Raw genomic sequence first — 57671 nt, 5'->3', positions numbered from 1 at the left:
AGAATAAAGTCATTCTTCAGGAAAAAGCCGTGATCCAAGGTCAATTTAAACAGCTCCAAAGTTCGCTGTAGCCGGATGGATGTATTTTGAGCGCCCGGCAGCTTAATGGTGGAATCGTCGTAGCTCATCAAATTTGTCGGTTCTTCCACTTGAAGCTTCTGTGCTTCTTCACATCAAGGATCTTTTGCCAATGAATCTGCTGTCAATTTTCACAATATTTGTAATTACTGCGGTTGCCGAAATTGTAGGTTGTTATCTGCCGTGGCTGGTACTGAAACAGAACAAGTCGGTATGGTTGTTAATTCCTGCTGCGCTTTCGCTGGCGTTATTTGCGTGGCTGTTGACGCTTCACCCAACGGCGGCAGGTCGCACTTATGCTGCCTATGCGGGCATATATCTGGGCGTTGCTCTCCTCTGGTTGCGTATTGTTGACGGAGTGGCGCTCACCCGTTGGGACATCGCGGGGGCTTTGGTCGCATTGGTAGGGGTTACCATCATCGTTATACAGCCAACGGCCGGTTAGGCAAGGCGCCATAATGTTGAATAATATCAGCCGCTTATGCTCAAAGTGGCTAAATCCAACGCTTTTACCGGCCGGACCTCAAATAGATGCTGAGAAATGGATCCCAATTCTTTGCTAGTAAGCGGCAGAGTATTAATTCCATCACTCCTGGCTTGACGTAAGGCTTTGAGAAATTGTTGGTTTTGCCTATCTTCAGGCTCTAAATAGATGACTACAATCTGATTGTCCTGTGCCAAAACCTTGTGAGGGACATCTTCGAAAATCACAATACATTGTCCGGTGTGAATACTTTGTGCCTTGTAATCTTGAACCGAGATGTCTTTGTCTAAACCAATGCAAATTTGGACAGCATGATGTGCATGAACATCATTATCAGGACTGATTCCGATGTAAATCGCTTTGTAGGGCCACAAATGAATATGCATGGCTGACTCAGTATCAAAAGTTCAGGCTATTGATTTTTGCCTTATAAATCTACACAAATGACGAATGTTAGCCGATAGATACAAGTTAAGGTGAGCGCGCACAGTGAAATTGTGTTCTTCTTACAATTTTAAGTGTGTAAATAATTTAAAATACCACAGTCCCTAATGGTTTTGTCTTGGTCACACGATGACGCCATATTTTCGAGTGATGACTTTAATGCGTTTAGCTCTTCAATGCGAATAATGACGTCTGATAAATGCTTAGCTATTAACGTATTGATATTTGAACAGCTCTGATCTGGCCTCGAACGACTGTCCATTAGCGTTTTTACTTCCATGATAGACATATCTAATGAACGACACTGTTTGATAAACAGGAGTTGTTCAATAGTCCCCTTGTCGTAGACACGATAATTTCCACTTGAGCGCTTAAGCTCAGGCAAGAGCCCCTTCTTTTCATAAAAACGAATGGTCTGAATACTACAACCTGTCGTTTTTGCGACATCACCAATTTTCATTTTTTTCTCCTAACCGTTGACTCTATACCAAGTATAGACTTTATACTCATACTATTCATCAGTAAAGAGTGTGTTTCTAATGAGCGGATGTGGGTGCGAAGTTGAAATAAAAGACCAGTCTCAACGACAGGTTTTGTATTGGCTTTTGGGAATAAACGCGACAATGTTTGTTATAGAAATGGGGATCGGGTTGCTTGCTGATTCAACCGCATTAATAGCCGATTCACTTGATATGCTCGCCGACGCAGTTGTCTATGGTGTTGCCCTTTATGCTATTGGTAAATCGCTATTGCACAAAGCCAATGCGGCTAGAATTAGCGGCTTTTTTCAGATGGCACTGGGTGTGTTGATTATCATTGATATTGTAAGACGGTCAATTTACGGTAGCGAACCTGTATCGGGACAAATGATGGCTATGGGGGCAGTTGCACTGGTTGCTAATGTCATTTGTCTTGTGATCATACGCAAACAAAGAAATGAAGAAGTGCATATGCGGGCAAGCTGGATATTTTCAGCCAACGATGTGATTGCCAACTTAGGTGTTATCTCTGCTGGCGTTTTGGTGTTTTGGCTCGATTCTCGATGGCCTGATCTGGTTATCGGTGTGATAGTTTCGTGCGTTGTGTTGCGCGGGGCAAAAATGATCCTCGAAGATGCTGGAAATGAAAGACAGCGAGCGCTTAATGCGCAAAGTTGATAAGAAAATGCCAATTTTTAATTGCACATCAAAACTGCGTAGGTTGGCATGGCTACTTATTACTTTGCTCATGTGTCAATCGGGCTTTTCGTTCGCCGCTCAATGCGATGACTACCCTGCGGAGGTATCGTCAGTCCCTGAACAATCAAAGTCGATAGGCACTTATGATGTTCCCGAAAAAAATGTAAATGCTGGTGATAATACGTCGAGTGAAGAGTCTAAGTGTTTCCATTGTGTGCTGTGTCAATGTGGACAGATTAAGTTTCTGGCACAACACCCAATAAATGACGTATCTAAACCGTTATATACCAATCAATACAGTTATTCCCGCAACGTCACTGACGGCCTAGTCGAAGGCCTTTTGCGCCCACCTCAACATTAATCCATTCCCTCCTATATGTTTGCATGGGTGCTTTCCATGTATGTCGTTATCTTATGAACAAAAGGTTCTTTTATGAGTTCTTCACGCCCATTGGGCATAAAAAAAGCTAGCTCAGCGTATCTGAAATTGATATCTGCTGCACTGGTAACCATGAGCATATCTGTTCAATCTGCCAATGCGCAAAAGTCTTCAATCACGCTTGAAAATGCGCTCAAACGCACATTATCAAACAACCCAGATTTAGTTGTGTTCGAATTTAAATCTTCGGCTTTGGATGGTGAATCAAAAATGGCCAGCTTACGACCTGAAATGTCTGTTGGGGTTGAAGTTGAAAATGTGTTGGGAACAGGCGAAGTGTCTGGTATCAAAGATGCCGAATTGACACTGACCTTATCGTCGGTCATCGAGCTTGGAGATAAAGTCAGCGGCCGAATGAATGTGGTGAGTTCAAAAAAAGCACAACTGCTTACACAACGGCGCATTCGTACGCTGGACATCTTGGGTGAAACAACTCGACGATATATCAATGTCATTGTCCAACAAGCGTTGCACAAGACTGAGCAACGAGCTGAAATGCTGGCTCGCACAATGCTTCAGACAGTCTCTACACGGGTTGAAGCGGGGGCTTCTTCACCACTTGAGAAAAAACGTGCAGAGTCAGCGTTGTCGCAGGCGCGTTTGTCGTTATTGATAAGTGAACAAAAACTCAATGAGTATAAACGCGACCTGGCCATCATGTGGGGTGACACTAACGCTGCGTTTGCGGAAGTTGAAGGGACACTGTTATCGTTTCCAAATTCACTATCACTTGAACATATGCTTTCACAGCTTCAAAGCAATCCACACGTTCTGCTTTATGCTGATAACTATCGGGTACAAGAGGCCAGATTGAGAGTGGTTCAGGCCAGTCAGCAGTTCGACATTGCGTGGGAAGCCGGTATCCGAAGAATGCAGGGAATTAATGACACAGCGTTAGTCGCCAGTATTTCGGTGCCGTTAAATACCAAGCAGCGGAATCTAGGAGAATACGAACAACAGCGCGCATTGCTTGACAGTATCGACTATCAAAAACAAGCGAAAATTCGTGAACTCACTCGCCAATTAAATCAAGTCATTAGCGCAAAAGACCAAGCCTTGCTCACTGTTACGACCCTTCAAGACAATGTCGTTCCCACATTGGAATCTGCATTGAAATTGGCGCGGGATGGCTATGAAAGTGGTCGCTACAACTATATAGAGTGGGTGACAACGCAACAGCAACTCATAGATATGCAACGAACACTGATAAAAGCCGCAGGCTTAGTCCACCTTCGAAGCGCAGATCTAGAGGCACTTACGGGAATTCCCGTGTTTTCTGACTCTCCCTCGACGTCTGCTCAATCATCAGAATTACTAGAGAAAAAATAATGAATACATCACAATTTACATTACTCACTAGCGCACGTGATTTGCTTGGCGTGTTAGCCATGCTACTTACTTTACTGTTTGCTACTGTCGCCCTGGCTGATGATGACGATGAGGAAGCCGAAGAAAGACCCGAGTACGTAGTGTTATCTCAAGAACGGATGCTTGAACACGATATCGTGACTGCTTCAGCCGCGTCAGGATCATTATCGCTCACAACCAGAACATTTGGGCGGATAGTTCATGATCCTGCGTCACTGAGTCATATTCGTGCCCGCTTCGACGGTGTTGTAAAACGTATCATGGTGAATATTGGAGATAAAGTAGAAAAAGGTGACACACTGGCAATCATTGAGTCAAACGAGAGTTTAAATCAATACTCAATCACCTCACCGATGTCTGGAAAAATCATAGCTAGACACGCCAATGATGGTGAGCTCACCAACGGTCAAGTGCTGCTTTCTGTTGCTAATTACTCTCGCGCAATTGCTCAATTGGCTATTTTCCCCAAACAACGTACTCATATTGCCGCTGATATGGAAGTCACTTTAAGGCTTGAGGAATTGCAGCAACAATCAAGTATAAGCCACATTACGTCCTCACCGGATGACAAACCCTATTCTATCGCGTTTGTGAACGTTAATAATGGCAGTGGTTATTGGCCTTTAGGCGCTATGGTAGAGGGTTATATTCAGATTGGTTTCCAAGAAGTCAATCTGGCACTCCCCAAAAGTTCAATACAAGAGTTAGATGGGCAAACCATTGTTTTTGTCAAAGAAGGGGAACGATTTTACCCCCGCCAAGTAAAACTTGGGAACACGGACAACCGTTTAGTAGAGATTGTGAAGGGCGTTCAAATAGGCCAGCAAGTCGTTGTAGAAAATAGCTATCTACTAAAAGCTGATTTATTAAAAATGGAGGCGGGCGATGATGACTAATTACCTGCGCATTTATTGTCAAAAGCAAAGCCAAGTCCATAAAAACGGTGAGGTGAGAGCATGATTGCACCAATACTCCGTCTATCCATTGAGCGCCGTGGTGTCATGATGTTGTTCGCCTTGTTTGTCGCCTTTTTTGGTATGTACAGTTACAAACAACTGCCGATTGATGCTGTGCCTGATATCACCAACGTGCAAGTGCAGATAAATACCGCAGCCCCAGGTTACTCGCCTTTGGAGACTGAGCAACGCATAACGTTTATAGTTGAAACCTCGCTGGCCGGTTTGCCTAATTTATCGTATACCCGCTCGATATCACGCTATGGCTTGTCGCAAGTCACAGTCGTGTTTAAAGAGGGCACCGATTTATATTTCGCACGAAATCTCGTCAACGAGCGTCTCACCGCCATCGCGGCGCAATTGCCAACAGGGTTAACCCCTGAAATGGGCCCTATCGCCACAGGCTTGGGTGAAATTTACATGTACTCGTTAAGTGCTGAGCCTCAGGCGCGACAGGACAACGGTCAACCCTATGATGCTATGGCATTAAGGGAGATCCATGATTGGATAGTTAAGCCCCAATTGTCGCGTGTTGAGGGGGTGACCGAGGTTTATGCGATAGGCGGATTTGAAAAGCAATATCATGTGAATCCTAATCCAGTCGCAATGATAAACTTTGGGATAAGTGCAGGTGACCTTCTCAGTGCGCTAGAACGCAACAATGCGAATCAAGGCGCTGGTTTTGTAGAACAAAATGGGCAACAAGTACTGATCAGATCGGAAGCCCAACTGAGGGGCATCGACGATATCGGCCAAGTGGTTGTTAAGATCATTGATGGCGTACCGGTAAAAATTCAAGACATCGCCCAAATCAACCTCGGTAAAGAGCTGCGCTCTGGAGCCGGCACGTTAAATGGCCAAGAAACAGTGATTGGCACGACAATGATGTTAGTGGGAGAAAACTCTCGTACGATCGCCAAAGCTGTGGACAGTAAGCTCGAAACCATTAAAACAAGCTTACCCGAGGGCGTTATCCTTGAAGCGGTTTACGATAGAACAAGCCTCGTTGACAAAACCATCGACACAGTACAGAAAAACCTCGTCGAGGGCGCTTTACTTGTCATCGTTGTGCTATTCGTTTTGCTTAGGAATGTGCGAGCTGCACTTATTACAGCCGCTGTAATACCCCTGGCAATGCTTGCCACGATATCGGGTATGGTCAAAACCGATGTGTCTGCTAACTTAATGAGTTTAGGCGCACTGGATTTTGGCTTGATTGTCGATGGCGCAGTTATCATTGTTGAAAACTGTATCAGGCGATTATCCGAATCCCAGAAGCAAAACGGCGCAACTCTACCGCTCAAAGAAAGACTGAATGTTGTATATGAAGCCACTAATGAAGTCATACGTCCCAGTTTGTTTGGTGTATTGATCATTACCATTGTTTATATCCCCTTGTTCACGCTCACTGGCGTCGAAGGTAAAATGTTCCACCCCATGGCAGCGACCGTGATAATGGCTTTGCTTGCCGCAATGGTATTTTGTTTTACCGTAGTGCCTGCGGCGATAGCGATTTTCATGAGAGGTAAAATTAGCGAAAAAGAAAACCCAATTATTATTGGTGCAAAGGCAGTGTATCGTTCTATTTTAATGGGCGCGCTGCGTTTTAGATGGCTAGTAGTAGTAGGTGCGAGTGCTTTGGTTATCGGCAGTCTATGGATGGGCAGCAAATTAGGCTCGGAGTTTATTCCTCAGCTCAATGAAGGTGATATCTTAGTACAGGCGATACGCATCCCTGGGACAGGGGTAGAACAAGCGGTTGAAATGCAAAAAGCACTTGAAGCGAAACTTATGCAGTATGAGCAAGTTCAGACGGTATTCGGTCGCACGGGTACGGGTGAGGTCGCTACCGATCCTATGCCGCCCAACATTACTGATACGTTTGTTATTTTGAAGCCTAGGGAACAATGGCCCGATCCATCAATGACAAAAGCTGAGTTAGTGGAAACGTTTGAAGAGGACTTGTTTACTTTGCCCGGCAATAATTATGAATTTACGCAACCTATACAAATGCGTTTTAACGAATTGATTAGTGGCGTAAGGGCAGATTTGGGGATAAAGCTATTTGGGGATGACTTAGATACGCTCTTTGCATCTGCTTCTGACATTTTGACCGTTATTTCAACGATTGAAGGAGCTGATGACGCGAGGCTTGAGCAGGTAGAAGGCATTCCAATCTTCACCGTCACACCAAAGCCTGATCAATTGGCACGCTTTGGTTTGGATATAGCCGACTTGCAGTTATGGCTCAATGCTGCGACAGGTGGAGAAACCGCTGGAATGATTTTTGAAGGCGACAGACGCTTTGAGATTGTCGTGCGATATGGCGACGACATTCGAAATGAACTCACTCAGCTTGAGAGCGTTCCCATCGTCACGCCCTCTGGTGAGCATGTACCGATAAGCGAATTAGCCACACTGGCATTTAAAGAAGTACCTAGCCAAATAAGCCGGGAAAATGGCAAACGTAGTATTGTTGTCACAGCAAATGTGCGTGACAGAGATATTGGCACTTTTGTTGAAGAAGCTCAGGCGAGAATCAATGATGAAGTAGATTTACCTGCTGGTTATTGGCTCGACTATGGTGGAACCTTTGAGCAGCTCGAGAGTGCGAGTCAACGATTGACTATTGTGGTACCCGTTACGTTGTTTGTGATATTGACTATGCTGGTGATTGCGTTTGGCTCTATACGCGATGCGTTAATTATCTTCACAGGTATCCCTTTGGCATTAACAGGCGGTGTAATGTCTCTTTGGTTAAGGGATATGCCTTTATCCATATCCGCATCGGTAGGGTTTATCGCATTATCGGGAATTGCCGTGCTAAACGGATTGGTAATGCTGTCCTTTATAAAGCAACGTTTGCTAGAAACCGGAGAATTAGTGAATAGCATTGTTGAAGGAGCACTGATTCGATTACGTCCAGTGCTAATGACGGCATTAGTGGCAAGCTTAGGGTTTGTGCCCATGGCGCTCAATACGGGCATAGGTGCAGAGGTGCAACGGCCTTTGGCCACGGTGGTCATCGGCGGGATAATATCGTCAACCTTGCTAACACTGGTAGTGCTGCCTGTACTCTATCGACTCGTGCATAGTAAAGGGGATCAGTAGTGTTCTTGGGCATTTATTCGTAAATGCCCAAGTTTTACCTGAACGATTTTTAGGTACCTATTGACTCTTTATTAAGTATAGACTTTACAATCATATTCTTAACGTCATGTACGATAAGGATAGATATGGTTTCGCTTATTTTAATTAGTAGTTTTTTGGCGCTAGCCGTCCTCGGTAGAAGCTTTGTTTAATATAAGAGAAATGGTGATTTTGGTATAAGAGCAGCATCTATAAACGCACCATTAATAGAAATTGTACCAGGGGCTATATTCGTGGTTACGTTTTGCTGAGCTATGATGATTTCTGGTGTATGAGTTAAAAAGGTTGCGGTGATACCCTGTTGATTGATCTCGCCAGATCAGCAACCAAACAGAGGTACACCGCATGTCAGATAGTAAAATTATTCAACTTAATAAGCCAGCAGAAGATCCGTTACAGGAGGTCTTGCAGCGAGGTGCCAGAGAGCTTCTCGCCAAAGCTGTTGAAGCCGAAGTCAATGAACTGTTGGCGCAGTATTCGGCGCTTGAGGTTGACGGTAAAAAAGCCGTGGCACGCAATGGGCATTTACCTGAGAGAATGATACAAACCGGTCTAGGTGATATTCCGGTAAAAGTGCCTAAAGTGCGTGATCGCTCTGGGCAAGGAATTAAGTTTAATAGTGCGCTGGTGCCGCCCTATTTGAAGCGAACCAAGGCGATTGAAGAGTTTATTCCGTGGCTGTATTTGCGGGGGATTTCCACAGGCCAGATGCAGCCCGCATTGGAATCGCTCTTAGGTGAAGATGCCAAAGGGCTATCAGCGAATACGGTCAGTCGCCTCAAGCAGCAGTGGGAGCAGGATTACGATGTCTGGCGACAAAGGGACTTGAGCAAACGCCGTTATGTGTACATCTGGGCCGATGGCGTTTATAGCAACGTGCGCCTGGATGACAAGCTTTGTTTGTTAGTCATCATCGGCTCAGATGAGACAGGGCGTAAGGAAGTATTAGCCGTTATCGATGGGTATCGCGAGTCAGAAGCAAGCTGGTTGGAGGTGCTATCGCAGCTTGAAGCTCAGGGGGTGACAATACCGCCAAAGTTGGCAATCGGTGATGGTGCGCTGGGCTTTTGGAAAGCGCTGGCAAAGAAATGGCCTGAAACTGCCACACAGCGCTGCTGGGTGCACAAGACAGCTAACGTATTGAATAAAGTGCCTAAAGCGGTGCAGCCGAAGGTCAAGGAAGCCTTGCATGATATCTGGCAAGCGGAAACCAGAGACGCCGCCTATAAAGCGTTCGACAATACGCTAAAGCGGTTTGAAGGCAAGTATTATAGAGCCATGGAATGCTTAAAAAAAGACAAGATGAGCATGCTGGCGTTTTACGACTTTCCAGCTGAGCACTGGCAGCATATCCGCACGACGAATCCGATTGAATCGGTATTTGCCTCGGTGCGCTTGAGAACAACCAAGTCAAAGAGTTGTGGCAGTCGAAAAACAACGTTAGCCATGACTTACAAATTGATGACAACTGCCCAGAACAAATGGCGACGCCTAAGAGGATTTCGCTTGCTGGCAGATGTTATTAAAGGAATACCATTCAAGGACGGAGAAAGAGTGGGACAAGATCAAAAGCAGAGTGTCGCGTGATCTCCCATACACCAGATTTGACTATAGCTCATCAGCATGGTTGAAAGACCGTTGAGGTCTGTAGCAAGCAACAATGATAAAACGAATGTTGAGAATGACCTATCCACTGAAAACACAAAGTTTGAAAAGTGGAATTTGTATGGATCTTACAATCCTAAATACGTATCAATGCTTATCGAAATAGTAAGAGTTTTCAACAATTTCATCTTAACAGACGAAAAATCTATAAGAAACAAGAGGGGCTTAGATATAGCCCCAACGACACCTGCTCAGAAAATTGGGTTTGCCAATAAGCCTTTTGATATACATGATATTTTAGAATTTAGCGTCACCAATTCATTACTGCAATCTAATCTGGCAAGTATGAAATCGACAGCATGACATTATCTTTCAGTTCGAAATTATGTATTCACTTTAAGATTTTTACCCTTAAACTTAGGCCAGCGATTATAGCCGATATCAGGGTTATTTGATTGATAATGAATAATAAATTCTACTTCTTTTGCTGAAAGTTCGGCATCTGTGCAAGAGCTTGACTCCCACAGAATTTCCTTTCTTACTGTGTAATCTTTCTGCTGTTCCACAGGAAGCTTTCGAAAATCTTCATCGACTATAGACTTTGATGGACTACCGAAATATCTAAAACTTTCGTATGCAAGCTTGCCGATATAGATCTTGTTAGTTGCTAAATAAGTTATTTTATAAATTTGTTTCATATGGATATTAGGCTAACGGTCTTTCTTCGAAGATTCAAAATTAGGAATACGCTGAGTCCCCCACAGCGAATTCTTTCTAAGTCCAAACAGACTTGAGCTATGAGCCTCGTAATCTCATATGCTAACAAGGTTTTTACTTTTTAAGATTAAAGCTGATTGTCATATCGGATAAAACCTCTTCACTTTCAATATTAAGTGCTAGACGTTGAATCAGATAGTTAGCCACTTCATCCTTATCTCCAGTGGAACCTGGGTTATTAAGCTTTCTACCGATTGCCGAAGCTATTAAGTCTGCTATCTGAACAAACGTACTTTTCTGAGATGGAACGGTTGTGATGCTTTCAAGCTGTGTACCGTTAGCTACGGAGTGCTCTAACTTAGTTTTAACGCTTCCTTTTAATTCATCCAATGCAACCGCATCAAGAGAACTTTCATCATCTAAGGTAATTTTAATATGTGTATTTGGTGCGATTCGTTTGGATACAACTTCATGCTCAATGCCCTTATGCAGCAATAATTCATGAAGCTTGATTAGGGTTTCGGATTGGCTTCTTTTAACTTCAGAGTTTTTAACAGTTATGAATTTAAAGCCGAGATAGCTGGAATTATCGTGGATCAAATCAATTAAATCTTTAAATCTACTAACGTCACCGCTTTTCAGTTTTTTGAAGTGGATCTCCTTCCCTTTCCAGCCATTTTCAGATTTCCATGTATCTAGCTTTTGGGAGAAAATTGCAAGTTGATTCGCTTGAAGTACCCAAACGGAACCGATGACAAAATGATCTTGTGTTTTACCGCTTTCATCAGAAAAAACATGAACTTGCTTTATAGCAGAAACGCTATCAGAGCGCATTGTATCTACCATTGTTTCTTCGTTCTTCTTCCTTCGGTAACGAATTTCGTCTTTTGCCATAAAGAGTTTGTATTCATTCTGAATTTTAGCTCTTGCTCTAGTTATGTTGACTTGTCGTTCTAGCTTGAACAGATCTCTTTTACCAATAAATTCGCCATTGAAAATCGTATATTGATAAGTTTCCCAATACTTCAGGGCTAGTGTGATGTCGCTATTTCGGGTGTCTGGATAGATATTGAGTACATGAGCTACCTTAGTGATTAGCTCTTTAAAGTTACCTGAATCAAGGTTTTGTAGAAGTTTAGCTTTAGCTTTAGCAATTTTTGCAGCTTTAACAGGATCAAACTCATCATTGCTGTCTTCACTACTATCGTTCCTGACTTTATCATCCATGATAACCACCTAATTTAGCTTCTTTTTTTGTCATTTTTTAGCTTCCTTTCTTAATGCTGCAATTTTATTATTTTTTAAATTTGACATAGTTTTCGTTTGGTGTGACTATATCATTATATAAGTTTAGATTGCATCAGTAGATGTAGAAGAAAGCAGCGAAAAAATCCAACTAGACACAAAATAAAACTTATTAATCAAGGGTTTAGTCTAGTAAATATTTGGATGGTGACGCAAGCTATTGTATTGTATCAATATTTTTTAGAGAACTTATGTGGATCTCCCTCAACATATCAAAATTTCTATATATTTTTCATACGCATAAAAAAAACTGAGAGATTATTCATCCCTCAGTTTCCTACCAGCCTATATTAAAAGAGGAGTTTTTTATTAAGTCATATATCTGCGAAATAAGTGCAATATATTTTTTTGCAAACGAGTATGTATGGCCATGCAGCTAGCAAGACACGACAACGTCGATACACTTTATACTTCTGCAAGACAACAGCAATAAGTGGTACGCACGCCTTAAGTTGTTCAGCAAATGGCACTGCAAATTTACGAAGCAGTACGAGAAAGAAGAGGCTATGGCTGCAGCGAGATTGCTGCGCATGGAATGGAAAATAGAGGCAAAGACTGGAACTCTGACTAAGAGTAAGTCCGTCAAGACTGACGGAAGGCGCAAGCGGCGTTACTACCGCCATGCTCACAATGCTAAAAGCAAATAGTAGAACTGAGAAATCTTTCCCATTTTAGTAAATTCCCTGTATTCCGTTGTCTTCAAACTAACGCTTCCATCAAAGAAAGACCAAGCTGTCGCTGATATATCCAAACACTGAACCAATCGTACAGCTTCGAATTCAGTTTCGTTAATAAGAACTCGTCAGTTGCGCAATCGCTTACGCCTGCTTTTCGTTCGTAGCTAACTTTGGATTTGAAACAAGCTCATGTCCGTTTTACGTACGAAGTTACCGGTCGTGAGATGATGCAAGTATTGACGGGCTAATTTTCCAAGCCAAATTTGATAACGAGTGACTTCATACTGTCTGGTATTGATTCAACATCTTCCGAATATACTTCAAAGGCTTTAAGGAGCTCTTTTTCAGCAGGGAGAGTTAAGCGTTTTTCTTCGACGTGCTTTGTATCTAGATCCGTTATGAAAAAATACCTCCTATCAGACGAAACGCTGACCAGTTGACCAGGCCTATGCTCTTTAAGGATTACAATCAGTTGCTCAAGAAGTGAAACCCCTTGAGAGTGCTTAACCCACCAGTTTTTATTTGCTTGAGAAACAAATGATTCTTTTGATTGCCTTAATCTATTGAGCCTAACTAACTGAAATCTCAGATCGTGCTCTAAAACATTAATGGCAGACTCATCACCAGATACATAACACGCACTCTCGCACCCCAGACAGCCACTTAAAAAGTCATTGATATAATTACATGGAGTAACTGCCAATTCTTGGGCGCATACACCTGTTTCAGTCAAGCTGGCAGGCAAAATGTGTTTTGTTTGCAACTCTTCTGTTGTGATGACCCTAATGTCCTTTTTAGCGTCATTTAAATCGAGTGTAGCTACCAATCTGTCTGCTTTTTCTTTGTCTGAAGTGTGAATGTACTCAAGAGTTTGATTGATGGTCTTTCGACCTGACCAAGTGGCAATAACGTTGATTGGAATACCACCTTTTTCTGCCTGAGTATTCGCAAAATGTCTTAATGAATGAAGCCTAAGTTTCTGGTATCCAAATCCATATTTGTAAAATAGATTACAGTTCTGTTGCTTTTTGCTGGGATTCAGACGAGTTACAAAATAAGTCTTTATTTTAGAGAGTGAAAATATACTAAGAGGACTTCCTGCCATCCCTTTAGAAGAGCCAAAATTGTGCTTACCAGGAGATATACAAAATAGCGCACTTTCTAAATCTAATCCTGTTTCAGTATCTGTGTGACTTAGAGGAAAGGTTGGAATTATCTCTTTGATAATTCTAACAACAGATTCTTGCACATCTTTGACCGTTGCAATTAACGGTAGATTGAGTCTTTCGGAAAAGCTCTTGTTGAAGATGTCGCACATTAACAGCTTTTGAATAGAATATGGTGTCTTTCCAGATTGCCCTGTTAAGTTAAGCACTAAATCATCAGGACGGACTCGTCCAATGCTTTTACGGGTAACCATATCTGCTCTTTTAAGACGACGTTTTCTTTTGCTGCAATATCGTGGTAAGCCCCAGGACCAGCCTTTTACACTATTATTTGGGCAAATTCCATCACGACTATTTAGTATCTCAATTTCATAGGTTACTGGGTAGAAACCCAGTGCGTATGCTACAGTAAATAAGTTTGGAGGAAGGTGGAAATCCAGATTTTCCATTCTTTCTTTTTCAACTACAAACCCATTCATAATGGATTCCCATGTTTGATTCATGTTTTTTAGGTAGCGGATAAAGTGTCTTTCTGGTGCCAAGTATTTATAAAAAAAATTAATCGCTTTTTTAACTTGAGGTACCAACGCTTTTAATATGTGGTTTTGATTGTCTTGATACCCTTTGCTGCCTGGCCAATCAAGATAGTAGACTTCGTTTCCATTTTTTGGCTGGATTACTTTTAGCTGCTGATTTGCTAAAAGTGGTATTTCGCCATTTAGCCTGTTAGGGGATGCCAGCCCCAGAAGTGCGGCGGTTATGGTCAATGCATCAGGTATGTTTATACCTCCCTCAGAGTTAAGGTTACCGTCCTTGTCGACATCATGAAAGACTTTAGTAAATATGTCTCCAAGCGCATAAATCATTGACTCTGAAGTCATTTTTAAGTGCTTCTGGCTTCTTGTGAAAGTAGCGTCAGCTCCTCTTTCTCTATCTGTGTGGATAGGGCGCTGGGCTCCTGAAAGTAGCCTATGCCTTGCGCAAAAATCCCAAAAAATATTGGAGCCATTTATGCCGTTCCAAAAAGCTAGTGGGATGTTGTTTATGCCTCCAAGCTCTTCAGCCTTTGTAAGGATTTGAGCCGCTTTAGTAACTCTAAGCTGTTTCGAGTTGTTGACAATACTGGATAGTTGAACTTCTAATGCGTAGATTTTAAGGAGATATCCATATGGTTGACAGAGCATTTCAGATTCAATGTCTGCAGGCTTTCTGATAGCGCTATCTTTCGCAATTCTAGTGATGCCCTTCACAGCTTTAAGAAATATGTATCTGTGCGGTACACCAGTTTGAATATCTTTAATATACCAAACCGGATCTTCCCAACTCGCTGTATTACTATCGATTCCTTCAACATTTACAGGAAGTTGTTTAGGGTAGCTTTTAACAAAAACATTCAGATTGATTAGATATTTGTTTAAGTCTTTCACGACGTCTCCGACAGGCCATTTCGATAACGTTTGGTTTCATCACATACTGCTATCGTAAGCTTTATGAACGCTATGGCTTTCTCGATCCTATGTAAAGCGCCTGAATTAACACCATTTGATTGAAACCTAAGCATAAAATTACGTTTAGCCTCTGCACGCTCGAGAATCAATGAATGATCCGCATCTAAAAGTGGTCTAAAATTTGAGCAACCATAGCAAGGTATCGGTCTTACCAAACGCGTTTTATGTTGACAGGTTTGACAGGTTGGTGCGCTTTTCTCCACGCCTATAGCTACACCCACCTCATCTTCAATCAATAAGTCTGTGTGCTCTAATGTAGTAACCGGATTAAATGCTTCCCTGAGCAATTCATTTGCTCCATAATTTTTATCAATAAACTGCCTCTCCTTTAACCCGAGCTGTAAGTATGCTCTGGCATTAGGTATCGTGACATTCGTAATTTTAGAGATATCGGAAAGTGATCTCCCTTGTATGGCCGCATTACATAACCAAGTGTGTCTTAATCTATTGTTTGTGCCTTGCGCAGTTCCATGCCTTTCCGAGAAGCCTTTTCCAATTTGGGCTTCGTAGCTTTTGATGTTGCTCTCGGATTGATGAAAAATGCTGGAGTTTTCTTGCTTCATTGCGTTATAAACTTTTACATCAGTTAACTCTGCCGTGAAAAGCTCATGTGATGGAATAATAGGGCAGTGAAGTATTAAGCGTGACGCTTCAGAAGCATGGCCTTTTACTCCCAGTTGTTCAAGATGCAAAGATAATCCTTTTAGGTAAATGGCTCGAAAGTTTAAAATCAGTAATGAGCAAGATTCACTGATAGGTATTGTCCACCGCTCAGGTGTAGCCCTCCAACTATTATCACTCTTGTTTTGTTTTATTTTAAAGCACCTGAAGTGAAGCGACTTTACACCTATATACGTCGGTTCTGCATCAACATTAGTATCACGAAAAGAGGTTCCTACAGGCAAAACATCACTCCATTTCAGCATCGCTATCTGCCTGGGTCTTCTTGCTAGTTGTAGCATGAGGCGATACGCGACAACAGATTTAAAGTAACTAAATGCTCTCCTCTTTATTTGACCTCTGGGGCTGTTTCTTTGTTGATAGAAGGACAAGTCCGTTGGTGGAGTGGTCGGTAGTTCAGCGCACAATGTTCTTACATTGTGAAGCAAAGAATCGTATTCGTAGTCGGTGAGGCGTCCTTTGGTTGGATGCAAAGCGTTAAAAATTTGTTTGTGTTTATACTCCTTTGTAATCTCGTGATATTCCATCATGTGTTTGTGATTAAGTTTCTTTACAGCCGTGCTAATGAACCCCTTGAGAGTTTTTCTAGTCGAGCTTTTGAGTTCATTCCATTTAATCTTGAATTCGTCAATACTAACTTTGTCGTTTGGAAAAGCTTCGATTAAAGCGAATCGCTGAGTTGATACGGTGGCCGCAGTTTTTGTTTCTGCGTAATGAATCAGCGTATCAATTAAAGTATCTCTTAATATTGGGTTAAATTTAAATGAGTTAAGCCATCCGACATCAACTGTGTTCCCTTTGCCGATAGAAGAGAGTACCCACATATCGTCACTAGTCTTAACAAATAATCCAGATTGACTATAGAACTCAGTTGCAACATCTATCTCTGAATTAAAAGAAATCTGGTTTTTATTCTTTTGACCCATCAATCTTTTCCTGGTGTGTTGTCATTAGTTCGATTGCAATCAGTTGCTCATGTTTGTCATTATAAACTCTCCCCATTTGCGAATCAGGCGCATGACCCATCGCGTTTCTTCTGAGGTCTTCTGTGTATTCTCTATCTAACCCTTTTTTCTTTGCTATTTCACTTAATCGTTCATTCCATTTATGTCTTAAGAGGTGAGGGTGAATTTTGAAATTCAACGAAGTTGAGACTCGGGAGAACATGTAGTTAACCATTTCTCTTGTGATAGGTAATCCAGCAGTTCCGTGACTGTTTTTTTCTGCAACAAAGAGAAAATCATGCTTTTTGGAAGCAGTAAACTTATTTCTTACATGGCTGATATAAAACTCTATATCTTTCATTAAGCTTGGTTTGATTCCAGACATATGAGATCTTCCAGTTTTCTTGTCAGGTCTATTGATACGAGGGTCGCTCTTATCATCAGGAGAGGAGTACACTTTTATTTTGTTGTACTCATCATGAAATTGACAGTCTGATATCTTTATCTTACATACTTCACTTCGCCGAATACCTGCCTGTTCCATTATTGAAAGAATTAAATAATTTCTTAACTTAGAAGACTTGAATGGGTTGTTTACATTGCTTGGAATTATAATTTGTAGGAATTGCTGATAAATATCATTAGGAATGACGCTTTCCACTAATTCGACTGGCTGTGCTGAACTCTTCGTGTTCGTATAGCTCTCTTTAGCCTTTAACTTGCAACACATCGTTTCAAATGCATTGATGAGACCTTGCGGGGGAAACTGATCCCCATGAAAGTGACTGAACAAAAATTCTAGGTATTTTCTGAGCGTTCTAACTCGCCCAGAACGAGTCTCGACAGAGACTTTACAACTGTCATGGAGCGATGCAGCGATAGCGTTTCTGATATTTTTACTTTGAACGCTCGGAATTATAGATATCCTCTGCGTTCGCTCAAAAGAATCTTTCCTTAACATCATCTGGCCAAAGAATTTACTGATTTCAGTTGAAGACAATAGCGTTCCAGCAGCTATTCTTTTCTCCAAATCGATTCCATGTGATTCGAAGTATCCCAGCACAATTTTTAGTTCTTGAGCAATACGCTGTTTTGTAGAAAAAGACGCATTTAAAAAGACATCATAGATGAACGCATTTGCAAGCGGGTAAATCGGGATCTCATTCTCATCAACAAAAGCTACAAACCGTCTTGAACCAACAGGGTAAACACTTACTTTCATGGTTTACAGAATATATATAATTGTTAATGGGTAACTCAAAAGTTACCAAGCTTTACTAAAACATTCAAAGGATAATAGGATAAACCGTCAGAGTTTCTTCTAATGATGATTTAGAAAGAGCTTAAGAGGGGGATGTTGGTTTACAAAATATTTATTTATTATAATTTTCCGCCGGATAAGCACACCATGACCTTGTCGCCGTCTTCAATCATATTGAAGTCTTCGATGGCTTTGCCAACATGTCTGCGCAGTCTTTTCTGCAACTTGTTAAAGTTGTATTTTTGTTTACTTTGCGCACTGTGACTGGCGTTGTCAGATGGCGTAGATGTTACTTGATTCATGGCACTTCAGAACTGGCTGGAAAAATAAAAGTACCATTATACAAAAGCAGACGGAATGCTGCTACACAAGCAGCATTCCGTTATCGCGCATTTACTTAACCGGAGATGTAAACCCGTCAGGTTTAACCGCCAGGACATCGCAATTCAGGTTATCAATAACATGCTCTGCTGTATTGCCCAAAAAGGCGGCTGATATGCCTGTACGTCCCACGGTACCGATGACGACGAGTTCTGCATCCAGCTGTTCAGTCACTTTCGGGATGGCTATATCGGGTAATCCCTCGACAACATGGCAATTTGCTACGCCGATCCCAAATTTAGCGCTGTGGTTTTCCATTTCCTGAACATGATGATTGCGCACAGCATTATGATACGTCTCAGGATTGAAATCGGGGATCTCAATGGCGATATTCAGTGGGGCAGAAGGATAGGCATTAACCAGATGTACCTGACCGCTCAGTAACTCTGCATAATCCTTTGCGATACCGGTCAACTTGTCATTCAGTTGTGCATGTTCTTTGTCTTCTGTACCCACATTGACTGCCGCAACAATATTACCGTTTTCAGGCCAGGCATGGGCTTTGACAAGTAAAACCGGAGCCGGACATTTTCTCAGTAAGTGCCAGTCTGTTGGTGTAAAGAGCACTGATGCAAAATCATCGTGTTTGCGGGTAGCTTTAACGACCAGGTCAACCTGACGGTTAATGGTGTAGCGGGTAATGGCTTCGTAACGTTTATCACTCCACTCAACAGCAACCTTTACATCATAATCATCGTAGCGGGTCAGATTTTTTTCTGCCCAGGCAATGCGGTCTTTGGTTACCGCATCACGCATGGCTTCACGCTCACTGCGGGTGAGCATTGTTGTCATGTCATAAGAAAAGTCGTATACAACAAGCAGTGCGTGTACTTCTGCACCGGTTTTACGGGCAATTTCGATGGCTCTTGAAAGGGCAGGTTGTTCAGGGTTGTCGGCCTGAACGACGGCGAGAATACGTTTGCAGGTGATCATGGCGTCTCTCCTTATTGATGAAGACAATAAATACTGCCTTCATCTTTAGTATAAGACTTACAGCAGGAGAGACCTTGTTTCAGATCAATATTTCAACGGGATCTTAATCCACGCAAAGAGTAGGAATGTCCATAGAGTGCAGCTTTTTATCCATAGCCGCAAAATCCAGAACAGTAATGAGCTTCGCGTCTACTTTGATAATGCCTTCTTTCTGGAAGCGAGTCAGCAAGCGGCTGATCGTTTCTACCGTTAAACCGAGATAATTACCGATTTCGTTGCGGGTCATACTCAGATTGAACTGACGGTGAGAAAAACCCCGTTCTTCAAACCGACCGGACAGATGGGCGATAAAATAAATCAGACGTTCTTCTGCCGTCCGTTTATTCAGCAGCATCATCATTTCGTGATCCTGCTTAATTTCAGCACTCATAAAACGCATGATCTGATGGCGCAATTTCGGGAATTGCTCAGACATTTTTTCAAGAGTGGAATAGGGAAGCTCGCACACCATAGCCGTTTCCAGTGCCTGAGTGTAACTCTGGTGAGTGTCGTCACGTAAACCGTCAAAACCGATAATATCGCCCGGGAAGTGGAAACTGATAATTTGCTCTTCGCCTTCTCTATCGGTGACAAAAGACTTAAATGAACCTGCCCGCACAGCGTACAGAGAGGTAAATTTATCGCCAGCTTCTACCAGGGTGTCGTGTTTATGCAAAGGCTTTTTGCGTTCAATGATGTCATCCAGTGACTCAATCTCAGTTTTGTTGAGGGCCACGGGCAGACACAGATGGCTGAAACTGCAATTCTGGCAGTGTATAGAAAAATCCGAACGTTTTTGCATGCTCACTTTCCGCTGTTTGCGATAATTCTAATGTATATTACTTAAAGCCTGCCACAACAGCAATAATGCGTACAACAGCAAACTCAAAGCAATGATTTGACGTAATACGGGTTGTCTGAAACCTGAGGAAAGCCAGTCTGCACCTGCCCGGACAGCCAGCAACGCCGGTAGCGTTCCTAAACCAAAACCGGCCATGATTACAGCACCGGATATTGCCGTCCCTGAAGCCAGTGCCCATGTCAGGGTGGAATAAACCAGTCCACAGGGCAACCATCCCCAAATCATACCATAGGGAAAGGCGCTAATAGGAGACCTGAAAGGTAAAAACCGTTTCGACAGCGGCTGAATTCTCTGCCAGAGTTTACTGCCGAGGGCTTCAACAGCGGTCAGGCCACGCCACCAGTTACCCAGATAACAGGCCATAGCAATCAGCATAATGCCACTGATGACGGCGAGTACAGGGCCGGTCACCGGTACAGCTTCTTTTGCTATCTGTCCGATACCGCCGGTAACAGCGCCGGCAAGTATGTAGCTGAATATACGACCAAAGTTGTAGCTAAGCGCATAGGGTAAAGGCGATGAGCCTGCCGGCGTGGCGGCAGACAGTGCCAGCGATACGCCGCCGCACATTCCCACACAATGAACGCCTCCGCCCAGCCCGACCAGCAAGGCAGAAAAAAACGACAGATCACTCATTGAGTTTTTTTCGTTCTTCAGCCAGTTTTTTTTCTTCAGGAGATAAATCATCATCGAAAAGAATACTGTAGCCCTGGCGATCCAGGTCTTCAAACTGGTTCGATTTTACTGCCCAAAAAAATACGCCGATGGCAATGGCCACAATGATCACAGCAAGGGGAATCAGGACGTAAATTATACTCATAGCGTTACTTTAACAGTCTCGTCGAATTTGTTACTACCAGAATACTACTCAGGCTCATACCAATCACCGCCATCCACGGCGTCAGGATGCCGGACACTGCAAACGGCAGGATAACCAGATTGTAGCCTATAGCCCATCCCATATTCTGCCTGACTGTCGCTTTTACTCTTCTGGCCATAAAAGTAAGGTGTCCGAGTACAGCCAGCTTATCATTTAATAAAATCACATCCGCGGCACTTTTTGCGATATCCGTGGCATTACCCACGGCAATGCCAACATCAGCGGCAGTCATCACCGGCGCGTCGTTAATACCATCACCCAGCATCATCACATGACGGCCCTGCCGCTGAAGGGCTGTCACGGCGTTTAATTTATCTTCAGGGCTGTTCCCGCCTGTGGCTTTGTCTACGGGTAAATTCGCTGCAATGTCGTCAACATTTTGCTGAATATCGCCACTCAGAATTATCCGCTCCAGTTGCGCTAGTTTGCTCAGGCTGTCTGCGGCATCCGCTTTAATTTTATCTGCTACACGAAAGGCGGCAACGGGCACACCGTTTTCGGTAAGAAACACGTTAGCGGGAAAGGGCGACAGGCCGGCATCAACACCGGTGAAAGAAGCCGAACCGGCTTTATAACTGCGGCCATTGCATTGCGCGCTGATACCCATTCCGGCCACAACGTCAACTTGGCTCAGAATTAATGCCTGATTGTTATCAGAAACAAAGGCAGCGGCAACCGGATGTTCTGAGCGGGACTCTATTGCCCCCATCAAAGCACGGATTTCATTTTCCCGTGCCGGCTCAGCAAACCAGCTGTTTATCTGAGCAAACTTTCCTTCGGTCAGTGTTCCGGTTTTATCCAGCACCAGGGTATCTACGTGGTTGATTTGCTCCAGTGCATCGGCTCTTTTCAATAAAATGCCATGCCGGTTAAGGTTTGCCATTGCGCAGGTGAGGGCAGATGGCGTAGCCAGCCCCAGCGCACAGGGGCAGGTTGCTACCAGTACTGCGATGCTGATCCAAAAGGCATTATCATTACCCTGCCAGTGCCAGTAAGCCCATGAGGATGCAGCCGTAATCAGTACTACGGCGACAAAATAACTGGAAAAACGGTCAGCCATAAGAGCGACCCGGGGCTTTGCAGCCATAGCGGTGGATTGCAGACGGATGATCTGATTTACCAGCGCAAATTTTAACGCCCTGGTTACCGTTATCGTTATCACGCCGGTGCGGTTTACCGTACCCCCGAACACCGCATCGCCAATTTGTTTGCTCACCGGATTAAACTCGCCGGTAAGCATTGATTCATCGGTTTCACTGATACCGTCAGTCACGATACCGTCTACGGGAATGGTCTCTCCGGCTTTGACCACAACAACATCGCCGGTTTTGAGCGATTTCGCCAGTACCTGTGTTAAGGTGTTATCCGCAGCCACCTGATTAGCGGTTACCGGAATATACTGCAACATATTCGCTGAGATCTGCGCGGCGCGGTGCCTGCTCCGGTGTTCCAGAAAACGACTCAGTAAAAGCAGGAAAATAAACATGCAAACTGATTCAAAATACACTTCGCCGCGACCGGTAACCGTTGCAAACAGACCGGACAGCCAGGTGCCCAACACTGCAATACTCACCGGTACATCCATATTCACGGTCCGGGCTGACAGAGCCTTAAGTGCGCCAACGTAAAACGTACTGCCGGAATACAGCACCACCGGTGTGGTCAGAACCAGCGCTATCCAGTGAAAATAAGACCGTGTCTGTGCTTCCATTGCATCGAACAAATCAAAATACAGGGCTGCCGCCAGCATCATTACCTGCATGGTCATCAGACCTGCGAGGCCGAGTTTTTTCAAAAAGCGCTTATCTTCCGCTTTGTATGAAGCTTCATGCTGGTCCGGTTGAAACGGCAGCGCCGGGTAACCAATACGCCGTAGCGTAGCCATGATGCTGCTGAGCGATACTGCCTCAGGTTGCCATATAACCACTGCGCGTCGCTGTGCTACATTCACCGCAATCTGGCTGACACCGGTGATCCGCGACAATTGCTTTTCAATCAGCCAGCCGCAGGCCGCACAGGTTATGCCTTCAAGAGTTAGCTCAATATGCTTGTTATTACCGTTATCAACGACGAACTCTTCCTGTAAGGCAGGCTCGTCATAGACAGACAGTTTATCCAGTGTTTCGCTTAATGCTGCATCACCTCTAGAGGCCGGTTCAGTGCGGAAGCGGTAATAGTCTTCCAGTCCGTTCCCGGTGATGGCCTGAGCCACGGCCTGACAGCCCGGACAGCAAAAATGGCGTTCCTGCCCGAGCACAAATGCAGTAAACGGCTTACCGGGTATATTAGGCTCGCCACAGTGGTAACAAGAAGAGTCGTCGCTCACGGGTTAAACTTAATGATACCGGAGGCCGGTAATTGGAGTGTATTCTGGATTTTCCATTCTTCATCCAGCGGTGTGAGTGAAACGCGCCATTTACCCGACAAAACGGTATCCGTTGTGCCGCGGTACACGCCACCGGCATCGCGGGTAAGTAATAATTCGGTATCCAGTGATTCCAGGGTTACGTGGAAAAAGGTCAGTTTCAATGCGGCACCGGATTGGGGAATACCGGAATGAAACTTCAGCGCGACGCGGTTTTCTTCAATGGTGAGATCGGTGGTGATATTCAGCTTTTTCGCCCGTTCGACTTTGTCCAGACGCACATTGATGGCTTTTCCTTCTTTGTAATAGTCGTCAATGACCAGGCTGTCTTCACCGGAAGTGGCAAAATGGATGAGAAAACCACTCATAATGACTGTCAGCACAGGTACCGTGATCAGGAACCAGGGCCAGAATTGTTTATACCAAGGCGTCTGCATATCACCACTTATTTATCTGCGCACAACTGAAGGTGCAAGATTACAGGAAATGAAACTTACTATGATGATTTCCATCAAGTTCCGTTTGTATTTTCACACAAAAAAGCCCTGAAAACAGGGCTTTTTGAATGACAGCAGTGTAATTAACCGGGGTCAGTTAGACAGGCTGTACACGTAGGCGGCCACAACGTGAATTTTGTCATCACCCAGGGTTTTCTTGAATGAAGGCATCACGCCATTACGGCCGTAAGTCAGCGTTTCAGTGACCGATTGTTCAGAAGAACCGTACAACCAGATATTGTCCGTCAGATTCGGCGCACCAAGTAACTGGTTACCTTTACCGTCCATGCCGTGACAGGCAGCACACACCATAAAGCGGGCTTTTCCGTCATCAATAAGCGCAGTCATTTCAGGCTCCTGTTCCCGGCCACTCAAACTGAGTACATAGGCAACCGTCTCTTTGATACCTTGCTCACCCATGGAAGCAATCCATGCAGGCATAGCGGCCTGACGACCCAGTGTAAGGGTTTCAACAATTTTTGCGCCGCTGCCTCCGTAAAGCCAGTCGTCGTCGGTGAGGTTAGGGAAGCCCACATTGGCGCCTCTTGCATCTGAACCGTGACACTGGGAACAGTTTTGTAAAAACAAACGTTGTCCTACTTTTACTGCTTCAGGATCATTGGCCAGTTCTTCAACCGGTACTGCCGCGTATTTTTCGAAAATCGGGTCATATAATTCCGCTGCCTGATCCAGCTCACGGTCGTACTTAACCAGTAATCCGTTCTCTTTCGCATCAGCACGGGCCTGAGCAGATTCTTCCAGTGACTGGATGTTCTGGTTGGAACTTTTCCAGCCAAGGAAACCCTGCCATGCACCTAATCCCGGGAACAAAGCGAGATACACAAAGCCCCAGACGATACAAACGTAAAATAAAATAGTCCACCAGCGGGGTAACTGGTTGTTAATTTCTTCGATACCATCGAAGACGTGCCCCATGCCTTCACCTTCTGCTACACCGGTTTTATTAGCCAGTGCCCAGCGTAACAGGATGAAGCAGCCGATAATGGTACCCAGTGTGATCACTGATATCCAAATTGTCCAAAACGTGCTCATGAGTTCAAGACTCCTGCTTATTCTTTTGAGATTTCTCTTTCACTTCGTCGGCAAAGGGCAGGTTAGCCGCTTCATCGAACCGCTTTTTATTGCGACCGCTGAACGCCCACCAGACCACACCAATGAAGCAAACAAACACTACGACAGTAAAAATGCTGCCCGCTATTCCCTGATCCATATCAGTTCAGATATGTGCCGAGGGATTGAAGGTAAGCAATCAGGGCCTGCATTTCTGTTTTACCCTTTACTGCCGCCTGTGCACCGGCGATATCATCATCGGTGTAAGGCACACCAAAGCCGCGGAACACTTCCATTTTCTTCGCGGTATCTTCACCGCTGAGCGTATTCTCTGCCAGCCACGGGAAACCGGGCATATTAGACTCCGGTACCACATTGCGGGGATTAATCAGGTGAACACGGTGCCATTCGTCACTGTAGCGGCCACCAACACGCGCCAGGTCAGGACCGGTACGTTTTGAACCCCACAGGAAGGGATGCTCCCATACCGACTCACCGGCTACTGAATAGTGGCCGTAACGTTCTGTTTCAGCACGGAACGGACGAATCATCTGGCTGTGACAGCCAACACATCCTTCACGGATGTAGATATCGCGGCCTTCCAGTTGCAGTGCTGTGTAAGGTTTTAATCCTTTTACCGGCTCAAGTACCTGCTGCTGGAACATCAACGGCAAAATTTGAACCAGGGCTCCCAGGCTGATGGCAATCAAAATGAGCACAGTCATCAGGCCAATGTTTTTCTCAATTATTTCATGTGGATTCTTCACAACAACGACTCCTTATGCTGCCTGTGCGGCGGGTTCAGCTGCAATGCTGCCCTTGGGCGCACGCACAGTTTTCCAGGTGTTGTAGGCCATCACCAGCATGCCGGCAACCACAAACACACCACCGATAAAGCGCACCACATAGAAGGGTTTGGAGGCTTCCAGTGACTCAACGAAGCTGTAGGTCAGCGTTCCGTCGGCGTTCACTGCACGCCACATGAGACCTTGCAGTACACCGGACATCCACATGGCAACGATGTAAAGCACCACACCAATAGTAGCCAGCCAGAAGTGCACGTTCACCAGTTTGGTGGAGTACATTGCACGTTGTCCGAACAACACAGGAATAAGGTGATATACAGAGCCGATGGACACCATGGCTACCCAGCCCAGTGCGCCTGAGTGAACGTGACCGATAGTCCAGTCGGTGTAGTGTGACAATGCATTAACTGTTTTGATCGCCATCATCGGGCCTTCAAAGGTCGACATGCCGTAGAAAGACAATGAAACAATCAGGAAACGTAACACCGGGTCGGTACGCAGTTTGTGCCATGCACCTGACAATGTCATGATCCCGTTGATCATGCCGCCCCAGGAGGGAACAAAGAGGATAACCGACATCACCATACCCAGGGACTGCGTCCAGTCTGGCAGCGCTGTAAAATGAAGGTGGTGAGGACCGGCCCAGATGTATAGCGAAATCAGAGCCCAGAAGTGAATAATGGATAAGCGGTAAGAGTATACCGGGCGTCCCGCCTGTTTAGGCACGAAGTAGTACATCATGCCAAGGAAACCCGCTGTCAGGAAAAAGCCAACCGCATTGTGTCCATACCACCACTGCATCATGGCATCCACCGCACCTGCATACAGTGAATAAGATTTCGTGAAGGAAACCGGAATCGCCATACTGTTACCGATGTGCAGCACTGCTACAGTAAGCATAAACGCGCCGAGGAACCAGTTTGCTACATAAATATGCGATACCTTCCGAATGATGATGGTACCGAAAAAGTTTATGATGTACGCAATCCAGACCAGCGCGATAAGGATATCGATAGGCCATTCAAGTTCAGCGTACTCTTTACTGGCGGTAATGCCAAAGGGCAAAGTTGCAACAGCAAGAACGATAACGGCCTGCCAGCCCCAGAAGGTAAAAGCAGCAAGTTTGTCGCTGAATAAACGTACCTGACTGGTACGCTGAACAATATAATAAGACGTTGCAAACAGTGCACATCCGCCGAAAGCGAAAATGACTGCGTTGGTGTGTAACGGTCTTAATCGGGAAAACGTCAGCCAGGGTGTATCGAAGTTAAGTGCAGGAGCAAACAATTGCGCAGCAATAAATACTCCCAGCCCCATGCCGATAATACCCCAGACAATTGTCATGATGGTAAATTGCCTGACTACTTTATAGTTGTAATCAGGTTGTGCTTGGCTTATTTCACTCATTTGATTGATATTCCACTTCAATGGTAAATGGGTTTCCAACTGCCGGATTCCGGTTTTGCGCAAGTTGCAGGCTTAACGCTTGACCTTTTTAATTCTGTTGTAATTATAGACAGGTCAGCTGGTACGCGGATAATAAGATTTTTATTTACAAAAAGATACCATAAACTAGTCGGGGTTGATCTCCGTCAAAGGTAGTAATAAACCGTCGCTATTTACAGTATAATTTTCACATGAAAACAACAAAAAAAGCGCAAAAATTCATCATTCCCACACTCATTCTGCTCCTGGCGCTGGGTGTGTATCTTTCAAAGCAACAGGTAACAACAACTGACACAGATAACGGTTTAGGCAATCCGTGTACATTTGTCAATTTGACCTGTGAAATTGGCCATGAACAAAATAAGGTTTCTGCCTCATTTGAAAGTATACCGGAGGCAGAAGAATCGATAACAGTTAACTTTTCTTTACCCTTTTCTCAACAAATTGAGAGTGTTTGGATTGAAGGGGTAAACATGTATATGGGCAAGGTGCCGGTGCTGGCAGAACGGATAAAAGAAGGGAGCTGGTCCGGATGGTTTATGCTGGGGAGTTGTTCTGAGCCACAAATGCGCTGGAAAATGTTGATCCATGTAAAAGATAAACCGGACCCCTACGTGATGTTCTTCGAAACAAAAATGCCCTGAACAGGTCAGGGCATTTATCGAAACAATCCGGCTTACATCTGTGAGTGCATGTAAAGCTGCAGACCCAGGCGCTTAATCAGGCCCAGTTGCTGTTCCAGCCAGTGAGCGTGATCTACTTCCGTGTCGTCAAGTAATTCAACCAGGATATCACGGGTAACGTAGTCATTTTCCTGTTCACACAAAGCGATAACTTCTTTCAATTTCGCATCGACTTCGTATTCAACGCGTAAGTCACTTTCCAGCATTGACGGTACGTCGTGACCAACCTTATAGCCGGTACGGGTAACCATGTCAGGCGTGCCTTCTAAAAACAGCATGCGTTCAATCAGTTTTGTGGCATGGCCTTTTTCGTCATCAAACTCATGGTTGATGCGCTCGTAAAGCTTGTTCAGGCCCCAGTCCAGATACATCTGAGAGTGAATGAAATACTGATCCATTGCTGCCAGTTCATAAGACAACAGCTCATTCAGCGCGTCATTGATTTTCGCGTTACCTTTCATTAGTCATCTCCCTCAATCTGTTTTAGCAGGTACGTTTCAAGACCCATTGCATCAATCTGATATTCCTGGGTTTCAATCCAGTCGAGATGATCTTCTTCGTACTCCAGAATATCTTCCAGCAGGTCACGGGAAACATAATCCTGCTTTTCTTCGCATAGCTTGATGGCGTCTTTCAGCAGGGGAATTTGTTCCAGCTGAAAACGACTGTCGCACTTAAGCATCTCTACGGTGTCTTCACCGATATACAGCTTGCCCAGTGCCTGCAGGTTCGGAAGTCCTTCTAAAAACAGTACGCGCCCGATGATAGCATCAGCCTGTTTCATGTCTTTGATGGACTTCTTATAATTCTTTTCGTTGAGCTCGCCGAAGCCCCAGTTTTTAAACATCCGTGCATGCAGAAAATACTGATTGATGGACGTCAGTTCACTGGTCAATACTTCGTTGAGTTTCGCGATGACTTGTTTATCGCCTTTCATAACGGTATTCCTTAAATTAACTGCACACATTATATGCCAATCTTTGCGTTAAATCAAAAAAATCTTTATAAATCAATGATATGCAAATGATAATAATTTCCATGTCGTCCTGTGTTCTTATTAGTCCTCTATTTAGCAGATGAATCATTGACATAAGCCAATGATTCTTCGGCAAAACCCAGGCCTGCCTCGGTAAAAAAGTTAAATACCTTGTCTACACCTTTACTTAATAAGGTTTCCACCTCATCTTCATAGCGGGCGATGGCAGCGATTTTACCGGTGTATCCCGAGAACTGAAGCTGTCGGGTAATATTCACCGCGTCCTCGATAGAGGGTAAAGCAAGCAGGATCAGTTTTACGTTGGAGGTATCGAGGTTTTCCCACAAGTCCACGTCTTCACCGTCTCCGCAGATAACATTGAGTCCTTCCTGTTGCAGGCGGTTAATTTTAACACTGTCGGCATCCATTCCCCATACAGCAGAGTCGGCCAGTTTATGCAGAGAGTTAAATGCACCCAGACCTACACGGCCCATACCGATAACAAGGAACTCGGCATTGGTGACCACCGGATAAATGTCTTCTTTGAGGCGGACAGGACTTTCGAATTTCTGAATGCCGTTTTTGATACGCAGATACTGGCCGTGACTGTTCCGGTACATGATACTGGTGATTACAAATGAAATAGAAACGGCCAGCGCAATAATGACCAGCCAGCTTTCGCTCAGCATTCCCAGACTTACTGCTAATGCGGCGACTATGAGGCCGAATTCACTGTAATTCCCCAGCACCAGTGAAGTGAGATAGCTGGTTCTCGCCCGTAAGCGCAGCCAGGTGAATAAACCAAAGAAAAGCGCGGCTTTAACGGCAAGGAATACACACAAAATAAGTGCAGCCATGATCATATTGAAATCCGGCAGGGCCGTGAGGCCGATAGACAGAAAGAAGCCGATGAGAAATAAATCCTTAAAAGCCAGCAATGATTTGGACAACTCTGTGGCTTTGGGGTGTTTAGCCAGAATGATTCCGGTGAGCAGGGCGCCGAGATCCCCTTTAATATTCACCAGGTCAAACAGGTGGTATCCGCCCAGCGCAAGCACAAACCCGGTAAGTGGCAGTAACTCGCCGTGACCTGATTTATCGATAATACGGTTAAGCAGCGGCATCAGCGGGAATACAGCCAGCAAGCCCAGCGCATAAACAGACGGCAGTTTACCCGTTGCAGCGACAAGGAACACCACAGCAAACACATCCTGCATAACCAGTATGCCGATGGCCAGTTTTCCGTGGCGGGTTTTGCTTTCTCCGCTTTCTTCCAGGACTTTTATAACACAAACGGTACTGCTGAAACTTAACGCAAAGGCAATCAGTAGAGCTGATTCAAAAGATATGTCACCAAACCAGAAAGCAGCGACAGCAGCCAGTATGTAGAGCGCTCCGGCAACGATACCAACCCAGATAAGGGTATGGGCGATACTGCCGGCCCAGACTTCACGTTTGTTGAGATCGCGGACATTAAGCTTCAGGCCAATGGTAAACAACATTATGGTGATCCCGAGATCTGCAATATGTTGCAGCTCGCCGGTCATTTGTTGTCCCGCTGCATTCAGCGCGAAACCGGCAACCAGATATCCTACCAGAGGTGGTATGCCTATCATTTTCACTGAGAGTCCACACACGAAAGCAAAGAGAAGAAATGTATATTCCATGAAACCCGCTGTTCTATTCCGGTTTAAAAAAGCCTGATAAAAGGATGCGATAACAGCATCATTTTGTAAATCTTTGATTGTGCTTATTTATCTGATCTGCCTCAACGATAACGATGGTTCTTTACGGTAAGATGGCGGTATAAAATAAACACCCCGTGAACGAAAAAAATGCCTTTCTTTTCATGATCTTTGTTATGGTCTTGCGCTTAAAAGCGTAATACGGCGCAGTTATTACCGGAACAGGCACTATGCACAAACGAATTATTGTAAGTTTAACCCTTATCTTTTTGATAAATGCCGCTCTGGCAGTGGTCTGGCATTATCTCTTATGGTTGCTTCCTCTCACCGGACTTTGTCTTCTCATTGCACTTTATGACCTGACGCAGAATCACCATTCAATTTTGCGGAATTTTCCTTTTATCGGCAGAGGCCGCTGGCTGGTAGAAGGCTTACGTCCTTTCATCCAGCAATATCTGCTTGAGTCTGAAACTGACGGTAAGCCCATCAGTCGCATGCACCGCTCAATTGTGTATCAGCGCGCAAAAAATGCTACTGACAGTTCACCATTCGGTACCCAGCTGGACACCTATGAAAATGGGTATGAATGGATTGGGCATTCTCTTTCAGCAATGGAAATTGATGAAATGGAAGAGGATCCCAGGGTAGTAATCGGCTCTTCAGCCTGTAAACAACCCTATGCATCCAGTGTGCTGAATATTTCAGCCATGAGTTTTGGCGCACTCAGTGCTAACGCCGTGCAGGCGCTGAATAAAGGTGCGGCCAAAGGTGGTTTCAGCCACAACACAGGTGAGGGCGGTCTGACACCGTACCATCTGGACAATGGTGGTGATGTGGTATGGCAAATCGGTACAGGATATTTTGGTTGCCGTAATGATGACGGTTCCTTTAATGCGAAATTATTTGAAGAGAAAGCCCGTCACCCGAATGTGAAAATGATAGAAATAAAACTGTCTCAGGGGGCTAAGCCGGGCCACGGCGGTATTTTGCCTGCACATAAGAACACTCCGGAAATTGCCCGAGTCAGAGGTGTTGAACCCGGCACTCAGGTAGACTCGCCGCCAAGACATACCGCATTCTCAACACCTCTTGAAATGATGCATTTTATCCGCGCTTTACGGGATATGTCAGAGGGGAAGCCGGTGGGTTTTAAACTGTCACTGGGACGAAAGAGCGAGTTTATCGCCATTTGTAAGGCTATGGTGGAAACCGGTATATGTCCGGATTTTATCACTGTAGACGGCGGTGAAGGCGGAACGGGGGCAGCGCCGCTGGAATATGCCAACTCTATCGGATTTCCGCTGCGTGAAGCTCTGGCATTTGTGGATGACTGTCTCACCGGATTTGATTTAAGACGGGAAATTAAACTCATTGCCTCAGGGAAAATAATTACTGCATTTGATTTGGTCAAAAACCTGAGCCTGGGAGCAGACTTATGTAACAGTGCCCGGGGAATGATGTTGTCTCTAGGTTGTGTGCAAAGTTTGTCCTGTAATACAAATAAGTGTCCTACCGGCGTAGCCACCCAGGATCCGAAACTGGCAAGAGGGCTGGTTGTTGAAGACAAATACGAGCGCGTGTACCGCTTTCATAAAAAGACGGTTACTGCTTTTATGGATATTCTGTCTTCCACCGGCCATCAGTCTCATTCGTCGTTGAACCGCACGCATATTTTCCGCAGGGTTAACCAGACACAGGTAATGCGCTACGACGAGATTTTTCCGCTGGTAAAACGGGGCAGTTTTTTAACGGGTAAAATTGCTGATGCATTCAAACTGCATGTGGCAGAAGCCAGCCCTATGAGTTTTATGCCTGTGAGTCATCTGGCAAAAATAGAAGAAGACACCAAAGCGGTTTAAATTTGATGCGTATCAAGATTGTTGTCTGACTATGCTCTATAGTGAAAGAAAAACCGGAGACATTTATGGCTGCTTACGACTCAATACTTGTTGCTATCGATATTTATTCTGATTATGAAGGCGTGGTTCACCGGGCTATGCAACTGGCGGGTAACAACGTGAAGCTGAACCTGCTTTATGTTGTCTATCCCCAAACCAGTATCGAGCCTTACGGGCTGTTTCTCGAAAGTGATTTTTCTGATGAGATCTGTCAGCAGGCAAAAGAGAAACTTGAAGGGATCGCGCACCGGCATAACATTCCGGTTTCTCACACTCATGTGGTTGTGGGCGCTGCAGCCGATGAAATTCATGCCGCAGCGGAAAAACTGGGAAGTGACTTAATTGTCATCGGTACCCACGGTCGCAGTGGCATGCGGTTACTGTTGGGATCCACAGCGAATGCGGTGTTGCACGGCGTGAAAACAGACGTGCTGGCCGTGAAAGTTTAATGTCAGTACACCCTGGCGGTGTCACATCGACACCGCCTTTTTTCCTTCTTCCAGCTGGCTGTTAACCAGTTCTGTGACTGTGCTTTCAATAAGCTTAAGATGGGAGTGATGCACTTTCGCCTGCTTTTTGTTTTCATTAGACACGGTCTCAAACAAGACATCATCTTCTTCACTCGACACTTTCACCAGTACGTCATTATCGTCACCGTTCACCGGCACTACAACGTAGAGCGGTTCATTATGGGATTCAATGTACGTGAATGCCTCTTCAGCAGAATGGAAGGGTGATTTTTTCTCAGGTTGAAGCTTCCAGTGTGACGACTGGGTAACGACTTCAGCAAGCAACTTAGCGTGTTTTTCTTTGATTTCCGATGACATAGTAATAGCTCCTGTTTGCAGTTACTTTTGCTACGGCATGATAACGAAAACAGATTGATTTCTTGCTGCATTTGCAATTCTTTATTGAATAATTACGTTATAAATAATGCCGAAAATACGGAATAAAAAAATACTTGCGTACTTCCCATTTATACAGATATTCATTTCATTCTAAAGTCTATAACCTCAGGTTATGATTCATGACCGGCTTCTTTCATTACCTAAAACGCTGTTTAACGCTTAAACAGTCTTAAAATGGCGTGTTGGCTATGGATATGCCGGCGGCTTCTGATTTTTCTTGCCCTTCGTTTCAGATCTGACATTTGAATTATCGTGATAAATTATTACTACATAATAAATATTTTTGAACAAAGTATTCTTGACTGGGCGCAATCCTGTCTGTTAAATGTTCAGTCATAATAAAAACGTAACGTTCCGGTAATAATAATTCACACATTACAACAGGTGTCACTATGAAAAAGGAAAAAGCACGTTTCGCGGCACGCTATCTCACCAGACAAATCCGGCAAACATGGAAGACCGCATCTTTCGCCGCGCCTTTATGTCTTGCTGTAGCCGCCGTATCTTCACCCGCTTTAGCGCAACAACAAACAGGTAGCATTAAGGGGCAGGTGACCGCCGGCGACGGCAGTACCAGCGTCGCGGGTATTCAGGTAGTAGCCAGCAGTCCCGTAATGCCAAAAGACCGCTCTGCCACAACCCGGGAAGACGGTACATTTACGATGCCATTTCTTGTACCGGGAGAGTACGAGGTCACATTTACGCTTCCCAATGGCGATACCCGGCAGTTCAGCACCAGAGTGTTGCTTGAGCAGGCTTCAGCAATCAACTTCGTTTATTCGCCGGACAACACAGAGGTGATCACCATTACCGGCAGTCCTTTTGTGACTACCGGCGATTCATCCCTTACCAACTCCTTCGGTGCAGAAGTCATCCAGTCTCTGCCTACCGGTCAGACCTACCGTGATATGCTGAAAATACTGCCCGGCGTGGAATATTCTGAAAACGGTACCCTCGGACCGTCTGCAGGTGGCTCCGGTGTTGATAACAGTTACGGCTTTGATGGTGTCGACCTTTCTATGCCCATGTTCGGGAACTTGTCGTCAGAACCTTCAACCCATGACATTGCCAGCGTATCGGTAGATCGCGGAGGCGCAAAAGCTGTTGGCTTTAACCGTTCAGGCGGTTTCGCAGTTAACTCGGTATCCAAATCAGGGACTAACGAATTTCATGGCAGCGTGGAATACCGTATTCAGCCTTCTTCGTTTTCTGCAACGCCCAAAGACGGTGTTATTGAAGATACAGACAGCAGCTGGATTGTTGCTTCTGTGAGCGGACCGCTGATTGAAGATGAATTGTATTTCTACGGTTCTTTTTACCGCCCGGTTGTCGACGGCAGCAGCAAAGAAACAGCCTACGGCGCCACAAAAGATTATAAAAGTGAACGGAATGAATATTTTGGTAAGCTCACCTGGGCACCTACCGCTGATGTGCTGTTAAATGCCAGTATCCGTGATTCTGAAAGGAACGTGTCAGGCTCGTCAATTGGTGAGTTCGAAGCAGACGGTGTATCTGTGGGTTCAGACTCTAACCTGAGTATCTACTCGCTGGACGGCTCCTGGCTGATTGGTGATTCCAGCATTTCCTTCAAATACGGTAAATATAAAGAAGACTTCATCGACACGCCGGACACAGAACTAACCGGAGTTACACCGGTTATCGGCGACTCTATTGATATTACTGCACTGGATGAAATGGGGTATTTCAGCGTACCCAGTATCCGGACTGGCGACCTGACTGCTGATGATATTCAGTTTAATACTGGTGCGTTACCACTGGTGCAACAATACGGCTACGTGGGCGATGACGGTGAAATGACAGGTGGCGGTGGTGTCGGTGCTTATTCAGAGTACAACCGGCAATCTTTCGAGCGTGAGAGCTTTGAGCTTGCTTTCGATACTGAGTCCATGTTCGGAAACACTTATCACACCATACATGCCGGCTTTAAGTGGGAAGAGATTTCCGAAGATCTGGCAAGGTTATCTAATGGCTGGGGTTACATACAATACGTTGGTGGTATAGATGCCGAGTATCCCGGCGCCTACTACGTTGCGCAGGTTCAGCAGATGAGTCTTGCGGTAGATGGCTCCGTTACACCGTCCATTGTGTCTTCGGCAGAGTCCTTCAATTTTGAAATCAACGATACCATTGAACACGGTGATTTTACGTATAACGTGGGCTTACTGGTGTCAAAAGATGTACTGTACGGACAGGGTCTGGCTGAAAACAGTGAGAATATTTCCGGATATGAAGTAGCGCCCGGAAACCCTTATAAAATGTACACTGTAGACTGGAAAGACATGGTGCAGCCCCGGTTAGGCGTAACGTGGGAATACGAAGATGATAGCACGGTTTTCGCCAACTATGCCAGTTACAACCCCAGTGCCAGCTCCCTGGCCCGTGCCGCGTCCTGGGACAGAAATTCCCGTGCAACGGTTGAGGTTCAGTTTGATGAAAATGGCGACTATCTGACATCAGGTAACAAAGCAGGCTCATCCGGTAAGTTCTTTGCCGATAACATGCGTCCCCGCAGAATTGATGAGTACACTGTTGGAACGACCCGTGCTGTAAGCAATAATCTGATGTTGCGTTCACACGTACGTTTTCGTTACGGCAGTCATTTCTGGGAAGATATGCCCAACAACGCCCGCCTGTTTGGTGAATATGAAGGTGGCGCGGTACCTGAAGATATTGCCGCAAAAGGGCTTTATATCGACAATCTGGATGAGCTACGTGCAGAAGTCGGCGGCTCTTCTTATGTGGTCGCTGAAGTAGACGGTGGCCAGACAAAATACTGGGAATGGAGTACTGAAGCAGAATGGTACGGTGAACGTACTTACCTGAATGCGTCTTATACCTGGAGTCATTACTACGGTAACTTCGACCAGGACAGCACCACCACGACTAACGATGCGAACACCTTCATCGGTTCTTCATACTACGGTGACGGTGTAGGCCGTATGCCATGGGACAACCGCTACGGTAAGCTGATAGGTGACAAACCCCATAAAGTGAAAGTGTTCGGTTATTACACCACCGACTGGGATGCCAATATCGGTGCTTACTTTATCTTCCAGTCCGGTGAAGCCTGGACTGCATGGGATGGCACACCTTACGGTTATGCATCGGGGATCAGCCGTTATGCAGAACCTGCAGGAAGCCGCCGTGGTGCAAGTCACTGGCAGCTGGATATGAACTATACGCAAAACTGGGATGTCAGCGACTATACCGTGAAGTTCCGTGCAGATCTGTTCAACGTATTTAATAAGCAAACCGGTTACAACTATAACCCGTACGTGACGTCTGAGGAGTTCGGTCAGCCAAGAGATTATTACAATCCGCGCAGACTGCAACTGTCAGTCACCGTACAATTCTGATCTACCGGTAACAACGGAAAGTAAGACCGCCGGAAGGCGGTCTTTTTGTATTCGTTATTCCTGCGTCAACGGCGTTGTGAACATTTGATACAGGGTTTCGGTGCCGCTGAAGAAGTTGCCCAGCCTGAGATTTTCATTCGGTGCATGCTGGTTGTTGTCTGCATTCACAAGGGGAAGCAGAATGACCGGTTTTTGCAAACCGGATACCAGCGGCGAGGTAGGCACAGTGCCTCCCATCATGGGAATAATAACCGGTTCAGAATCACTGACATGAGACAAGGCTGTTAATGCCCATTGTCCCAAGGGTTCATCCAGGGGCGTTTGCAATGCAGCCGTGCCGGTATGCGAGATAAAGCGGGCAATACGGGGATATGCCGCCCGTTCTTTCGCTGTTGGCGCATCTTCAACCAGATGATAGCCCTGTGCAATGACAAAATCTTTAACCAGTTTTATCTGTCGTTCTGCTGTTGCTGTTTTTGTTGTACGGATATCCATTGTCACCGTTGCTGTAGCGGGAATAATGGTACGGGTCGCTTCCGTGCTGGCAGCAGAAAGCCCGTTAATATTTAAAGACGGGTAGTTAATTGCCCGCTGGTAGTTTCCGGCCACTTTCTCTGTTGTTGCAATGCCCAGCCGCTTCATTAAAGCCGCTTCATCTGCGGGTACTGCATCCAGTGCACTGGCATAATCATCATCAAATTTAACCGCATCATAGTAGCCGGGAATCGTCACCCGGCCATCATTATCTTTCATCCTGCCAAGCAAATCAGCCAGCAGAAATGCCGGATTGGCAGCGTAATTACCGTAATGGCCGCTATGGCTGTCGGATGCAGGACCAAATACAGTCAGTCTCACCATAGATGCACCACGGTGACCAAAAACCAGTGTAGGTTTGTTCGACGGATGCATCGGTCCGTCCAGCATAACGACACCATCGGCCTGAAGCTGGTTTTTATTGCGGTTAATCACGTCGATTAGGGTTGGAGGCCCGCCTTCTTCATGTGAATCAAGCAGTACTTTGATATTCACAGCCGGTTTTTTGTTTTCCGCCTTCAATGTATCAATAGCAGCCAGCAACATCATGATGGGCGCTTTATCATCAGAGGCTGAACGGGCAAAAATGCGCCACTCAGGATCCGTTGTGAAGGTGAGGGCAGTCACAGGTTTACTTTGCCAGCTGTCACCTTCAAGGGTTTTAAGCACTGGCCGCCACGGACTTTCCTGATCCCACTGTTCCGGATTTACCGGCTGTCCGTCCATATGTGCATAGAACAGGACGACCGGCGCATCTTCACCTGCTTCCATGTATTCGGCATACACCATAGGTGTCTGACCATCAGGAAGAAGCTTGGCATTCAGTCCGTGTTTCCGGTAAGTATCGCGGGTCCATTCAGCCACCGCTTTAATATCAGACGGCGATTCTTTCGCTACATTGGGTAATGTCAGGTATTTAAGGTATTCAGGAAGAATGTGTTTTACAGCATCTTCGGTGCCGGCAGATACCGGCGCTGAGAAAATACTGACAATGGCCGCACTGAGCAGCGACTTACGCAGAAAAGAAAAAGGTCTGTCCATGATGAAATTCCGGGTTGAATGCGTGTGTGAAATACCATTCTGAACAGAATTACACCATGTTAAAAGGTATCCTGACCGGATTATCTGTGTTTTTGGCTATAAAAAGGATATTTATCCTAACCTTACGACTTTGATTTTCCGTAACAACGCTCTGTAATATGGGTATAGATTTGCGTTTCAAATTCCCGCACTATTTTATAGAACGCATTGGGTTCGTCTCCCTTGTGCATGCCATTTATTGTCATGGCATAGCCGGAAATTTTGCCGCCAAGCGTTTTATTCAGCATACGGGTTTCGTAGCCATCAATATTAAAATGGAACACATCATCAGTGGCTTTAAACCCGGATACAAAAGGTTCACTATGAATCGTTTCCGCCACACAGGAAAGTGTGACTGGGGTAACATAAACGCGGTCTAAACCGGCCATATTATTTTCAGGCTGGCAGGCAAATAAAAAAACAGGCGTTAACAGAGGAAGAAACTTTTTCATAGCAACATCAATGGACAATCAGGCGGCTATAATGCGAAGAAGTCAGCGGGGAGTCAATGCGGAATAAGACAAAAGGCCGCGCCTCTGAAGCAAACGGCCTGTTAATAGAACAATTAAGGATTATTTTTCCTGTTTAACGGGTGCCTCCGCTTCCGCGGGGTATTTTTCGAACCAGGCCAGTACATGTTTTACTTTACTGATCATCTGACTCGGACGGTTTGAAATGAAGTGATAAGCCCCCGGCATTTCAACCAGCGCGGTATCAATCTTCCGTAAAATCAGGGCGCTGTATAACTGTTTAGCTTCAGACAACGGTGTACGCATATCCGCATCACCAACCATTACCAGCGTCGGTGTCTGAATATTTCCGACCAGAGAAACCGGCGAGAACTTCCAGTAAGTTTCGGGATTGTCCCACACCTGACCGGGATAGCGGTAATCAGCATAACCATAGTAGTTATCTGCCGTGAGCAACTTGCTTATCCAGTTCATCACCGGCTTCACGACGGCTGCAGCTTCAAAGCGGTTATTCTTACCAATCATCCAAGCTGACATAATGCCACCGGCACTGCCTCCGGTAACGTACAACTGATCTTCACTGGTATAACCGCGCTTAATCATTTCATCAACGCCGTCCATGACATCCTGATAATCTTCACCGGGATAGTTATTGAACAGCAGGTTTCCGAACTCTTCACCATAGCTGGTGCTGCCACGGGGATTCGGATAAAACACGACGTAGCCTGCTGACGCATAGAGTTGAATTTCCGGAGAAAAACGATCGCCGTAATTTGAGATAGGACCACCGTGATTTTCAACAATCAACGGATAGGTTTTACCTTCTTCATAGTCAGGCGGAAACGTCACCCAACCCTGAATGTCACGGCCATCAGCAGTAGACTTATACCATACGGTTTCAGTGCGGCCCGGGTTACGGTAGGCCAGAATATCTTCATTTAATCCGGTCACCAGTTCAGGCTTTGCATCGTTCTTAGCCAGCACGGCAACATCAGCAGGACGGTAAGGGGTAGTGTGGGTATAGGCAATGACACCCTTGTTATTTACGCTGAAACTGCCGCCGCCATATGGTCTTGCCACGGTGGTTCCACCCACATTGTCAGCCAGTTTTTTAACTTTGCCGTTTAATCCGGTAACAGCAATTTTCGTGTTGCCATGATCATCATACTGAAAATAGATCCCTTGCTTATTCCAGACCGGATTGCTGACAGAGCGATCCAGCTTTAAATCAATTTCTTTTTTATCAGAACCGTCAACATCCATTACGTATAAACGGGTTGTCTGATAAGCCATCAATTTATCAGGATAGCCAAGCCAGGCAATTTTTTTGCCGTCAGGCGAAAGGACAGGGTGGTGATCAGGCCCGGTTTGTGTGGTTAGCTGCTTTATAGTGCCGCTCTCTATTTCTACAGAATAGATATCGGTATTGCGGAAATTATGCTCTGCATCCGGTTGTCTATTTGCTGAGAAAACCAGAATATGACCATCAGGCGTCCATTGAGGCTGACCACGATGCTGAAAATCGCCGGAGGTGATTTGCCTTGGAGTGCCACCATCAGCCGGCACCACAAATAAATGTGAAAATCCGGGCTCAATGTAACCCCGACCGTCCTGTTCGTACTTCAGACGGTCAGTAATACGCGGATTAGCCGCCCATTTGGCACCTTCAGGTTTGGCCGGCATTTTAACCATTACCGGCGGTGCAGACGGCACCAGCATCGAAAACGCAATCGTTTTACCGTCCGGAGACCAGCTTAAACCCGATGGAGCACGCTCAAGTTCGGTTAATCTTGCAACTTTGCCATCCCTGACGCGATAAACAAAAATCTCAGCGCCGTTTTGGCCTTTTCTGGTGTACGCAATCCGTGAGCCATCAGGCGACCATACGGCATTGCCTTCACTGATATCATCCGTTGTCAGCTTCATGTGCTCAGAGCCGTCAGCATTCATCAACCACAGATTACCGGTACGTGCATCGGACATGATATCCATTCCGTTACGGCGGTAAACGATATGCTTTCCGTCAGGCGATATCTCAGGTGCAGAAGCCCATTCAAGCTCAAAAACATCCATATCAGAAAATGCAGGTTTGGCAGACTCAGTGGTGCCGGCTGCTAATGCGCTGTAACTGAGTAAACTGACAAGAGAACAGAGGTAGCGAAGTTTCATTGTTGTTGTGTGCCTTTTTTATTTGTTAGCTGTATCGCTTTTGTAACGTAAAGCAGCAAAGGCATCAGCGGCTTTACGATCATCACCGGTTAAACAGGATAAATGGCAGAAGTTAGATGAGCCATTATAATTCGTCGAATAACGATTCAGCCCCAATCAACGGAACAAGCCGTAGCAAAACATCTTCCATTACACCATGTTCAGCAGTGGTAATTTTCTTCGCACTGCGGTCTTTCCACGAAAGAGTTTGGATTAAACTTGAAGCTACTACACTTGGTTCATCGAGGTTATTTACCGGAACTTCGGTCGCTTGCCACCTAATACTGGTACTAATCGGGCAGCAAATCAGCAACCCCGTTTGCTGATTGTATTCTTTGCTTGAAAGGACTAACGCAGGGCGATACTTTCCGATCTCTTTACCTTTAACCGGCTCAAAATCCAGCCAAATAATTTCATTGCGTTTAGGTACATATTGAGGCATTACTCACCCAACTCTTTACCCGATACCGACGCCAGCTCGTCAGCATGAGAAGTATGAGCATCTAAACCATTCAATAGCTCTCGTTCACTATACGGAAAGCGCTTTTTCTGACGTTTGATTGGTTCTATGATGATTTTATTTCCATCAGCTTTAACTTCAATGTCAGACCCTTCGGCTAAGCCGAGTTGCTTGATGAAAGCGGCAGGGATTATATTGCCCAGACTATTACCAATTTTCCGTATTTGAGTGCGCATGTTCTACCTCTTGTGTAGGTACTTTGTTATAACATTTTTTATTGTACGCCACCTTCCTTTAGTGTCAACTTTGTTATAACAAACTAGTGACACGACACTAATCAGCGATACTGAGGCCGGGAAGTTGGCGCTGAGAAACTCAAAACAGCTTTCTATTACGTGACTTCTGTTCTCCGGGAACACTGAAAATAGTGAATAGCGTACCTTTAATGAAACCGATAATTCCAGGCTCGTCGGAAAGCCAATCAATAACAGGAAAGAAAACGACACTAGTAGCGACATCCATACAATACAAAATGGTGAGCATGGTCACTGCCACAGCGCTGCGATGGAACAGGCAACCATGAGTAGTTTTTCCATCGCAAAGCGCTGGATTAGCTTACGATTTAAGAAACTCAAGCTAAAAATTCCGACAATATTCACAGCAAACAACCACCCATAGTATTCCGACGGTACTTCAAAAGAATTTATGTAGACGCGGGGAGAAACGGTAGTAAAGGCGTAGGCACCAACGTAATAAAACGCTATGCATAAAGTGAGTTGCATGAAGGTTGAATTTCCCAGTAACAACCAGTAGTGCTGAAATGATTGATGTAGACGGCTGCTGTGCACTTCCCTAATGAGTGATATTAGGTCGCTATGAATCTCTCCCGCAGTTGCTCAACATCCTTAATGGGAGAATTACCGAACATCCTCTTATATTCACGGCCGAACTGAGACGGGCTTTCATAGCCTACATTAAAGGCTGCAGTGGCTGAATCCAGGTGCTCAGTTAGCATCAACCTGCGCGCTTCCTGTAGTCGCAATGCTTTCATGTATTGCAGTGGTGTCATGGCTGTGATATTGCGGAAATGATGGTGGAACGTCGAGACACTCATATTGGCTAAATCCGCGAGAGTTTCTACTCGAATGTTTTCAAATAAATTCGCTTTCAACCAGATAATCGCTTTAGTCATCTGATTGGACGGCGTGCCCAGTGAAGCCAAATTTCTGAGGGTTTCGCCTTGCTCGGCAACAAGCAACCGATAAAAAATCTCACGCCGGATCATGGGGGCTAACGTAGGAATATGCGCTTCTTCTTCACTATTCAGGTCAATCATTCTCTGGAACGCACTTATCATCTGACTGGTCAGTTTTCCCGTTAACATGCCTCTGTTTGATTGTTTAGTTTGAGGTGCAGGGATCTGATTTACGAGCATCAACTGGGTTATTTCCTGGTAATCAAACGTGAGTTTTAACCCAATATAAGGTTTAGCTTTTGTGGCGCTCACAACTTGGGCAAAAACGGGCAGATGTAAACCAGAAAACAGATAATGCTCAGTATCATAGAAGAAGGTTTCATCGTTAAGTTGAACCTTTTTTTCGCCCTGTGCAATCAGGCACACACTAGGTTCATATAATCCTGAGAGCGGCTCTGACGTCTCCGATATTCGAAATACCGTGAGTCCCGGAATAGCGGTTTCCACAAATGGGGTGTGCTGCGTTAACTTTGCAATGCCTTTTGCAAGTAGGGCCATCTGTTGTGTTAGCTCAGTATTCATCGTCATTAATCAATCCGGTCTCTTTCATGTTGTTGAAATCAGTATAACGTCAATTTCACTGACGGTTCTCACAGAAATTCTTTAGCTCAGAGGATTAGGCTATCTTCAGGCAGAATCGAGATATACCAAAGCGCCAAACATCTCTTAGTCTGTATTTAGTGAATTAACGCAAAAACAAAGTTCATCCACTCATCTCATACATAAACGTGAAAAGGTTAAAAGATGCTAGACAGAAGGGGTTTTCTTATTGCCGGTGCCGGCATTACGGCAACAGGATTTATGCACGCGGCAAACGCTGGTAGTGCAGGGCAGCCTGCCAGAATGGCATCAGTCTCACAGATGCCCAGGCGTTTACTTGGCAACCTTGAAGTATCTGCTGTTGGCCTTGGGGTTCAAAACATGAGCCGCAAATACGATACCTCAGTGCCCAATAGAAAAGAAATGTATGAAGTTATTCATACGGCGTACGAAAACGGCGTAACTTTTTTTGATGCTGCTGAAGCTTATGGACCTTTTGAGGTTGAGCGTATTCTGGGGAAAGGTATTAAGTCCTTTAGAAATGAAGTCAAAATTGCCACTAAGTTTGGTTGGAATATTGATCAGGAAACGGGGGCAAGGTTGCCCGGTCTGAACAGTAAACCTGCGCATATTAAAACGGTTGTAGAAGGCATGCTTAAGCGTCTGCAGACTGACAGGATTGATTTACTCTATCAACATCGCGTTGATCCTGATGTGCCTATTGAGGATGTTGCCGGGGCTGTGGAAGACCTGATGAAAGAAGGAAAGGTGCTGAACTGGGGGCTTTCTGAAATGGGTGTCAATACGCTACGACGCGCACACAAAGTACTTCCTGTAACCGCCGTGCAGAGTGAATATTCCATGTTATGGCGAGGTCCGGAAAAATCAGTTTTACCCTTGTGCGAAGAACTAGGTATTGGCTTTGTACCCTGGAGTCCGCTTGGTGTGCAGTTCCTTACAGGATGGATTGACGAGCAAACTCGCTTTGCAGAGGGCGATTTCAGATCAATGGAATCACGCTTCGGCCCGGAGAATATTAAACACAATATGGCTCTGGTTAAGCTTTTGAATGACTGGGCGGAAAGAAAAAATGCAGTGCCGGCACAAATTGCCCTTGCTTGGCTACTGCACAAAAAAACCTGGATTGTACCTATTCCGGGTACGACCAATCTGCAGCACATGCTTCAGAACAGTGCCGCCTCAACCATTGATTTTTCTGCAAGTGAAATTGTTGAATTAAACACAGCACTGAATGCCATAACCATTGAAGGGGAAAGGTTACCCCCATTTGTTCAGGCTTTTTCTGATGTTGAGGCGCCAGTAAAGCGTTAGTTGTCGTTTGTTAAAACGACTCACTAAACGAATCAAGCGGATTTAAAACGCAGGATGATGTCTGTTGAATTGTTACTACGACAAAACATGTAAAGCTGACATTTGTGTCAGCTTTACGTCACCAAACTGACATTAAGCGTTTGCAACGATGGCCGTTTAGCTATGTATTTTCACCAGTTCAACGAACACAACCGTTCATAAATCGAGGAAAGAAAATGACGAAAATTAAATCACTTATTATTTTTTTGGTTTCTTACAGCTTTACCCAGTTAGCATTTGCAGATGACACCGCAAAACAACTCGAAGCCTTATCAGACAGTAAATGGGAATGGATGGCAGCAAAAGAAATTGCCCCACTGCAACAACTCTTTCACCCCAACGCCAAGTTTGTCCATATGAGTGGTTCCTGGAAGACGGCTCGTGAGCTGGAAATCATTAAAAGCGGTTCTATCTGGTACAAAAAGGCCGCAATTCACGACCGTGCCACAGAAGTTGTGGGTGATACAGGTGTTGTCTGGAGTCGCATTACACTAACTGCACATGTTCGTGGCAATGATGTAGAGAATGAATTTACGGTAACTGAAGTATTCAGCAAGGTTGGCGGTGACTGGAAAATTCTTGGGCTCACCTTCAGCAAAGTGCGTGACACGCATGAAATAGAACATTAATACAGAGAGAACTTCTTTAATGAATACAGTTAGATTGAATAACGGTGTAGAAATGCCAATTCTGGGTTATGGCGTTTTTCAGATTACCGACCCAGCCCAATGCGAAAAAGTGGTTACCGAGGCCATCGAAACCGGTTATCGACACATCGATACGGCGGCATCTTATGGCAATGAGGAACAAGTTGGTAATGCGATTAAACGCTGTGGCGTAAATCGGGAAGACCTCTTCGTTACCACTAAACTCTGGTTGCAAGGTGCATCTTACGAGGGCGCGCTGGCACAATTTGAGCGTTCGATAAACCGGCTTCAGATGGACTACGTTGATTTGTACTTAATTCATCAGCCTTTCGGTGACATACACGGAGCCTGGCGCGCCATGGAAAAACTGGTTTCAGATGGCAAAGTGCGGGCTATAGGGGTCAGTAATTTTTCGCCAGACAGAGTGGCAGACCTCATTGCATTTAATGATATCGTACCGGCAGTGAATCAAATTGAAGTTAACCCCTTCAATCAGCAACTACAAGCTGCGCCCTGGCTTTCATCTCGCAGTATCCAGGTAGAAGCCTGGGCCCCTTTCGCAGAAGGACGAAACAACCTTTTCCATCACCCTGTGCTTCAGCAAATAGCCGATGAGTACGACAAATCCATCGGGCAGGTGATACTTCGCTGGCTGGTTCAACGTCAAATTGTGGCATTGGCGAAAACGGTGAGTGTGGAGCGAATGAAAGAAAACATGGCAGTATTTGATTTTGCCTTATCTGACGAAGACATGACAATGATCACGGCATTAGATACGGCGACCAGTGCGTTCTTCTCCCACCGGGATCCCGCCATGGTTGAATGGCTCACATCCCGTAAACTTGACGTGTGAAGGGCTATAGCGTTGCTGGATTCTTACCGGCAATAACATCTGCGCTTTTTTGCTACATATTATCAGACCGGCTTTTCGCCGGTCTTTTATCTTGGAGTTTAACAATGAAAAGAAAGCATGTTTTTCAAGTCGTCGTCCAGAGCTATTTGTTCATTGCAGTGCCGTTGTTGATACTGATGTCGATAGCCTGCTGCACATCCGGTGCGAGTTACCCATCTGTGTTTATAGAGCGACAATTAACTTGAACGGACCGGTCAAAATAGTTGACGTTCTATACTGTGTTGGTAAAACCTCAGGCCGACCATAAAAAATACAGTGCGTTTCATTAGAAAAATTGCTAACCGTAAGTTCGTTTATCTGATTATCCAATAAATTGATTATCGATATGCTGTACACTCAATTCAACCAATGAGACATCGACTTTGAAAAAACGAATTTTGGGTAAAAGTGGCCTGGAAGTAACCGCTATGGGTCTTGGTTGTATGCGAATGAGCTTCGCAGACAAACCCGCAGATAAAAGCGAAATGATGAAGTTACTGCATCAAGCTGTTGATGCAGGTGTGACATTTTTTGATACTGCTGAGGTATATGGTCCGTTTACTAATGAAACTTTACTCGGAGAAGCCTTTGCTGACGTTAACAAAGACAACCTGGTCATTGCCACCAAGTTTGGCTTTAAACATCAGGATGGTTTTGGGCCTTTACCTTCACACGGGTTTGATAGCCGGCCAGAGCAAATTAAACGGGTAGCGGAAGCCTCGCTCAAAAGATTAAATGTAGAAGCCATCGATCTCTTTTACCAGCACAGAGTTGATCCAAATGTGCCCATTGAGGATGTTGCCGGGGCGGTGCAGGATTTAATCAAGGAAGGTAAGGTAAAACACTTTGGCTTATCAGAGGCAAATGCTGAGACAATACGTCGGGCTCACAATGTACAGAACGTGACTGCCTTGCAAAGCGAGTATTCCATCTGGTGGCGTGATATCGAAGCTGAAATTTTACCAACTTGCGAAGAATTGGGTATTGGCATTGTGCCCTATAGCCCGTTAGGTCGGGGTTTCTTAACGGGAACAATCACAAAAAATACCACTTATGATGCGAGCGACCTTCGCAGTAATAATCCCCGTTTCACTGCGCGAGCAATAGATGCAAATCAGGCCGTCGTGGACCTGCTGGTCGACATTGGTAAACAACACGACGCGACACCAGCTCAAATTGCGCTAGCCTGGTTATTAGCGCAGAAACCTTACATTGTGCCAATCCCGGGTTGCCGTTCGCTATCCCGGTTAAATGAAAATATGGCGGCTGCCGACATCACGCTTTCTGCAACGGACTTATCACAAATCGAGGATGCAATGGCAGACATTGAGGTAGTAGGCGACAGATACTAAATCATGCTCAATTTGCAAAAAAGTTTGTAGGAACTGAGACGGTGGTTGTTAGTTCATTTCGCATTTTTGCCACCGGCAGCGATACTTTTCACAGAGGTATCTTACACAAGTAGCTTGCATAAGCAGGGCCATCACCTGAACAACGTGGTCCTGCTTGGTAAGTAAATCAGAAATCAGTGATTTTTAAGCTTATCAGCTACCGAGTCATAATATTCCTGTGTGAGTACTTCGGTCCAGGTAGTGGGATTCTCTGCACCGTACAGTGCCAGGTAGGTAACGTCACTGTCCTTGGTTGATGAGTGCCAGTGTTCCGTATCCTCCGGGCACTTAATTATGTCACCCTCTTTAAGAATAACCGCATCTTTCCCTCTTTCCTGATAATAGCCCTGGCCATCGACAATAATCAAAACCTGTGCCGACGAATGTTTGTGCCAGTCTAGCGTAGAATTAGCTTTGAATGTGGCTTTAGTAATGTTGTAGCCCAGATCGTTATCGTCGTGAATGACAGCGTTCAACCAGGCTTCGCCAATATAATGTGTATTGGGTGCCTTCATTCCTGAGGTGTAATACGATGAAACGTTGTAATCTGAGTTTGCAGCGAAAACAGACAGTGGCGCTAAAGCAAACAGGGCGAAGCTTAATTTTTTCATATTGTGCCTTTTGATTTTTTAATTTTTAAATTCGCGATCCACAACATCTTCTATCTTACGGATCATGCCATCACTTTTTGTCATTATAAATATTTCGCCAGAACGATCCTGGCCGAATCTAAGATCGATGCGACCGGGGCCTGCGATGACACCTCTGCTAGGTAAGGGTAACTGGGTACCACCGCGTTTTTTATAGGTCGATTCAACTTGTTCTCTGAGTGTAGTCGTAAAGGCAAATTTAGCCGCAAGATGTTCGGGATTATCATCATTTGCGTCAACCAGAGATGCTATGTCACTGTACCAGATGTTACCGGTGGTCATGTCACCGAATATTAGCTTGTCTTTAAGTTCAGGATGTTTAGTGCCTGAGTATATGTAGCCACCCGAAATAGCATCGCCACCAATTGCCGCCATATGAGGGTATTGCAGTGCGGGGTAGGATGGCTCGATATATCGTTCCGGCAGCACACCGCTTATCATGACGGGCATTTTTACTGAATCGTCATCCCGTTCCACTGAACCGGGCATCATCAGTTGCGTCCCTTCGTAAATCGGGTAACCGTAATTCTTACCTTTACCGATAATGTTGATCATTTCCCAATTAACCTGACCAATATTAAAGGCCATAAGTTGCGGGGTATTCTGGTTGTCTTTGAACCAAATCAACCGGTGCGGATTGCGTAATCCATAGGCCCAGATTTCAGGCCGTGCGCCTTTTAGCTTTACAAACGGATTATCATGGGGAATTCGGTACTGTCCATTTTCACTCAGGCTGGAATCACTAGTTCGCTTTTTAAGGTCCGGAATAATCCGCAAAATTGTGCCGGCAACATTGTTCAAACGCTGCGCATTAAGTTTGCGTGCGTCCTGCATACCGCCAGAGCCAGTTTCTCCTATCCCAACATACAAGGTTCCCCAGTCTTCATCACCTGGTCCCGCGTAGGGATTAAACGAGAGCGCCCCCATTGGATGAATATGTCGGTTCATATCCATTCTCAATAGCTCTCTGGCCGTTCCTTCGAATACATCATTCTTAGGATCGCTGTCCTGCCATTCTACCAATACACCATAAAAACCATTTTCATTGCCAAAAGAGGGCGTTTCTATGGTTTTCGTTACTTTATAATTGCTTAAATCAAGGCTTTTAAAAGGGCCTTGTACTGGTTGAAGCGGAACATCGTTTTTCTTCACTTCAAGATGAATAGTGTAGAAGCGACCATTTTTACTGTAATCCGGATCAAATTGTATATTCACCAGACCACTGGCAAAGCCAAAGCTGTCATGAAAGGCAGGAAAGATGCTCTTTAAGTTGAGGTATTCTACGGGGGCTGCCTGTTTGTCATCGAAAATGTAAAGCGGTCCGTTTAAATCAGGAACAAACCAACGCTCTGTTTCAGGTTCCTGTCGAATAAAATTCATCCGGGAAATCTGTGAGAGGGTATTACTTTCACTGTTCAAATCGCCAGTGACTGGCATGCTGATATAATCTGACAGTACGAGTGTATAGGGGCTTTGCTCTGGGTTACGCGGCTGACTGCCAGTATCCAGCAATTTTTCGATAGAAGATTGTGCCATCCCACCCATTCGCGAATGGATATATGCCACGATATTTTTCATTTCAACATCGGTGATGCGTCCTTTCCATGCTGGCATCATGGTTCCGGGAACACCATTTTCGATTATCGCTAAAATATCATCAGGACTTGTGCCATAAAGCGATGCATCATCGGTTAAATCAGGTGGCTGATTCCCGCCGCTGTCCGTGATGATGGATATCTCCCGTCCCGCATTGATTGCACCTTCTGCCGCATCGCCGTGGCAAGCAGCACAGTAACTTTGATAACGCATTGCTCCGTCTTTAATTGCAGCGGGGTCAGCCATCACGGTCTCAGCGTATGTGAAAGCGGGTGCAAAAAGGGCGGCAAAACAGAGGTATTTTTTCATTACAACACTCCCGATATTCATTACGGGTATTGTTGCAAAGTGATCTGAAGCTTAACTGTCATTCAGCTGTCAGATTTGTCAGAAAACACTTTCTTTTCATTTAACACATAGAAAACATCAACAATTTATGGAAAAACCAAAGGTGTTCTGCTGTTTAGTCGAAGACACGAAAGCATTTCCGCCGTGTAAAGTCGCTATCGCTTTTACGATAGATAAGCCTAATCCATGCCTTGCTGAGCTACCGTTGCGACTGGGATCTGCGCGAAAAAAGCGATCAAATAAACTGGCTTTTACCGTGTCATCAATTGTTTCGCCGGTATTTGTAACGGAAATAGACGCCTGGCCGGCATTGACTTCTATGTGAATTAAGATTGTTGAGTCAGGCTCAGCATATTGAATCGCATTCTCTAAAAGGTTACCAAGGGCGCGATGGAAAAGGCCCCTGTCAACCTGTGCCTTTCCACTTCCTGTGCAATTCACGCGCAATGCATCCGCGGTAAAATTCGGCTCTAAATATTCAATGATTTTGTTTGCTTCGACAGTAAGGTCAACAGGCTCTTTCAGAAGCGGAGTTTGCCCAGACTGAGAACGGGATAAGAACAACATGTCATTGACTATGCGGGTTAATCTGTCTAATTCTTCAAGGTTTGAGTAAAGCAGTTCTTCCAGATCTTCCCGACTTCTTCTTTTGGAGATAGCCAACTGTGTTTGCCCAATCAGGTTGGTAAGCGGTGTTTTAAGCTCATGTGCCACGTTTGCATTAAAGCTCTCAAGTTGCTGCCAGGCCACTTCCTGACGCTCAAGTACACCGTTAAAACTCGCGCCAAGGGGTTGTAGCTCAAGAGGTAGCACCTTCGTGTCTAAACGCTGACCATTCACACCGGGTTCTATCTTACCCGACTGAATGCTCAATGCATTGACAGGTTTCATGCCTGCCCTCGATATAACATAGCCCAGTAATGCGACTAAACATGCACCGAACAAAGTAAGGAAGAACATTTTCTGATTGAACGAATCAAACGTTCCCATATAAGGGGTTGAATCAATCGCGACCAGAAGTTCTAATTTGGTGTTGCCCGATGACAGGGTAAGTTCGGTGTTCAACAAATACAGTGAGCAAATATCTTCGCTTACTGAAACTTTTGAATATCCTATGGGCAGATTTTCCCAAACGACATTGTTTGGCAGTTCAGGTGCTTCACTAAATGTCTGCATAGTGGGTTTAACCCAATATTGAACACGGTGACCTTCAATGGCGGATATCCGCTCGAGCTCATAGTTTAAAGCATCCCATCGGCCCTCATCTGCATAGTCCATAATGGTCGGTAACACGAGTTTTTCTCTGAACGTCAGTTCCTGATGCATTTGGGTTCGGATAGCATCGTGAAGGGTGTATCGCAGCGTGAGCGCATACATGGAGACAATCAATATGGCGGCGGAAGCAAAAATGACGGCCTGACGGGCAGAGATAGAGTAATGATTGCTTTTCCACCACTTAAACATTTTGGTTGCCTCGCTCTTCAAGTACATAGCCCATCCCTCTCACCGTATGCAGCAATTTAGTCGCAAATGGGGTATCTATCTTCGCGCGAAGCCGTTTCACGGCGACTTCAACTACATTTGCATCGCTGTCAAAATTCATATCCCAAACCTGCTCTGCAATCATCAATTTAGACAATATCTCGCCCTCGTGACGAGCAAGCAAGCTTAGCAGGCTATATTCTTTCGCCGTGAGTTCTATTCGGTGATGACTTCTGAATACTTTTCGGGACAGCAGATTAATATTGAGATCGTCAATGTTCAATTCACTGATATCACGGGTATCGTTGTGGCGTCGCCTTACCAATGCTTGAATCCGGGCAATTAACTCAACCAGGCTGAATGGCTTAGGCAGGTAATCATCAGCGCCTTTTTGAAGCCCTTTTACCCGCTCTTCCACGTTTCCCCTGGCCGAAAGCATTAACACCGGCGTCTGCTTTTTCTTTCTTAACCGCTCTAAAACCTGATAGCCATCAATGCCCGGCAACATAACGTCAAGAATAATTGCTTCGTAATCTTGTTCTAACGCCATATGAAGGCCGTCGATGCCATCATCGACACCATCAATAACAAAGCCGTTTTCTTCCAGGGCTTTCGTGAGGTATCTGAGCGTTTTCTGTTCGTCTTCTACAATGAGTATCTTCATAAATGATTATAAGGGGCGATAGGCAGTTTTATCAGCGGCTAATGCTGTTTTATAACCGACACTGTAATTGCACTGGGCTTGAAAATCCATTTTTTATATTTTACATATAATTCATTGGATTACGCTTATTTTTCGAATTTCAGCCGATTTTATTCCTGCCTGAAAACTGACAAAAATGTCAGCTTGCGGACATCATGAAGACAAGTCGATTACACATACTGTTCACATTGTTGTTTCTTGCCCACCAACGCTTCTTTGAAAAAAGGTCGGTGGGTAAATTTCGTGCGATGAACTAAAACGGAGAGGTTGATTGAAAGCTGATAATTTAAAGGTTGCAAAAGGATTATTCATCTCAGGCGTGCTGACCCTGTGTGCCTGTGCTTCGAGTGAAAAGTCTGAAACCATGTCGTTGAAAGAGCAGGGTAGTTTCGCTGTTGGCGGGTCAGTTATCACCACTGATGGTACTTATGACCCACAGGCTCGCGGGCCGGAAGGACAAACGCTCCATGGTGATCATGCCTATGTTTTTTATCAAAAACCTGTTAATGCAAGAAAATACCCTTTGGTGATGTGGCACGGAATAGGTCAATTTTCAAAAACATGGGGAACCACGCCTGATGGCAGAGAAGGATTTCAAAATCTGTTTTTGAGAAAAGGTTATAGCGTTTACTTGATTGACCAACCGCGCAGAGGAAACGCAGGTAAAGGCACTGTAGCAGGCGAATATGTCCCGCTTACCGACGAGCAAAACTGGTTCAACATTTTTCGTGTAGGAAAATGGCCTGACTATTTTCCCGATGTGCAATTCCCGTCAGATCGCGCTTCCCTGAATCAATATTTCCGACAAATGACACCGAATATAGGCCCTATCGATATCAATGTGAATGTCGACGCCGTAGAGGCTTTGTTTGAAGAGATTGGCGATGCCGTATTGGTCACTCATTCACACAGTGGTGGCATGGGATGGCAAGCCGCCTTGCAAAGCGAAAAAATTGAAGCGATCGTTTCTTATGAACCGGGAAGTGGCTTTATCTTTCCGACCGGTGAAGCACCAGCACCAAAACCGAGTTCTGCAGGCCCGTTAGTGGCGGTAGAAGTGCCCATGGGGCAGTTTAAGCGTCTTACCGAAATACCCATCGTGATTTACTACGGTGACAATATTCCTGAGCAACCTGACGACAATCCCGGTCAAGACGGATGGCGGGTGCGGCTGGAAATGGCCTATGAATGGGCAGATGTGGTGAATAAATACGGTGGTGATGCCACGGTTATTCACCTGCCGTCCGTGGGCATTTATGGGAACACCCATTTTCCGTTCTCCGATTTGAATAACCGTGAAATCGCCGAACGCATGTCTACGTGGCTAGACAGTAAATCACTGAATATTCGTTAAACAAGTCACTAATTTGGGAGAATTTCTAATGTTCAAATATCTAATCAGAAAAGCAGGAATACCGGTACTCATTTTCGGTTTACTGTCTGCAACCGTTTTCGCTGATGACACAGATACATTAAGTGCACGGCAACAGGCGATCATTCCGATTGCAGCGAATACTGCATCTGGCGATATCGCTGCGTTAAATACAGCGCTCGCAGATGGCCTTGATGCCGGACTCACGGTGAATGAAATAAAAGAGATATTCATTCACGCTTACGCCTATGTTGGTTTTCCGCGCGCACTGAATGGCATTAATGCATTTAATCGTGTTGTAGATAACAGAAAAAGCGACGGAATCAACGATAAACTTGGGAAAAGCGCGACGCCTGTTCCTGAAAACTTCGACAGAAACGCCTTTGGCCATGAAGTTCGAAATGGCTTAGTGGGACGGGATATTTCCAATCGCACAACCGGTTATGCGGCTTTTGTCCCTACCATCGATGTGTTTCTGGTAGAGCACCTGTTTGCAGATATCTTTTATCGGGATGTACTTTCAACAGCAGACCGTGAACTTGTCACCATTAGCATGCTGGCAGCTTTAACCGGTACCGATGCTCAACTTACCGGCCATATGAATATTTCCATGCGCGTGGGCTATAGCGCAAAGCAGCTTCTGGCATTTACACAGGTGCTGGCGAATAACGTCGACGTAGCAGCCGCCAGCCGTGCGTTTAACATTCTTACGACAATATCTGATATCGATGCAAGTGAACAACCTACCAAGGTTACTGTCGATTCAGGCAAATCAACCATTACCGGTTCAGCAGATAAATTCTCAGGCAAAGCCATTGTAAGCTCTACGTTTAAGGCGCCTGCGTCGTCTCATTATCGTGGTGGCATCGTGAGCTTTGAAAAAGGGGTGAAAACGGCATGGCATACTCACCCTAATGGTCAGACACTGATCGTCATTTCCGGCAAAGGCTATGTTCAGCAGAAAGGTGAAGAAAAGTTGCTTATGGAAGAAGGCAGTGTAGTGACTATTCCACCTGACACCTTGCACTGGCATGGCGCTACTGATGATTCGGCAATGGCCCACGTAGCAATATCTACCCCGGAAGCAGGTTCAACAGTGAGCTGGCAGGGTTTTGATTAAGCACTACTGATTGACCAAATAACTCACAGCAACATTGCGCTTAAAACGCACTAAATTTAAACGGAAAAATAAAAATGAAAGCGGTGTCATTACTGACACTATCACTCGCACTTTTGTGCGCGGGTAGTGCTTTTTCAGCAACAAACGTAAAAGTAAAAACGCCATTAGGTACTGTTGTAGGGATACAACAAGGCGATGTGGATGTATTTAAAGGGCTTCCCTATGCCGAACCTCCGGTAGGTGAGCTTAGATGGCGGGAAACCGTGCCAGTAAAATCGTGGGAGTCGGATGGAGCACGCATCGCCGATGCCTTTTCAAATATTTGCCCCCAGGCACGATTTGGCGATCCTGAAAGCTGGGAAGAAGGGATGTCGGAAGATTGCCTGTATCTCAATATATGGCGCCCTCATGAGGCGGAAACGAAAGCCAAATTACCGGTTATGGTATGGATCCACGGTGGGGCTTTTGTTTTCGGTTCGGGCTCAGTTGCTGAAAGTGTTGGTAACAGCTTTGCCGAAAGCGGGGTTATTCTTGTCACCATCAATTACCGGCTAGGACGCCTTGGGCATTTCGCTTTTCCGGCGCTAACTAAAATGCATAGTAATGAAAGCAAAGGTAGCTATGCTTATATGGATCAAGTGGAAGCGCTTAGATGGCTTAACGCTAATATTGAATCATTCGGTGGTGATCAAAACAATATAACCATTTTTGGTGAATCTGCTGGTGGCGTATCTGTGCATTCTCTTTTAAGTATCGCAGACGCCGAAGGCTTGTTTCATAAGGCCATAGTGCAATCGGGTGGCGGCCGAGACGGAGTGTTAACAGCCCGTCCGTTATCAGAAAGCGACGCAGATCCTCATTATCCTGAGTCAGCCGAACAAATAGGCATTAACTTTGCCGAATTTGCTGGCATAAAAGGGACGGATGAAAAAACCCTGGCACAACTCATGGCATTACCTTTTGAGGCAATCGTGGCAGGTGGTGTAGAAAGCGATCCTGAAACTGGTAAGCCGATTTATTCCGGCCCTATTAAAGACGGTAAATTAGTTCAACGTACAGCTGAAACCGCCTATAAACAAAATACGTTCAACAAAGTACCATTGATGATCGGATCTAACACAGCAGAAGTACCAGCAGGGTTTGTTAATGCGTCTTCGAAACAAGCGCTTTGGTCAACCTTCGGTGAGTTCGCGTTAGACGCAGCAAACGCTTACGACTATGAAGGTGATCGAGAACTGGATGAAGTGCTGACTTATGTGAACACTGACAAAGTGTGGGCAGAGCCTGTGCGTTTTACGGCGAGGATTTTTGCTGAGCACGATTTGCCTGTCTACGTTTATCGTTTTGGCTATGTTCCCGAAGCACTCACTAATAGTCTTCGCTATGGCGCGCCACATGCGTCAGAAATTCCTTACGTATTCAATAATCTCGATGCTCGTCGCGGTAACTTACTTATTACTGAGGCCGATAAGAAAGTATCCGGTATGCTGAATGCGTATTGGGTCAACTTTGCCAAATCTGGTAGTCCAAATGGCGAAGCTTTACCAGAATGGTCCCGGTTTTCGAATAAATCTCCACTGCTTTTAAAGGTTAATAAAGATGGTCGCACAAGTTCACTTCCTGACTCTACGACTGAACGACTCGACGTAATTGAAAAGACGGTAGAATAACACCAGTCCTAGAAAGCAGAAAATTTAGCGCGTGGATGAAAGCTGACAAATCTGTCAGCTTTTCGTCACTAACACGACGGCTCATACCAGCAATAATAGGTTTTTAACGTTGATAAGGAACCTCACTTTGCTGATCAAACACCTCTCTGCTTTACTATTCAGTTCAACGCTTGCCTTTTCTCAGACAGCCTTTTCCGCATCTGCAGACGACAACCCGTATACGCTAGTCTACAAAGGCGCCATAACGGAAAACTTGCCTAATGAAGTCAACATACACCCGGTAACTTATGATTTGCATGGGATTAAAATCGCAGCGAATGTTTACACGCCGCCGGGGTTTGACGTAAAAAAGCGCTACCCAACCGTGGTAGTTGCTCATCCAAATGGTGGTGTAAAGGAACAGGTAGCAGGGCTATACGCACAGCGATTGGCGAAGCAGGGTTTCATTACCATCGCCGCTGATGCGGCGTATCAAGGGGCCTCCGGTGGTGAACCTCGTTATATAGACGTACCCGCAAACCGAATAAGTGATATTCACGGTATGGCCGATTTTATCAGTGCTTTCAACGGTGTTGATACTGGCAAAATAGGTGTACTAGGTATTTGTGGCGGTGGTGGCTATTCACTGGCCGCAGCACAAACGGATAAACGTTTTCAGTCTGTTGCAACGTTATCAATGTTTAACTCAGGCCGGGTACGCCGCAATGGCTACATTGATTCCCAAATCGACACCATCCAAAGCCGTTTAGCTGACACTTCTGAAGCTAAAAAGCATGAAATTGAAGACGGAACCGTAGAGTACGTGGGTGGACAGAGCCTTACGAGAGAAGAAATCGCTAAGTTACCTTTTGAACTTTACCGGGAAGGACTTGAATACTATGGTTTTACCCACAAGCACCCAAATTCACAAAGCAAATACACCAAATCAAGCCTGCTTGAGTTAATGCGCTGGGATGCGACAGATCATATCGATTTAATTAATCAGCCATTATTAATGATCGCAGGCAGTGAAGCAGACTCTCTTTATATGAGTGAGAACGCCTTTAAACTTGCAGTGAATGCAAAAGATAAAGATCTGTATTTGCTAAAAGGTGCCACTCACATAGACACATAC

The 57671-nt window shown here is 45.2% G+C and carries 50 protein-coding genes and 1 pseudogene (2 of these 51 cut by a window edge); 19 read left to right on the top strand and 32 right to left on the bottom strand.

What is annotated here, in order from left to right; translation table 11 throughout:
* Positions 1-71, top strand: partial view of a DNA-binding protein gene (locus J3369_RS10725; protein WP_011711649.1) — the end only. It extends 979 nt beyond the left edge of the window; only the last 71 of its 1050 coding nucleotides appear in the window; its start codon lies off the left edge, out of view; its stop codon occupies positions 69-71.
* Between the two features lie 119 nt (positions 72-190).
* Positions 191-523, top strand: a complete 333-nt coding sequence (locus J3369_RS10720; RefSeq protein WP_040133149.1) for a YnfA family protein — start codon at positions 191-193, stop codon at positions 521-523.
* A 26-nt stretch (positions 524-549) separates the two neighbouring features.
* On the opposite strand, the gene J3369_RS10715 is transcribed toward J3369_RS10720, so the two are convergent.
* Both J3369_RS10715 and cadR read right to left on the bottom strand, forming a co-directional pair.
* Positions 550-948 carry a hypothetical protein gene (locus J3369_RS10715; RefSeq protein WP_349586607.1) on the bottom strand — a complete coding sequence of 133 codons (399 nt, stop codon included), beginning with the start codon at positions 946-948 and terminating at the stop codon, positions 550-552.
* 128 nt (positions 949-1076) lie between these two features.
* Positions 1077-1466, bottom strand: a complete 390-nt coding sequence (gene cadR, locus J3369_RS10710; protein WP_015065929.1) for a Cd(II)/Pb(II)-responsive transcriptional regulator — start codon at positions 1464-1466, stop codon at positions 1077-1079.
* Positions 1467-1545: 79 nt separating this feature from the next.
* On the opposite strand from cadR, the gene J3369_RS10705 reads away from it, so the two are divergent.
* From J3369_RS10705 to J3369_RS10685, 5 genes are all read left to right on the top strand, one after another.
* The gene (locus J3369_RS10705; protein ID WP_053911487.1) at positions 1546-2163 is read left to right on the top strand and encodes a cation efflux transmembrane domain-containing protein; all 618 of its coding nucleotides are present in this window, start codon (positions 1546-1548) and stop codon (positions 2161-2163) included.
* A gap of 454 nt (positions 2164-2617) precedes the next feature.
* Positions 2618-3952: a TolC family protein gene (locus J3369_RS10700; RefSeq protein ID WP_029937684.1), complete on the top strand. Its 1335-nt coding sequence runs from the start codon at positions 2618-2620 to the stop codon at positions 3950-3952.
* Positions 3952-4887, top strand: coding sequence for an efflux RND transporter periplasmic adaptor subunit (locus J3369_RS10695; protein WP_029937683.1), 936 nt, complete (start codon positions 3952-3954; stop codon positions 4885-4887). Before J3369_RS10700 ends, J3369_RS10695 begins: the two co-directional genes overlap by 1 nt.
* Before the next feature lie 60 nt (positions 4888-4947).
* The gene (locus J3369_RS10690) at positions 4948-8058 is read left to right on the top strand and encodes an efflux RND transporter permease subunit (protein WP_349586602.1); all 3111 of its coding nucleotides are present in this window, start codon (positions 4948-4950) and stop codon (positions 8056-8058) included.
* Between the two features lie 384 nt (positions 8059-8442).
* Positions 8443-9684 carry an IS256 family transposase gene (locus J3369_RS10685; protein WP_502877436.1) on the top strand — a complete coding sequence of 414 codons (1242 nt, stop codon included), beginning with the start codon at positions 8443-8445 and terminating at the stop codon, positions 9682-9684.
* A gap of 401 nt (positions 9685-10085) precedes the next feature.
* Here the strand turns inward: J3369_RS10685 and J3369_RS10680 are convergent, their stop codons facing one another.
* The 16 genes and pseudogenes from J3369_RS10680 to ccoN all read right to left on the bottom strand — a co-directional run bounded on the left by J3369_RS10680 (position 10086) and on the right by ccoN (position 27202).
* Positions 10086-10400, bottom strand: coding sequence for a GIY-YIG nuclease family protein (locus J3369_RS10680; protein WP_349586599.1), 315 nt, complete (start codon positions 10398-10400; stop codon positions 10086-10088).
* Positions 10401-10533: 133 nt separating this feature from the next.
* Positions 10534-11646: a DUF3800 domain-containing protein gene (locus J3369_RS10675; RefSeq protein WP_349586596.1), complete on the bottom strand. Its 1113-nt coding sequence runs from the start codon at positions 11644-11646 to the stop codon at positions 10534-10536.
* A gap of 999 nt (positions 11647-12645) precedes the next feature.
* Positions 12646-14994, bottom strand: coding sequence for a hypothetical protein (locus tag J3369_RS10670; RefSeq protein WP_349586594.1), 2349 nt, complete (start codon positions 14992-14994; stop codon positions 12646-12648).
* Positions 14991-16682: a hypothetical protein gene (locus tag J3369_RS10665; RefSeq protein WP_349586591.1), complete on the bottom strand. Its 1692-nt coding sequence runs from the start codon at positions 16680-16682 to the stop codon at positions 14991-14993. Before J3369_RS10665 ends, J3369_RS10670 begins: the two co-directional genes overlap by 4 nt.
* Entirely contained in the window at positions 16666-17922 is a 1257-nt protein-coding gene (locus J3369_RS10660; RefSeq protein ID WP_349586588.1) for a site-specific integrase, read from the bottom strand. The genes J3369_RS10665 and J3369_RS10660 overlap by 17 nt, the downstream gene beginning before the upstream one ends.
* A gap of 164 nt (positions 17923-18086) precedes the next feature.
* Positions 18087-18263: pseudogene (locus tag J3369_RS10655) on the bottom strand (tRNA 2-thiocytidine(32) synthetase TtcA); the annotation flags it as partial.
* Between the two features lie 91 nt (positions 18264-18354).
* A complete protein-coding gene (gene uspE / locus J3369_RS10650) occupies positions 18355-19275 on the bottom strand; it encodes a universal stress protein UspE (protein WP_349586585.1) in 921 nt (306 codons plus the stop codon).
* Between the two features lie 103 nt (positions 19276-19378).
* The gene (gene fnr, locus J3369_RS10645) at positions 19379-20122 is read right to left on the bottom strand and encodes a fumarate/nitrate reduction transcriptional regulator Fnr (RefSeq protein WP_349586583.1); all 744 of its coding nucleotides are present in this window, start codon (positions 20120-20122) and stop codon (positions 19379-19381) included.
* Positions 20123-20143: 21 nt separating this feature from the next.
* Positions 20144-20812 carry a sulfite exporter TauE/SafE family protein gene (locus tag J3369_RS10640; protein ID WP_349586580.1) on the bottom strand — a complete coding sequence of 223 codons (669 nt, stop codon included), beginning with the start codon at positions 20810-20812 and terminating at the stop codon, positions 20144-20146.
* Positions 20805-20996 carry a cbb3-type cytochrome oxidase assembly protein CcoS gene (gene ccoS / locus J3369_RS10635; RefSeq protein WP_119501397.1) on the bottom strand — a complete coding sequence of 64 codons (192 nt, stop codon included), beginning with the start codon at positions 20994-20996 and terminating at the stop codon, positions 20805-20807. The genes J3369_RS10640 and ccoS overlap by 8 nt, the downstream gene beginning before the upstream one ends.
* A 4-nt stretch (positions 20997-21000) precedes the next feature.
* Entirely contained in the window at positions 21001-23382 is a 2382-nt protein-coding gene (locus tag J3369_RS10630) for a heavy metal translocating P-type ATPase (protein ID WP_349586577.1), read from the bottom strand.
* A complete protein-coding gene (locus J3369_RS10625; RefSeq protein WP_349586574.1) occupies positions 23379-23858 on the bottom strand; it encodes a FixH family protein in 480 nt (159 codons plus the stop codon). Before J3369_RS10625 ends, J3369_RS10630 begins: the two co-directional genes overlap by 4 nt.
* A 153-nt stretch (positions 23859-24011) precedes the next feature.
* The gene (gene ccoP / locus J3369_RS10620) at positions 24012-24971 is read right to left on the bottom strand and encodes a cytochrome-c oxidase, cbb3-type subunit III (RefSeq protein WP_349586571.1); all 960 of its coding nucleotides are present in this window, start codon (positions 24969-24971) and stop codon (positions 24012-24014) included.
* Positions 24972-24975: 4 nt separating this feature from the next.
* A complete protein-coding gene (locus tag J3369_RS10615) occupies positions 24976-25149 on the bottom strand; it encodes a cbb3-type cytochrome oxidase subunit 3 (protein ID WP_119501393.1) in 174 nt (57 codons plus the stop codon).
* Position 25150: 1 nt separating this feature from the next.
* Positions 25151-25756 carry a cytochrome-c oxidase, cbb3-type subunit II gene (gene ccoO, locus J3369_RS10610; RefSeq protein ID WP_303574681.1) on the bottom strand — a complete coding sequence of 202 codons (606 nt, stop codon included), beginning with the start codon at positions 25754-25756 and terminating at the stop codon, positions 25151-25153.
* A gap of 12 nt (positions 25757-25768) precedes the next feature.
* On the bottom strand, positions 25769-27202 hold the full coding sequence (gene ccoN / locus J3369_RS10605) for a cytochrome-c oxidase, cbb3-type subunit I (RefSeq protein ID WP_349586566.1): 1434 nt from the start codon (positions 27200-27202) through the stop codon (positions 25769-25771).
* 230 nt (positions 27203-27432) lie between these two features.
* Here ccoN and J3369_RS10600 point away from each other — a divergent pair, with 230 nt between their 5' ends.
* A complete protein-coding gene (locus J3369_RS10600; RefSeq protein WP_349586563.1) occupies positions 27433-27885 on the top strand; it encodes a hypothetical protein in 453 nt (150 codons plus the stop codon).
* 32 nt (positions 27886-27917) lie between these two features.
* Here J3369_RS10600 and bfr (J3369_RS10595) read toward each other — a convergent pair whose 3' ends face one another.
* The 3 genes from bfr (J3369_RS10595) to J3369_RS10585 form a co-directional block, all read right to left on the bottom strand.
* Positions 27918-28385, bottom strand: a complete 468-nt coding sequence (gene bfr, locus J3369_RS10595) for a bacterioferritin (RefSeq protein ID WP_119501390.1) — start codon at positions 28383-28385, stop codon at positions 27918-27920.
* Entirely contained in the window at positions 28385-28861 is a 477-nt protein-coding gene (bfr, locus tag J3369_RS10590; RefSeq protein WP_349586560.1) for a bacterioferritin, read from the bottom strand. Before bfr (J3369_RS10590) ends, bfr (J3369_RS10595) begins: the two co-directional genes overlap by 1 nt.
* 128 nt (positions 28862-28989) lie before the next feature.
* Positions 28990-30567, bottom strand: a complete 1578-nt coding sequence (locus J3369_RS10585; RefSeq protein ID WP_349586557.1) for a cation:proton antiporter domain-containing protein — start codon at positions 30565-30567, stop codon at positions 28990-28992.
* 248 nt (positions 30568-30815) lie between these two features.
* Here J3369_RS10585 and J3369_RS10580 point away from each other — a divergent pair, with 248 nt between their 5' ends.
* On the top strand, positions 30816-32444 hold the full coding sequence (locus J3369_RS10580) for an FMN-binding glutamate synthase family protein (RefSeq protein ID WP_349586555.1): 1629 nt from the start codon (positions 30816-30818) through the stop codon (positions 32442-32444).
* Positions 32445-32509: 65 nt separating this feature from the next.
* The gene (locus J3369_RS10575) at positions 32510-32932 is read left to right on the top strand and encodes a universal stress protein (RefSeq protein ID WP_119501386.1); all 423 of its coding nucleotides are present in this window, start codon (positions 32510-32512) and stop codon (positions 32930-32932) included.
* A 21-nt stretch (positions 32933-32953) separates the two neighbouring features.
* Here the strand turns inward: J3369_RS10575 and J3369_RS10570 are convergent, their stop codons facing one another.
* Entirely contained in the window at positions 32954-33310 is a 357-nt protein-coding gene (locus J3369_RS10570) for a hypothetical protein (protein ID WP_303574674.1), read from the bottom strand.
* Positions 33311-33783: 473 nt separating this feature from the next.
* Between J3369_RS10570 and J3369_RS10565 the strand changes: the two genes are divergently transcribed.
* Positions 33784-36768, top strand: a complete 2985-nt coding sequence (locus J3369_RS10565) for a TonB-dependent receptor (RefSeq protein ID WP_349586550.1) — start codon at positions 33784-33786, stop codon at positions 36766-36768.
* Between the two features lie 54 nt (positions 36769-36822).
* Here J3369_RS10565 and J3369_RS10560 read toward each other — a convergent pair whose 3' ends face one another.
* The 6 genes from J3369_RS10560 to J3369_RS10535 form a co-directional block, all read right to left on the bottom strand.
* Positions 36823-38343: a M20/M25/M40 family metallo-hydrolase gene (locus tag J3369_RS10560; RefSeq protein WP_349586548.1), complete on the bottom strand. Its 1521-nt coding sequence runs from the start codon at positions 38341-38343 to the stop codon at positions 36823-36825.
* Between the two features lie 122 nt (positions 38344-38465).
* On the bottom strand, positions 38466-38834 hold the full coding sequence (locus tag J3369_RS10555; protein WP_349586545.1) for a hypothetical protein: 369 nt from the start codon (positions 38832-38834) through the stop codon (positions 38466-38468).
* A gap of 120 nt (positions 38835-38954) precedes the next feature.
* Positions 38955-41021, bottom strand: a complete 2067-nt coding sequence (locus tag J3369_RS10550; protein WP_349586542.1) for a S9 family peptidase — start codon at positions 41019-41021, stop codon at positions 38955-38957.
* A gap of 124 nt (positions 41022-41145) precedes the next feature.
* The gene (locus J3369_RS10545; RefSeq protein ID WP_349586539.1) at positions 41146-41502 is read right to left on the bottom strand and encodes a type II toxin-antitoxin system PemK/MazF family toxin; all 357 of its coding nucleotides are present in this window, start codon (positions 41500-41502) and stop codon (positions 41146-41148) included.
* Positions 41502-41756, bottom strand: coding sequence for an AbrB/MazE/SpoVT family DNA-binding domain-containing protein (locus tag J3369_RS10540; protein ID WP_349586537.1), 255 nt, complete (start codon positions 41754-41756; stop codon positions 41502-41504). Before J3369_RS10540 ends, J3369_RS10545 begins: the two co-directional genes overlap by 1 nt.
* Positions 41757-42385: 629 nt before the next feature.
* Entirely contained in the window at positions 42386-43303 is a 918-nt protein-coding gene (locus J3369_RS10535; RefSeq protein WP_349586534.1) for an AraC family transcriptional regulator, read from the bottom strand.
* A 216-nt stretch (positions 43304-43519) separates the two neighbouring features.
* On the opposite strand from J3369_RS10535, the gene J3369_RS10530 reads away from it, so the two are divergent.
* The 4 genes from J3369_RS10530 (at position 43520) to J3369_RS10515 (ending at position 47577) form a co-directional block, all read left to right on the top strand.
* Positions 43520-44647: an aldo/keto reductase gene (locus tag J3369_RS10530; protein ID WP_349586531.1), complete on the top strand. Its 1128-nt coding sequence runs from the start codon at positions 43520-43522 to the stop codon at positions 44645-44647.
* A gap of 215 nt (positions 44648-44862) precedes the next feature.
* A complete protein-coding gene (locus tag J3369_RS10525; RefSeq protein ID WP_349586528.1) occupies positions 44863-45315 on the top strand; it encodes a nuclear transport factor 2 family protein in 453 nt (150 codons plus the stop codon).
* Between the two features lie 19 nt (positions 45316-45334).
* Entirely contained in the window at positions 45335-46186 is an 852-nt protein-coding gene (locus J3369_RS10520; RefSeq protein WP_349586525.1) for an aldo/keto reductase, read from the top strand.
* A 422-nt stretch (positions 46187-46608) separates the two neighbouring features.
* The gene (locus J3369_RS10515) at positions 46609-47577 is read left to right on the top strand and encodes an aldo/keto reductase (RefSeq protein WP_349586522.1); all 969 of its coding nucleotides are present in this window, start codon (positions 46609-46611) and stop codon (positions 47575-47577) included.
* 173 nt (positions 47578-47750) lie between these two features.
* Here J3369_RS10515 and J3369_RS10510 read toward each other — a convergent pair whose 3' ends face one another.
* The 4 genes from J3369_RS10510 to J3369_RS10495 form a co-directional block, all read right to left on the bottom strand.
* Positions 47751-48227 (bottom strand): cupin domain-containing protein, encoded by a 477-nt coding sequence (locus J3369_RS10510; protein ID WP_349586519.1) that lies wholly within the window; start codon positions 48225-48227, stop codon positions 47751-47753.
* Positions 48228-48245: 18 nt separating this feature from the next.
* Complete coding sequence (locus J3369_RS10505; protein ID WP_349586516.1) at positions 48246-50171, bottom strand: PQQ-dependent sugar dehydrogenase; 1926 nt, start codon at positions 50169-50171, stop codon at positions 48246-48248.
* Positions 50172-50288: 117 nt separating this feature from the next.
* Positions 50289-51701 (bottom strand): heavy metal sensor histidine kinase, encoded by a 1413-nt coding sequence (locus tag J3369_RS10500; RefSeq protein ID WP_349586513.1) that lies wholly within the window; start codon positions 51699-51701, stop codon positions 50289-50291.
* Complete coding sequence (locus J3369_RS10495; protein ID WP_349586510.1) at positions 51667-52356, bottom strand: heavy metal response regulator transcription factor; 690 nt, start codon at positions 52354-52356, stop codon at positions 51667-51669. The genes J3369_RS10500 and J3369_RS10495 overlap by 35 nt, the downstream gene beginning before the upstream one ends.
* 310 nt (positions 52357-52666) lie before the next feature.
* On the opposite strand from J3369_RS10495, the gene J3369_RS10490 reads away from it, so the two are divergent.
* The 4 genes from J3369_RS10490 to J3369_RS10475 form a co-directional block, all read left to right on the top strand.
* Entirely contained in the window at positions 52667-53749 is a 1083-nt protein-coding gene (locus tag J3369_RS10490; protein ID WP_349586507.1) for an alpha/beta hydrolase, read from the top strand.
* A 28-nt stretch (positions 53750-53777) separates the two neighbouring features.
* Complete coding sequence (locus J3369_RS10485; protein WP_349586505.1) at positions 53778-54887, top strand: carboxymuconolactone decarboxylase family protein; 1110 nt, start codon at positions 53778-53780, stop codon at positions 54885-54887.
* 74 nt (positions 54888-54961) lie between these two features.
* Complete coding sequence (locus tag J3369_RS10480) at positions 54962-56557, top strand: carboxylesterase/lipase family protein (RefSeq protein ID WP_349586502.1); 1596 nt, start codon at positions 54962-54964, stop codon at positions 56555-56557.
* A gap of 127 nt (positions 56558-56684) precedes the next feature.
* Positions 56685-57671, top strand: partial view of an alpha/beta hydrolase gene (locus J3369_RS10475; RefSeq protein ID WP_349586499.1) — the 5' portion only. Its footprint extends 66 nt past the window's final position; 987 of the gene's 1053 nt are visible here — the first part of the coding sequence; it begins with the start codon at positions 56685-56687; its stop codon lies beyond the right edge, outside the window.

This window comes from Alteromonas sp. NFXS44 (assembly GCF_040148705.1).
GTDB lineage: Bacteria > Pseudomonadota > Gammaproteobacteria > Enterobacterales > Alteromonadaceae > Alteromonas.
Note: the sequence above shows the minus strand (reverse complement) of the source record. Positions and strands in the feature narration are given on the sequence as shown.

Bases quoted from the DNA above. Each gene is read 5' to 3' on its own strand.
- J3369_RS10720 (WP_040133149.1), top strand. From the start codon at position 191: ATGAATCTGCTGTCAATTTTCACAATATTTGTAATTACTGCGGTTGCC.
- J3369_RS10715 (WP_349586607.1), bottom strand. From the start codon at position 948: ATGCATATTCATTTGTGGCCCTACAAAGCGATTTACATCGGAATCAGT.
- cadR (WP_015065929.1), bottom strand. From the start codon at position 1,466: ATGAAAATTGGTGATGTCGCAAAAACGACAGGTTGTAGTATTCAGACC.
- J3369_RS10705 (WP_053911487.1), top strand. From the start codon at position 1,546: ATGAGCGGATGTGGGTGCGAAGTTGAAATAAAAGACCAGTCTCAACGA.
- J3369_RS10700 (WP_029937684.1), top strand. From the start codon at position 2,618: ATGAGTTCTTCACGCCCATTGGGCATAAAAAAAGCTAGCTCAGCGTAT.
- J3369_RS10695 (WP_029937683.1), top strand. From the start codon at position 3,952: ATGAATACATCACAATTTACATTACTCACTAGCGCACGTGATTTGCTT.
- J3369_RS10690 (WP_349586602.1), top strand. From the start codon at position 4,948: ATGATTGCACCAATACTCCGTCTATCCATTGAGCGCCGTGGTGTCATG.
- J3369_RS10685 (WP_502877436.1), top strand. From the start codon at position 8,443: ATGTCAGATAGTAAAATTATTCAACTTAATAAGCCAGCAGAAGATCCG.
- J3369_RS10680 (WP_349586599.1), bottom strand. From the start codon at position 10,400: ATGAAACAAATTTATAAAATAACTTATTTAGCAACTAACAAGATCTAT.
- J3369_RS10675 (WP_349586596.1), bottom strand. From the start codon at position 11,646: ATGGATGATAAAGTCAGGAACGATAGTAGTGAAGACAGCAATGATGAG.
- J3369_RS10665 (WP_349586591.1), bottom strand. From the start codon at position 16,682: ATGGGTCAAAAGAATAAAAACCAGATTTCTTTTAATTCAGAGATAGAT.
- J3369_RS10660 (WP_349586588.1), bottom strand. From the start codon at position 17,922: ATGAAAGTAAGTGTTTACCCTGTTGGTTCAAGACGGTTTGTAGCTTTT.
- uspE (WP_349586585.1), bottom strand. From the start codon at position 19,275: ATGATCACCTGCAAACGTATTCTCGCCGTCGTTCAGGCCGACAACCCT.
- J3369_RS10640 (WP_349586580.1), bottom strand. From the start codon at position 20,812: ATGAGTGATCTGTCGTTTTTTTCTGCCTTGCTGGTCGGGCTGGGCGGA.
- ccoS (WP_119501397.1), bottom strand. From the start codon at position 20,996: ATGAGTATAATTTACGTCCTGATTCCCCTTGCTGTGATCATTGTGGCC.
- J3369_RS10625 (WP_349586574.1), bottom strand. From the start codon at position 23,858: ATGCAGACGCCTTGGTATAAACAATTCTGGCCCTGGTTCCTGATCACG.
- ccoP (WP_349586571.1), bottom strand. From the start codon at position 24,971: ATGAGCACGTTTTGGACAATTTGGATATCAGTGATCACACTGGGTACC.
- J3369_RS10615 (WP_119501393.1), bottom strand. From the start codon at position 25,149: ATGGATCAGGGAATAGCGGGCAGCATTTTTACTGTCGTAGTGTTTGTT.
- ccoN (WP_349586566.1), bottom strand. From the start codon at position 27,202: ATGAGTGAAATAAGCCAAGCACAACCTGATTACAACTATAAAGTAGTC.
- J3369_RS10600 (WP_349586563.1), top strand. From the start codon at position 27,433: ATGAAAACAACAAAAAAAGCGCAAAAATTCATCATTCCCACACTCATT.
- bfr (WP_119501390.1), bottom strand. From the start codon at position 28,385: ATGAAAGGTAACGCGAAAATCAATGACGCGCTGAATGAGCTGTTGTCT.
- bfr (WP_349586560.1), bottom strand. From the start codon at position 28,861: ATGAAAGGCGATAAACAAGTCATCGCGAAACTCAACGAAGTATTGACC.
- J3369_RS10585 (WP_349586557.1), bottom strand. From the start codon at position 30,567: ATGGAATATACATTTCTTCTCTTTGCTTTCGTGTGTGGACTCTCAGTG.
- J3369_RS10580 (WP_349586555.1), top strand. From the start codon at position 30,816: ATGCACAAACGAATTATTGTAAGTTTAACCCTTATCTTTTTGATAAAT.
- J3369_RS10575 (WP_119501386.1), top strand. From the start codon at position 32,510: ATGGCTGCTTACGACTCAATACTTGTTGCTATCGATATTTATTCTGAT.
- J3369_RS10570 (WP_303574674.1), bottom strand. From the start codon at position 33,310: ATGTCATCGGAAATCAAAGAAAAACACGCTAAGTTGCTTGCTGAAGTC.
- J3369_RS10565 (WP_349586550.1), top strand. From the start codon at position 33,784: ATGAAAAAGGAAAAAGCACGTTTCGCGGCACGCTATCTCACCAGACAA.
- J3369_RS10560 (WP_349586548.1), bottom strand. From the start codon at position 38,343: ATGGACAGACCTTTTTCTTTTCTGCGTAAGTCGCTGCTCAGTGCGGCC.
- J3369_RS10555 (WP_349586545.1), bottom strand. From the start codon at position 38,834: ATGAAAAAGTTTCTTCCTCTGTTAACGCCTGTTTTTTTATTTGCCTGC.
- J3369_RS10550 (WP_349586542.1), bottom strand. From the start codon at position 41,021: ATGAAACTTCGCTACCTCTGTTCTCTTGTCAGTTTACTCAGTTACAGC.
- J3369_RS10545 (WP_349586539.1), bottom strand. From the start codon at position 41,502: ATGCCTCAATATGTACCTAAACGCAATGAAATTATTTGGCTGGATTTT.
- J3369_RS10540 (WP_349586537.1), bottom strand. From the start codon at position 41,756: ATGCGCACTCAAATACGGAAAATTGGTAATAGTCTGGGCAATATAATC.
- J3369_RS10535 (WP_349586534.1), bottom strand. From the start codon at position 43,303: ATGACGATGAATACTGAGCTAACACAACAGATGGCCCTACTTGCAAAA.
- J3369_RS10530 (WP_349586531.1), top strand. From the start codon at position 43,520: ATGCTAGACAGAAGGGGTTTTCTTATTGCCGGTGCCGGCATTACGGCA.
- J3369_RS10525 (WP_349586528.1), top strand. From the start codon at position 44,863: ATGACGAAAATTAAATCACTTATTATTTTTTTGGTTTCTTACAGCTTT.
- J3369_RS10520 (WP_349586525.1), top strand. From the start codon at position 45,335: ATGAATACAGTTAGATTGAATAACGGTGTAGAAATGCCAATTCTGGGT.
- J3369_RS10510 (WP_349586519.1), bottom strand. From the start codon at position 48,227: ATGAAAAAATTAAGCTTCGCCCTGTTTGCTTTAGCGCCACTGTCTGTT.
- J3369_RS10505 (WP_349586516.1), bottom strand. From the start codon at position 50,171: ATGAAAAAATACCTCTGTTTTGCCGCCCTTTTTGCACCCGCTTTCACA.
- J3369_RS10500 (WP_349586513.1), bottom strand. From the start codon at position 51,701: ATGTACTTGAAGAGCGAGGCAACCAAAATGTTTAAGTGGTGGAAAAGC.
- J3369_RS10495 (WP_349586510.1), bottom strand. From the start codon at position 52,356: ATGAAGATACTCATTGTAGAAGACGAACAGAAAACGCTCAGATACCTC.
- J3369_RS10485 (WP_349586505.1), top strand. From the start codon at position 53,778: ATGTTCAAATATCTAATCAGAAAAGCAGGAATACCGGTACTCATTTTC.
- J3369_RS10480 (WP_349586502.1), top strand. From the start codon at position 54,962: ATGAAAGCGGTGTCATTACTGACACTATCACTCGCACTTTTGTGCGCG.